The following is a 45,473-nucleotide window of genomic DNA, read 5'->3' on the forward strand; positions in this document are numbered from 1 at the left end:
TTAAAACAAAAAGCCCAAATTTAACCGCATTATATAGAATCATCATGCTGATCATTCCATATAAATTGATTAAATCTGAGCTAATGCCTAATTGAATAGTTACACGCGAATTTAATCATCTGTCTGACGATGAGTTACCCGCCAAACATGTAATATTAAGTAAACTTTATCATCTGGATTTAACTGCCAACCATTTTTACTGGTAAGAAACGTATTGATTCGTTCAACCGTTTCGGCTGCTTGCGGGTAACGTTGCCGCATAATTTCCAAAACCGCAGGATCAAGTCCCTGTCCTTGATGCCATTTACCACTAAGATGTTGAATCATTAGTGACCGTAAATGGTTCACGAACCGATTATAGTTAAATGAATCATGATCAAGTTCAATATGATAATCATACTGGACAATTGAAACGATTCCCGCAATCAACTGCGTAATTTTAACGGTATCTTGCAACTTGGTTCCATCGCTTTCAGCATCAAGCAAATGATAAGTCATAAAGATCTGCTCACTTACCGGTAATTTGACTGAAAACTCGCTTTCAATCAGCTGAATTGCCTCACACGCTAATTTGTATTCGTTTGGAAAAAGATGCTTGACGTTCCACCGGACAGTTCCATCCGGAATTTCAATTCCATCTAAAGAACGTTTCAATGCAAAATCAATGTGATCGACCAACACAAAGTATTGATAATCAGAAAAATTAAGGTTCCCCTTTTGAGCAAGCATTGCTGTCACCTTTGAAGTTACTTCAATGGCTTGCGGCCGGATATTTTTGAATTCTTCAATTTCAGGCGTATTTGAATCAGATGGAACAAACCGCCGTTCAATCTTCCCTTCATCAACTAAGTCTCCCGGATGTTTGCCAAATCCGATTCCATTCCCGATAATTACATATTCTTTTCCGGAATCATCTTCAACTAATGCTGCGTTGTTATTGAAATTCTTGAGATATCTCATAACTTTTTCTCCTCAATACACAAAAAGTCTACAACCTAAGAGTACATCAAATTAGTTTATCAGCTACCCTTAACTTGTAGACTTATGCCTGATCGAATCAGTAACACGTCCTTTACAAAGATTATATTACATATAATTGTAAGCGCTGTCAACATTAAAAATAAAGAATAGAAGAAATTTCTTTCTTCTATTCTTACCATTAACTATTTCGTTTCATTTGCCTTATCGACGGCTGCCATCGCAACCTTATTTAACCAGTTTAATGGCTGGTCAAAGTTTGGTTGGAATAACATATCAACACCGGCAAGGTCTTCAATTGTCATTTTGTTTTGAACTGCAAGTGATAATACGTTGGCCGATTGTGATACATCATGTTTGCTATAAACGGCTCCACCTAAGATTCGGTGCGTTGCTGGATCCCAAACTAACCGGGAAACAACTGGCGTCGTTGTAAGCATGAATTCCGGCCGGTAATTTTCTTCAGTCGTCACTGAATCAACTGTTAGCCCCCGTGCTTCGGCACCTTCAACCGTTAAACCAGAAGCTGCCATACATGTGTCGAATAATTCAACGGCTGAGGTCGCTTGCGTTCCCATGTATTTGACGGTTGGCTTATCAATATTTTGCCCAATTAAAATTCCTTGGTGGATCGCATTAGTTGCCAATGGAATGTAATCTGCTTTGCCCGTTGGATTGTAATGAACGTTGGTTGCATCACCGGCAGCATAAATATCCGGATCGCTGGTTTGCATGTATTCATTTGTCCGAATAGCTTTGTTCGGAAGCATGTCGAGCTTGCCTTCTGCTAACTTGGTATTCGGTTTGAAGCCGGCACACCAAACCGCAATGTCAGCTTCATACTCGCCCTTATCGGTTTTCACGATGACCTGGTCACCCGCATCTTCAAAGGATTGAACCTTTTGTCCTAATGCTAACTTTGTACCGTGATCCCGATATTCTTGTTCAATTCGGTCACTGATTTCCTTATCAAAGTTCTTATATAAAACCCGTGGGAATGCATCGATCAAGGTTACATCTTTTCCGGCTGTCGTTGCCTGTTCTGAAAGTTCAGCGCCAATGTAGCCGGCCCCAATGATCACCGCTTTTTCAATTCCTGCAAATTTTTCACGTAAAACTTGAGCATCACCGTAATCCTTGCAAAGGTAAACTTTAGGATTATCAATGCCTTTGATTGGAGGTACGACCGGTAACGAACCGGTAGTGATAATCAGTTTGTCATAGTCTTGAACGAATTCTTTCCCGCTATTCAAATCCTTAACCTTTAGTTGCTTAGCGTTAGGATCGATGTTCAAAACTTCATGTTGCATTTTCATGTGCGCCCCGATTTTTTCAAGCTCTTTCGGACTTGAATAGAACATTTTATTCGGGTCTGCAATGTGATTGCCCACCCATAATGCGATTCCGCATGAAAGGAATGAGACGTTGTCGTTTCTTTCAAAAACCGTGACATCGTAATCAGGATGATCTTTTAAAATTTGCATCGTTGCAAATGTTCCTGCGTGGGTTGCACCAATAATACTGATTTTCATTTGTCAGCACCTCTTTATATGTAATTTCACTTTAAGAATACTTAAAGAGGTTCCAACTTGCAAATGATTACTCTGCTTTATCAGAAAGATTTTCAATCACTGTACATGGCGTCCCGGCTGCAACCACATCTGCCGGAAGATCATGCGTTACAATGCTTCCTGAACGAATGACCGTATTGGCACCAATCATGATTCCCGGTAAAACCGTAACGTCATTTCCAATTGAAACATGACTGCCAATCGTAATTGGATGATCACTGCACCAATGATCTGCCCTCTTTTGCGGATCAAATGCATGATTTGAAGTATAAATACCACAGTTATCGCCTACCTGAACGTAATCGCCGATTTTGATCACATTGCAATCAATCACCTTTAAATTCTGCCCGGCATAAAAATGATCCCCAACGTGCAGATTAAACCCAAATTCAGTAATAAATCCTTTGCCAATTTCAGCATGGTTCCCTAAATCACCAAAAAGATCCATCATCAGCTGCATTTCACCATGACCGGTTTGCGCAAACGTTTGATTAAATTGGCGACAAACATAAAAGGCATGGTTGCGCGCCTGTTCGATTAGCGGGTCATAATCATAGTACAAATTTTCTGTATTTGTAATTTGCTTAACATGCTCAATTTCTTCAGCCGTTAACGCCTGGTGGATTTCTAAGTCCAAAATTTCACCTTCAATGCGGTATACTTAAGATAATTATAAACCTTTAAAGAGGAGTTTCACATGAAACAAAAAATTGAAGAAGTTAACCAGTTGATCAATAACCAAGCATTTGATGCCCGTGATTCCCGCATCATGGCTGCCCATCAAAAAGCATTTAATCTGTGTTTTAAATATAACCAGCAAGTTGATCAAAATCACGGTTACAATTTAGAATTACTAACAACCCTTTTCCATCAAATTGGAACTGATCCTTATATTGAACCAGATTTTCATTGCCAATTTGGATTTAACATTACAATGGGAAATGAAGTTTTTTTGAATCACGATTGTACCCTAATGGACTACGCTCCAATCACAATCGGCAATCAAGCAAACATTGCCCCCAAAGTTGGCATGTATACGGCACAACCTGCCCTTGATCCGCAAAAACGGGAGCATCATATTATGACCGCGCGCCCAATTACCATCAAAAACAATGTCTGGATTGGCGGCAACGTCTGCGTTCTTGGCGGCGTCACCATTGGCAACAATGCAATTATTGGCGCCGGCAGCGTCGTTGACCATGATGTTCCTGATAACGCCGTGGTCGTCGGAAACCCGGCAAAAGTTATTCGAATTATTAAATAAAAGAACCCGGGAAAATTCCCGGGTTCTTTTTACTGAGGTTACGACCTAAGTCACACCTTCTTTTATTATGCTTTTCTTCGATAAATTCCGTATGCGATAAACATCAAAACGACCCATCCGCATGCAAAGAGCAATGCGAACGCCATTTCTTTTTGTAATAACAACAATCCTAAAATTCCAATGAAGAATGCCATTGTAACAAAGTTGGAAACTGGATAAAGCGGCATTTTAAAGCTCGTTCCTTCTGGATTCTGTTGCCGGTATTTGTAATGACACCAAATCAACGTTAACCAGACAAAGATGAAGCAGACCGTTGAAATGTCCGAAATAATTTCAAAAATTTTTGCTGGAAGAATAAAATTCAAAACAACAATGATCAATAACGTTAATGATGAGAAAACCAGCGATGTGACTGGTACACTCCGGTTATTAACTTCGCCCATTTTCCGCGGTGCAAATTTGCTGTGTGAAAGAACGAACAGTGTCCGGCTGGTGCTAAACAACGCACTGTTGCATGCTGATAAAGCCGCCGTCAAAACAACAAAGTTGATTACCCCGGCAGCAATCTTCACCCCTAACGCACTAAAGACTTGAACAAACGGACTAGCTGAGGTCGTAACCTTGTCCCATGGATAGATGCACATCAAAACAAACATCGCCCCAACGTAGAACAAAGCGATTCGGAAAAGCAACGTGTTGATTGCTTTTGGCAAATCACGCTTGGGATTGGCCGTTTCCCCTGAGGTCAAACCTACCATTTCGATTCCGGTAAAGGCAAAGATTACCATTGGGAACGCCGACAATGCTCCTTTGATTCCCTTCGGCATAAAGCCGCCATAATCTACAAGGTTGCTGACTGAAACTGCATGGCCGGCAACCTTCGTGTGACACACTAACAAAATAATCCCAGTAACAATTAACGCAATGATCGCAAACACCTTAATACTTGAGAACCATGATTCAAGTTCACCGAAAAGTTCAACACTTAATAAATTAAATGCAAGTAAAATAAAGACAATGATCAAGGCAGTCACCCATTGCGGAATATGCGGAAACCAGAATTTAATGTAAATTCCGCTGGCTGTCAGGTCCGCCATCGCAATGCTTTCCCAGCAAAGCCAGTATGTCCACCCAATTACAAATTCAAATCGATCTCCAAGATAAGCGCGAACAAATTCAATGAATGATGATTTGCTTGTATCTGAAAGAACAAGTTCACCGATTGCCCGCATCATAAAGAAACAAAAGATTCCAGCTACTAAATACAAAACTAACAAAATCGGACCGGCTTGATGAATTGCATTTCCTGAACCCAAAAACAATCCGGTCCCGATTGCCCCACCAAGGGCAATCATTTGAACGTGCCGCGAAGATAGTTTGCGTGCAAGTTTATTCTCTTCCATTCTCTAATCGCTCCATTATTTTCGAGATTAGTTTAATTATACCGTATTTTACAAACAAATTTGGCATGTTTCATGTGAAACATGCCAAAAATTTTAATCCGTTTTTTTCAAAAGATTATATCCGATTGCAATAACCAGCAATCCACATGAAACGAGCATAATGTCTTGCAGCCCGCTATGTAAAATCATTCGCATTTGCGGAAGCAGATGAGCTGGTAATTCATACACCGTTGCACTGTCGCTTAGTTTATCCATCATTGCGACCGTAATTTTCCCATGGGTCGGCCGAACACCCCGAGCAAGCGCCATATTCATAATCACGCCGTAAATTGATGACATAAATGTTTGCGCAAGAATCCGAATCAAATAACTTACTGACGTTGCAATTCCGACATCCCGGTGATCAACATCCTGTTGCACCTTGATCTGAAGGATATTGAAAATTACCCCAACGCCAAAGCCATAGAAAATACTAAAGAAGCAGATCCATCCAATACCGGCATTAACTTTACTGCACAACATTCCAAGCGGTGCAAGGAAGGCAATCACCAATGCCAGCGTAATCGTATTTTGGTCGCCAATTTTTCTCCGGAACGAATGCGTTAACTGCGACCCGACAAAGTCAAAAATCGAACCCGGAATTTGGGTCATTCCCCCAACCAATGCAGTCATTGCCAGTAATCCTTGAGCCCACATTGGCGCATAGATACTAAACGAAATCGTTCCGCCCCATGCGAGTGCAAAAATCACTAAGTCTTTAACCAGTTTCGAAGATTTAAAGAGGTGCGTTGGAATAATCGGATCATTGACCCGCTGCTCATTTTTCCAAAATAGAATCAATAAAATTCCGCCAATTAAAAGTAAACCGACGATCCATTCCCACGCAACCATTCCAAGAAGTTGAATTCCCATTAATGCAAATGCCAAACCGATGATCAAAAAGACTGAACCCCGGTAGTCAAATGGCGTTCGAACGACTTCAACCTGTTCCTTAAAGAAGATGTTCAAAATTAAAATCGTAATGATCCCAATTGGGAGGTTAATATAAAATACCCAGTGCCAACTTAACGTATCAACGATCCAGCCACCGACTAACGGGCCAATAATCGTGGCCCCGCTCCATGCAGCCGAAATATAGGCTAAGCCCTGCGACCGCCGGTGAATGTTCCGGTATAACTGGGCCAAAATAATATACGGAATTGATCCCATTCCGCCGGCTCCAATTCCCATAAAGGTCCGGGCAATAATAAATACCCAGATATTACCTGCCGTTCCTTCAATCATCGATGAAATGATAAAAATCAAAATCGATAATCCAAAAGCTTTCTTATTTCCGATTCGATCGCCAAGTTTCCCCCAAAGCGGTGAAAAAACGGCCATTCCTAGAAGAAAAACGGCTACGATCCAGCCCATATACTGAATTCCGTGTAAATCCGAGATAATCGCTGGCAACGCTGTATTAATGATCGTTGCATCCAAGCCGGACATGATACTTGCCAAAAGCAACGATGCCATTACCCAATTTCGCTGTCTTTTTGTCATTCTAATCCCTCTTATAACTTATCTTGTTTTGTACCTTCTATTATATCGATGGAACGGGATAACGTGAACGTTTATCTATATATTTTTTTATTTTAATGCAAAAAAAGAAGGTGTGACAAAACAGTAAAAACGAGCGTGGTGGAAGCAGAAAAGCGAACGAATCGCGCAGCATAGATTCGGAGGTTTTCGAACTTCCTCTAGCTTCGCGTCGCAGCTCGTTTGTTTTGGAACCCGATTATGCGGATATAACAAAGAGGCTGCGACTTACGTCACAGCCTTCATTATGAATTTACTTACAATCTTCTTAAAAGCTTTATTTAACCTGTTTAAAAGCCAATTTTCAGTTTTGAGTTTACTTCCCGCACTTTTAAATTGACTTCCCTTCTTTAAACTTTATTTCCAAATTTCCTTGGCCATTTTCAAAACGGTCCAAGCTTTAGGCCAGCCCACGTAAAACGCTAATTGGGTGACCGTCTCAACAATTTCGTCTTTCGTGATTCCGTTGTCTTTTTCATGTTGCAAATGATATTTGAGTTGTTCGTAATCTCCATTCGTCATTAATGCTGCAATGGTGATCAAGCTGCGATCACGCGGACTAAGTTGGTCCTCACGCGCCCAAACTTGACCAAATAAAACATCGTCATTTAATTCAGCAAATTGGGGAGCAAAATCGCCTAACTGATCGTGGCCGGCTGTTTGTTTTTCCATTTTAAAGCCTCCCTTTTATTTACCGAGTTGATCATATTCTTCATCAGAAACCGGTTCACACCATTCACTTTCGCCTTTTGTGATAGCAATGTGTGAAAACCAGCTATCTTTCGTTGCCCCATGCCAGTGTTTTACACCTTCATGAATTGCAACCACATCACCAAGTTTAAGCAACTGGGCCGTTTCGCCTTCTTCCTGATACCAACCTTCACCAGCCGTGACCAGCAAAATTTGAAAACCATTATGGTGAATGTGCCAATTATTTCGACAACCGGGTTCAAAGTTAACGTTTGAAACCCCAACATCAATGTTGTCATCCTTGGATACTAATGAATTTAAGTAACTGTTTCCAATAAAAACATCTGCGTACTGAGTATTTAATTTTCCAAAGCCGAATAAGTTATTTTTGACTTCATTTTCATTCTTTCCCATTGCGAATCTCTCCTTCATTTTTAATTGTACTGGTTATCAATTATGATTTAAAATACTTATATTAAATCAATTACAATGCCTAAAATGAATGGATGATTTTTATGGAAACACGTACTTTAAAGTACTTTTTGACCGTTGCCAAAATGCAAAACATTACCCGCGCCGCTCAAGAATTACACATTACCCAACCAACATTAAGTCGCCAGTTAAAGCAGCTTGAAGATGAATTGGGGACTCAATTATTGATTCGCGGAAAACGTGAAATCACGTTGACAGCCGAAGGAAAAATGCTCGAACATCGCGCCCAGGATATTTTGACCCTCATCAACCAAACGACCAATGAAATTCAAAGCTTTAATCACCATGAACTTAGCGGCACAATTAATCTGGGATACGTTGAAAGCAACGTTTCCTTCTTTGTTGATGATTTAATTGCTGAGTTTCAAACGAAGTATCCACTGGTAAAATTCCAAACGTACAGTGCGATCGGCGATGATATTAAGGATAAAATCGATACGGGAATTTTAGATCTCGGATTCGTGATCACTCCCATCGAAACCGCGAAATATAATTACCTCAGTCTGCCGATTTATGAACGTTACGGAATTTTTGTCAATCAGACACATCCGCTTGCGCATCAATCAACCATCACTGCCGATGACCTAGGAGACTATCTCGTTATCTATCCTTGGCGGAACATTCTTCAAAATGAATTAAGTGCGGTTGTCGGACTTGATCCGCAGAAATTGAATATTAAAATTACAGCAAATTTATCGCCTAACAGTTTGCCGTTAGTCCATCAACACGATTACTGCATGTTAGGAATCGATAGTATTAGCCGTTTTAATCCTTATAATGACATTGTCTTCGCCCCATTTGAAAACTATTTACAGACCAGCCACCGTCTGATTTGGCGGAAAAATCATCACTATTCCGAATTAATAATGACCTTTATCGAATTTGTTAAGCACCATGTTTCACATGAAACACAAGCCTAAGCATTGAGTTCCTGCGCTGCGGCATGCACTTTTTGAATGCTATTAATTACCAACGGGAAGCCAATATATGGCAACATATTAATGATCGTCCAAACAATCAACGATTCATCGTTGCCAGCTTTAAGACATCCCTTGGCATGCGCCTTGATTTGAAAATCAACATTTAATGTAATCAGCGCCATTAATTCATATAACTCGCGTTCAGCCACTGTAAGAATCTTATGCTGGTAAAAATCACCAAAGAAATGGTTTGTTAAATGATCAGTCACAAAATCACCCGCACCATCTGGAAGATCAGTAAGGAGATTACGAATTTCCGTTCCGTAAATTCGTGCCTGAACATCTTTGCCGAATTGCGAATCATTTTGGCGTTGCATTTGGCGATTTGCAGAGATTACCTGATGAGCAACTTTTAATGCTGCCTGGACTTTGCCAACTCCAACTACCGGTTCAAGTTGGTAAATAACTTCCAAAATTTTTTCTTCGTTTATTCCCTGGTCAACGGCTGCTTGAACGTAAGATTCAATTTGTTTTGGAATTCCTTGAACGGTGAACGCAATAATTGGAAGTATTGCTCTTTGTTCTTTTGAAATCGGTGTTTGGTCAAAGTCTTTCAAATAATCATTAAAGATTGTGTTGAATTGTTGGTCCGTTTTCATTTCTATCCCCTATCCTTTCTTAATTAGGCTATGTTAAACTATATTGTGTTTATTTACACTGTGTAATTTAAATCACAATTTCACAATAATTTACACAGTGTAAATTGTCAATTAAAATATAGGAGAAGATCTTACAATGACATTTCAACGTGCACGCAACGACGAACAACGGCAAATTCGAATTAACCAAATCACAACGGCAATGATTGAACTGATGGAAGACTTGCCATTCGATAAAATCACAATGAAAAAATTAGGCGAAAAACTATCTTTCACCCGTAACAATTTATACCAGTACGTGAAATCTAAAAATGAAGTGATCCTGCTGATCATTCAACAGGATTTTGTTGAGTGGGCCAATACCCTTCACGATAATCTTCAGCCACTTAAGACCCCAACCCTGAGTGCCTTTTGCAAGGTCTGGGTTCAAGCTGCCGTTAAGTACCCGCGGATTCTTCACTGGTTCCCTTTGCTTGGAGAGTTAATTGAAAAGGACGTTACGCTTGAAAAGTTAATTCCATTTAAAAAAAGTTATTTTAAAATTTTAGAAGCAGTAAAAAAAGACATTATCAAAGTCCTTCCCAAACTGGATTCTGCACAAGCTGAACGGCTCGCATACTTTCATTTAAGAGTGCTTCCCCATCTTTTCCACCTTTACAATGAATCAAGCGTTCAAAAGGAAGCAATTAAACAAGCCGGCTATCCGGGACCACAAGGAAGCTTTGAGGAACAAGCTGAAATTGAAATGCAAATTTACGTGAATGGGCTTTATAATACTGAAATTAGTTAGAAAAAAGCGCGGAGATGAAAAATTCCATCTTCGCGCTTTCTTATTAATCATTAACTTTATTTCATTAATAAATACAACATGCAAGCTGGCAGCTAAAATTCCGCCGACGATTGGGCCAACCATCGGAACCCAAGCATATTTCCAATTAGCGGTTCCCTTATTTGGAACTGGCAAAATCGTGTATGCCAACCGCGGACTCCAGTCACGCGCCGGGTTAACCGCAAAGCCGGTCGTGCCACCAAGTGCCATCCCGATTGCGGTGATGATCAACCCAACGATCAATGGCTTTAATCCTTGAGTAAAGTTGCCTAAATCAAGCAATGTAAAAATGAAAATGAGTGAAGCAATCAATTCGCTAAAGAAATTAAAGACTGGACTGTCAATTGCGGGAGCCGTTGCAAAAATTCCTACTGAATTGCCATCTGCTTCATCTTTTGAAGCCTTAAAGTGTGGGTAGTATTGAATTAAAACAAGCGCTGCTCCGACAAATGCTCCCAAAAATTCACCAATTAAATATGGCAACACTTGACTCCATGGGAATAACCCGCAAATTGCCGTTCCTAAAGTAATGGCCGGGTTAATAAAGCCTTTTGAACCTAACGTTCCGGCAACGTAAACCCCAAACGTGATTCCAAGACCCCAGCCAAGGGATACAAAAAGCCAATTTTGACCCCGACTGAAGGTCCCCTTTAAGTTGATTCCAGCACCGACGCCGCAACCAATGGCGGTCAAGATCATCGTGCCGAAAAATTCACCGATAAATCCATGCATAATCTCCTATGCCTCCCAATTTAATCTTGAAAATCAATTCTCAATTTCAAGAACTAAAATTAATTTTCACAACATAAAAGATTATAGCTTTTTGTTTCAGAAAATTCGATCAATCACCCTTTTCTTAAACAACTTTAAGAAATTCAATCAGGTATGATAAAATAACAATAATCAAATCATAGTAAATGGGGAATAATAATGAGTTTTACAATTTATTTAACCCGTCATGGGCAAACAATTTTGAATAAATATCGCCGCTTTCAGGGATGGTGTGACGCACCTTTAACTGATCAGGGAATTGAAGATGCCAAGAAAGCTGGTCAACGGCTTAAAGACGTCCAGTTTGACTTTGCTTACAGCAGTGATTCACCCCGTGCAATCCAAACCCGCGACATGATCATCGCTGAAAATCAATTTAAGGCGCCTGAGACGCACGAATTGCCCAACTTCCGGGAACAATCCTTCGGTTACTTTGAAGGTGCTGATTCCGGCCATATTTGGACAATGGTGGGCCTTCCGCACGGGTGCAAAACATATTATGAAATCTTAGACAAACTTGGAGCGGCTGCGACCCGTGATCTCCTCCACGAGGCTGATCCGTGGGGCGACGCCGAAGGTGATCAAACTTACTGGAACCGAATCGCAGCCGGGTTTGAATACCTTAAAGAACATCACGGGAACGGTGAAACATTGCTTCTTGTAAGCCACAGCTTGACGATTCGGACAATTGTTGACCACTTCGCGCCGGAATACAACGCCACCGTCAACGGCCCGAAAAACGGATCAGTAACCAAACTGGTTGTTGATGACCGCGGCAAAATTTCAGTTGAATATTATAATCATTACTAAAAAAATCACGCTTTTCAGCGTGATTTTTTATTCTATTCAAACATTAATTTTAAGGTCTTGCCGATTCCATCATGATTGTAATCAGCAACCGTGATCTGATCCGCATATTCCTTGATCTCATCACGAGCATTGCGCATTGCCACTGCCGTTCCGGCAACCTTAAACATTGACAGGTCGTTTTCTTCATCACCAAAAACAATCACGTCTTTTAAAGCGACGTTTAATCGTTGAGCAAGATGATGAACCGCATTCCCTTTACTTGAATTTTGCGGTAAAAACTCAAGAAAAATCGGCCCGCTTCTTACAATCTGAAATTCGTCAAAATACTTTGCCGGAATTTGTTTTGCAACCGCGGTAATCCTATCCGGTTCATCAGTCCATAAACATTTTTGAATATTCTCCCCTTCTAAAAAATCATAATTATTGGTTTCAACCGGTACCAATTGACTGTCGCGAACATCCTCCAATGCTTGGGCATTCATTTGCGAATTGACGGCATATGATTTCTGAGATGCGGCAACTAAAGTATCGCCGACCCTTAGTTGCTTTGCCAACCGATCAGCTTCAATGGCCCGATCAGCCGACAAATAATGGGCACCAATTGATTTCATCGTTGCTAAATCAAAAACGTTGCCTCCATTAAAAGTGATTGCATACTCATCCGGCATGGCCCACAGTCCAAGCGTCATTAAATAGTCTTTTAAACCATTGATTGAGCGTCCAGAGCATAAAACGACCCGGTGTCCCTGAGCAATCAACCGTTTCAGTTCACGCTTGGTTGCCGGCATTATCTCCTTTTGGTCATTTACCAACGTTCCGTCAATATCCGTAACAATCAGCTTCTTTTTCATAACCATTCTCCTCTTTTGAAATCGTTTACATTCAATTTAACATTAATAGATTCCAATCTCAAGGTTCAAAAAAAGAAGTTGTGACTCACGTCACAACCTCTTAGCAAAAATATAGTTAATTATTTAACTTCATTTGCAATTGCTTGTTCAACTGCATTCTTTTCGGCTTCAACCAAATCAACTTTTCCTTTGATCAAGTTAACGTCCATTTCAATTTCACGTCTTAATCCTGGAGTGTCCAGTTTTGGTTCGTAGAATGCCTTGAATTCATCATACCGTTGCTTTGTGTAGAAGGTATTGGCCGTAACGGTTACGTAAGTGTGGAATTCCATGTCGCCACCTAATGTGTCGATCAACCAATCCCAGTTGTCACGCATCCAATCCCATGTAGCTTGTTGAGCTTCGCTGTTGCCAAGCAATCCAACATACCATTCACGCAAATCTTGCGGTTTGATCGTGTCAGCATCCTTCAAGCATTCAAGAATTTCTTGAATTGCGGCCTTATCTGAAGTTGCAGTCAATGCAGTGCTTAAGTCGCGTTGATAAATTCCATCGCTTGTCTTCCGGTATTCGTTCAACAATGTCTTGACCAAATCTTCGTTACCGTAATTTGCAACTTCACTCATCATGACATATGGCCGAACGCTTGCTGGAATCGTTGCAATGTGATCTTTGTGAGCCTCAAACATTGCATGGGCATCCTTGATGGCCTTTTCGTTCTTGGCATACAAAGCTGCCTTCACGATTGTTGGCCGGCCTAGTACGGCATCGTTATCGTCATCATTTTTTGATTCGATTCCAAGAGCTGCATACTTGGCAGCACTTAATTCATTAAATAATGTCCGCAAGTTCTTTTCGTCTTCTGAACCTGGTTTAACGAATTTCTTCAAGTCGTCAGCAATTTCAAACAATGCGTCATTTACAATGTATGATTTATTCTTTGTAAAGTGGCTCATCAATGGGACAAGGGCTGAGTATGAAATTTCGCGACCCTTAGCCAACAAGTGCATGTCTTGCAATAATTCGCGTTGACTGATTGCATCCAATTCATCAATGTGATCTAAAATGTCGTTTAACAATGTTTCATCGTACTTAACGATAAAGTGTGAGTTGTTGCCAACATTCAAAACAAATGGCTTATTGCCGTTCTTTTGCTTCAATTCAGCATAGTTTCCAAGATCAAGGGTTTGATCCTTCATTAATTCTGGAACTGTTTCATAGTTGCTGTTCAACGGAATTTGCCATTGCCGACCTTCATCTTTGCCTTCACCAATGAAGAATTGTTTTTGTGATAATTGAAGGTTGCCATCAACGATCTTCGCCGTTACAACTGGATAGCCTGGTTGGTTCAACCATGATTTCATTACTGCACTGACGTCCATCCCAGAAGCATCGCCAAGGGCTTTCCATAAATCGTCCCCAACCGCATTGCCGTATTTATGAGTATCAAAGTAATTCTTCAAGCCCTTCCGCAAGGCGTCATCGCCGATCATTGAACGAACCATAACCAACATCCGTGAACCCTTAGCGTACACGATCGCGCCATCAAAAATTGCGTCAATGTCAGCGGGATCTTCAACTTCAACGTGAACAGGTTGAACGCCGTCAATTGCATCCCGGTTTAATGCCATTGGAACTTCCTTTTCTTGGAAGACTTCCCACATGTGCCATTCAGGATGAATTGCATCGCTTGAAACATATTCCATCATGTTAGCGAAACTTTCATTCAACCATAAATCATCCCACCACTTCATTGTGACTAAATCACCGAACCATTGGTGAGCTAATTCGTGGGTAATATCCGTTGCATTGTGTTGCTTAACACTTAATGAAGCATTCTTCGGATCCAATGTTAAGAAGGCTTCCCGGTACGTGATCAAACCCCAGTTTTCCATCGCACCGGCTGAAAAGTCCGGTAATCCCAATTGCCATGAATGCGGAAGCGGATATGGTGTTTCATAGTACTTTTCATAAAATTCAAGGGCATTCTTGGTGATGTCCAATGCAAAGTCAAGTTCGTCTTCCTTGTGAGCTGGTGAGGCATAGACCCCGATCTTGATTCCATCATCAGTCTTCGTGTGTTTGCTTACCATTTCACCAAATGCAAAGGCGATCAAGTATGATGACATCCGCTTCGTCGTTTCAAAGTAGTGAACCCCGTCTTTGCATTCCTTTTCAGGCATGTTGGCTAAAATTGTTTCACCTGGTTTTTCATCATATTTGATTGCCAGGTCCCAAGTTGCCTTTGCTTCCGGTTCATCAATACATGGAAATGCTTGCCGGGCAGCTGTACTTTCAAATTGAGTTCCGATAATTTGTTTCTTTTCACCGTTGACTTCGTAGTATGACGGATAAATTCCCATCATTGTGTCCGTTAATTGAGCATCAAATTCAATTTCAACCGTTGTTTCGCCGGTTTTTCCACAGTTAACGTCAACGGTTTCTGCTTGATCATCAACGTTAAAATCAACGGCTTCGTTATTTACCTTAACGGCTGTAATATTCAAAAACTTCTCATTAAATTTGATATTTGGCTTAACCGCTTCGCCTTCCATGGTTACTTTCCCGTTGAAAGTCTTTGCTTCACGGTTAATGTCTAAATAAACATCATAATGAGTTGGTTTGAATAGGTCGTATAAATGTTCTTTTTTGGTCATTTAATCACCCCATCATATTTAAGTTGAGCATTTTACCAACTACTTTGAGTATATGCCACATCAAAATATTTTTAAAGAAAATATTATAGGCTTCAATTCCTAATTTGCAAGCAATCAAGTCCCTCTTTATTCCTTGATTTAAAAAACATCCTAAAAATCATCTTCTAATTCTTAAAAAAAGACTAAACTATTTCGGAATTTAACTTTTTTGGATTATGTTATATTATATTGTGTATAAGAGAATTATGAGGGAGACAAAAAGGCAGTAAGTTTTATTTCAAAAATAGAACTTTTTACAAAGCAAAGAACAATGAAAAAGAATAAATTATTATATGGAATTCGTCAGATATTCCTTGGAATCGCCTTTATCATTGGACTTGTTTTGCTTTTTAATAAACCGATCACCAATTACCTGATTGAGAACTATCATCCGGTCATCTTCGGTGACGAGGTTCGAACTGAAAAGAAAACTAAAGCACCATATGATTGGGCGAGCGTTAAACCGTTAAATCTTTTTGCCGTTGCGAAAGCACGGGCATACCACCCGCAAATCAAAGTCGTTGGTGGGATTTACAATCAGAAACTCGGATTAAATGTTCCAATTGTTAACGGGGTCGATCAAACGATCTACTCGTTATGTGCCGGAACGCTTGAGCCAAACGAAAAAATGGGCCAAAGCAACTATTCAATTGCTGCCCACAACGTTTCATCAAGTAAAGACGCATTGTTTGCTCCGATTTACCAAAAGGCAAAAGTCGGTGATACATTAAACATTACAAATTTCCATAAAGTATACACCTACAAGATTTATGCCAAGGCACCGGTTTCACAGCATAACAATACAATTCTTGAAGATTCAAGCCAACCTAACTTGACCCTTGTTACATGCGGAAATGTTAATCAAAACTCAAAACAACGGTTTGTTTACCAAGCAAAATTAACGAAAACAAGTAATTACAATGATGTTCCTGCTTCAACCAAGGCATTTTTAAATGAGAAATATACCCTTAAATCATCAAGATGGAATACAGTTTATCTACATATGCTGACTAAGTCATATTAAAGGTACTTTTGACAGGCACTCGAGAGGGGAAAGCCTGTTTTTTTATACAAAAAAGCCTTATGGCAAAATCTTTTTCACCATAAGGCTTAGTTGTTAACCTAAATCTTCCCCGTTTGATTTAATTACTTTTTGGTACCAATAAAATGAATCTTTCTTCATTCGTTTAAGGGTTCCTTCCCCTTGATCGTTTTTATCAACGTAAATAAAGCCATAACGCTTGTCCATCTGACCGGTTCCGGCTGAAACAAGATCTATGCAGCCCCATGGAGTGTAACCCATCAAGTCAACGCCATCGAGATTGACCGCTTTTTCCATCTGTTCAATGTGTTTTCTGAGGTAATCGATCCGATAACTGTCATGAATCATTCCATCCGCTTCAACCTTATCAAATGCGCCCATTCCGTTTTCAACGATAAAGAGCGGTTTATGATAACGGTCAGTTAAGAAGTTCAATGCCCAACGAAGACCCTTTGGATCAATCGTCCATCCCCAGTCAGTCGTCTTTAGATACTTATTGGGAACAACTGCCTGATCAATGTCATGCAAATCATCAATTTTTACCTTGCTTGCTGATACGTTCCGAGAAGCATAGTAACTAAAGCCGATATAGTCAACCGTTCCTTCCTTAAGAACAATTCGATCTTCGACAGTAATATCTGGTCGGAAGCCATTACGTTCAATGTACTTTTCAATTGCTTTCGGATATTCACCATTACATTGAACATCTGAGAACCAGCTTCTTAACTGGTTAGCTCTTTGAGCAAGCAGCATATCATCTGGATTAGAAGTATCTGGATAATATGGCGTAAAATTAATCATGCAACCAATTTGGAAATCAGGATTGATCCTCTTACCTTCCTTAACGGCCAACGCACTTGCGACTAATTCATAGTGCGCTGCTTGGAACATTGCAGCTTCTGGATTTTCTTGTTCATCGACAAAGTAACCCGAATTTGTCATCGTTAAAAATGGATTGTTGAATTCAGATTGATTATCAATTTCATTAAAGGTCATCCAATATTTAACTTTATCCTTATATCGGTTGAAACATGTCGTCGCAAATTTGACGAAGAAATCTATCGTCTTTCGGTTAGTAAATCCACCATATTCTTCTACTAAATGATATGGCATTTCAAAGTGCGACAATGTAATTACCGGTTCAATTCCGTATTTATGGCATTCATCGAATAAGTTATCGTAAAACTTTAACCCCGCTTCGTTTGGTTCCGCATCATCCCCATTCGGAAAAATCCGCGTCCAAGCAATTGACGTCCGGAAGCACTTAAATCCCATTTCAGCCATTAATTTAATATCTTCCTTATAATGATGGTAAAAATCAATCGCTTCGTGATTCGGATAATTTTTCCCTGGAAGAACCCCATGCGTTATTTCACGTGGTTGGGTTGCTGAGCCGACCGTCATAACGTCGGCAACCGAAACGCCCTTTCCATCTTCATTCCAAGCCCCTTCTAATTGGTGCGCAGCAACCGCTCCACCCCATAAAAAGTCTTTTGGCAATTTCATTCCCATTTCAATTCCTCCAATTCTTTATGATTACATGGTTACCTTATCATAAATTTATCCATTTTAAAATAGCGCTTACATTTACGCAAAAAAATAAATCGCAGCTCATCCTGCGATTTATTCTTCCTATTATTTTATTCTTCACCATAGAAATGCGATTTATCGATCAAACTCATTGACTTTCCGATCTTCTTAACCAATTCAGGCGCATCCAACGCCTTGGTCTTTAAGATCACAAAGTGGGCCTTACTGCGGTCATCAGCGATTTTATCCATAATTGCAAGCATCTCCTGCTTATTAGTTGCAACGCTGACATCCATCGTATCTTCGGTAATTCCCATTGCAGCCGGAATCTTAGTATAATCCCAAACCGCAATATCATTATACTTTGCATGAGCTCCGTGAATGACCCGTTCGATCGTGTAACCATCATTGTCAACCAGGAAGATGATTGGCTTCAAGTGATGCCGTTGAATCAAGCTTAATTCTTGAATCGTCATTTGAGCTGAACCATCACCGATCGACAAGATGTGCCGGCCTTCTGGATCAGCAATTTGACTTCCTAAAACTGCTGGCAAAGTATAACCAATTGAACCCCATAATGGTTGGGCTTCAAAGTCAACGCCCTTCTTCAAATTCATAAACGAAAGACCATATTGTGAAGTTCCCGTCTCGGTATAAATCGTGTCATCCGGTTTCATAAAGTTCTTAAAGGCATACATGTATTGGGATAAGTTTAATTCCTGACCATCATTGTCTTCATATTTTACATCTGGCGTCACGTTATTCAATCCGGTACTTTCAAAGTCAAATTGATAATCAAAGTTTTCAAGATTCTTGATCAAGTTATTGATATTAACGCCCCGGCTCTTTTCACCAAAGAAATCAGTATTATCGCAATTCAAAACAACCGTTTCTTTTTGAGTGAAGCATTGGGTAAAGCTTCCGGTATTAACGTCGATCAGCTTGCTTCCAAAGACGATTACCAAATCGCTTTGATCAACATAGTTTAAAACCCGCTTGTCGCCGTAGTTCGGGTAGTATGTTCCAATAAAGTATGGATTCTCTTCATTAATTGAAGACTTTCCTAACAGCATTGTTGCAACCGGAATGTGCGTTTGGTTGATCAAGTTTTCAAATTCAGTCTTTGCCCGGAACGTCATAATTTCGTTCCCCGCCAAAATAACTGGCCGCTTTGCCTTTTTCAATTCATCAACTAACCGTTGAGCAACCCGCTTGTTATGATCCGTATTTTGAACGGTTAAATTCAGCGGTGCACTCGGAGCGTCGATCATACTGTGAGCAACATCCAATGGAAGGGAAATGTAGACTGGCCGCCGTTTGATGATCGCCGTTGTCAATGCCCGGTCAATTTCAGCGCCCGCATTTTCAAATCCTAAAAGGGCTTGGGTTTCTGTAAATTGCTTATATGCCCGGTATGAACGTTTAAAGTTTCCGGTTGCATCGGTATGGTGCATTAATTTCTTATTTTCTTGAACCTTCGTTGTTGGTGCCCCGGTAATTGCGATCACTGGAATATGTTCAGCATAACTGCCGGCAATTCCATTGATTGCACTTAATTCACCAACATCAAACGTTGTGATCAAAGCCCCGACACCCTTCTTCCGGGCATAGCCATCAGCCGCATAGGCCGCATTTAATTCATTACAATCCCCGATCCAGTTAACTGATGAACTCTTTTCAACATCATCTAAAAATGATAAGTTGTAATCCCCTGGAACCCCAAAGATGTCATCTACTCCGATTTCATGAAGCCGTTCGATCAAATAATCAATAACCGTAACTTTTTTCATGACAGATTCCTCCTATTTCAAATTATCAGTCACTACTGACCTCTCTTATATACCGATAATTATATTCTATATTTTGCACAATTGATTCTTTTACGCCTTTATGATAGCGCATTCATCTATTGGAAATTTTAATTAAAAAGGTTTGACACAATTTGTTGTCAAACCTTTTCCCTACTTATCTTCGCGTTTCATCCGTGCCTTTTTCCGTTCATGGCGGATCAGCGCTTCCTGTTCTTCAACCTTTAAATACTCATCACGATTGAGTTTTCCTGGATTTAATTCCTGAATCTTTCCTGTCGCATCGTAAACGACCCATTCACAAAGGTTGACGATGTGATCCCCGATTCGTTCCAAGATCCGTGCAACCATTAAATAACTCATCGCTGCCACTGCGGTATTCGTTTCGCGCTTCATGATCTCAACAATCATTTGGTAAATATGATAATATTGTTGGTCGATTTCCGGATCCATCGCCGCAATCTTCCGGGCTTCAGCTTCATTGTCCCGAATCGAAGCATCCAGTGATTGTTCAAGCATGTTGCGAATGTCCGCCGTTAAATTTGAAATCAACTCTTCGATTTCCGGAATCCGGTTATTGCCTTTTAACCGAATCGTTTCCCGGGCAATAATAATTGCGTGGTCACCGATCCGCTCTAAGTCAGAACTTGCCTTTAAAATACTAATAATTTTCCGGAATTCGTGTGCCACGGGCTGTTGAAGGGCAATCAGGTTCAATGCCCGTTCTTCAAGTGAAATTTCATTGTTATTAATGGTTTCATCGCGCTCAATGATTTTCTCGGCAAGTTGCTGGTCATGTTCAATGAACGATTTGGTTGCCTGATAAATCTGTTCGCTGATATCGATTCCCATTTCATTGAAGCACCCGTTCAACTTTTTCATTTCATCATTAAAAATTTCCTTTACCATCTTGATCCTCCTTAACCAAACCGGCCATTCAAATAATCATCCGTTAATTTTTCTTTCGGTGTTAGGAACAATTCCTTGGTTTTGCCGGACTCGATCAAATCACCGTTTAAAAAGAAAGCTGTGTTATCTGAAATTCGCGAAGCCTGCTGCATGTTATGCGTCACAATAATGATCGTATAGTCTTTTTTTAACTCAACCAATGTATCTTCAATTTTAGCATTTGAAACCGGATCAAGCGCGCTTGTTGGTTCATCCATCAAAATGACTTTCGGCTGCACGGCTAGAACCCGGGCAATGCAGATTCGCTGTTGCTGGCCGCCTGAAAATGCCAACGCATCCTTTTTTAAATTATCCTTAACTTCATCCCAAACCGCTGCTTTCCGTAAACTTTCTTCAACGATTTGATCAATTACTTGTTTATCCTTAATTCCCTTTAATTTTAATCCAAAAGCAATGTTATCATAAACCGATAACGGAAAGGGATTCGGCTGCTGAAAAACCATTCCGACTTCTTTGCGGAGTTTAACAACATCCATTCGCGGGCTATAAATGTCTTCTCCTTGAAGCTTAAAGCTCCCCGTAATCGTAACATTCTCAATCAAGTCATTCATTCGATTCAAGCATCGTAAAAAAGTTGACTTGCCGCATCCCGAAGGACCAATCAAAGCCGTGATCTGATTCTCATCAAATCCAATGTCAAAGCCATGCAAGGCTTCCTTTTTCCCATAATACAAATAAACATTTTCCGCCATCATGATCTGCGTCATTGAAATGCACCTCCTAGCCAAAGTTCCCCGAAACGTAATCTTCGGTCATTTGCACGTGCGGCGCAGTGAAAATCTGCGATGTCTCGTCAAATTCAACGATCTGTCCCAAATTAAAGAAGGCCGTATAGTCACTGCTACGGGAAGCCTGTTGCATATTATGCGTCACAATAATGATCGTGTACTTTTGCTTTAATTCCTGCAATGTATCTTCCACTTTCCGCGTTGAAACCGGATCAAGTCCGCTTGTTGGTTCATCAAGTAATAAAATATCGGGTTCCATTGCAATTGCCCGGGCAATACATAGTCGTTGCTGCTGACCACCTGAAAGTTGTTTGCCGTTTTTATCAAGCGCATCCTTGACTTCATCCCATAACGCAACCGCTTGAAGGCTTTCTTCGACTTTTTGATCTAAAACGGATTGATCTTTAATCCCATGATATTTCAAGGCATACGTAATGTTTTCCCGAATCGATTTATAAAATGGATTGGGATGTTGGAATACCATTCCGATATGCTTCCGTAACTCATAAATATTAATTTGGTCGTTATTAATATCTAATCCATGATACATAATTTGACCCTCGACCCGGGCAATTCCATCATTCATTCGATTCAATGAACGTAAAAAGGTTGACTTGCCACACCCTGAGGGACCGATCAAGGCCGTGATCTGATGTTGCGGAAACGCGATCGTTCCTTCAGCAAAAGCCTTTTTTTCGCCGTAATAAACCGCCAGATCTTTCGTTTTCAAAGCAACCGGCGTTTCAATTTTTTTAATGTATTTTTCTGTAATTTCCATCATTACCGTTCCTTATCTGTTGCCGTTAACTTCCGATAAACCACGTTTCCTAACCACCGCGCGCCAAAATTGAAAATCAAAATCACAATGATCAAGACGGCTGCTGAGCCGCTTGAAACCTGGTGAGCATCGGGTAAAATCGACTCCGTGTTGACCTTCCAAATATGAACCGCCAACGTTTCTGCTGGACGGAAAATATTTAAAGGACTGGTTGGCGAGAATGGATTCCAATTTGCATAGTTAATAACCGAATTACTTTGACCGGCCGTAAAGATCAATGCGGCGGCTTCCCCAAAAATCCGCCCGGCACTTAAAATCACGCCGGTTAAGATTTGGGGTAATGCACACGGAAAAACAATTCCCATGATCGTTTTCCACTTTGAAATTCCAAGCGCAACTCCTGCTTGTCGCTGATCAAGCGAAACTGCCCGAAACGCATCTTCAATACTGCGAGTCAATAACGGCAAGTTGAAAAACGTAAGGGTAATTGCCCCAGAAATAATTGAAAATCCAATTTGGAACTTAATTACAAATAATAAATAGCCAAATAATCCCACAACGATCGATGGCAATGAGCTTAAAAGTTCAATGATCGTTCGTAAAAGACTCGTAAACCAGTTATCCTTTGCATATTCGGCAAGGTAGATCCCAACCCCCAACGCAATTGGAAATGAAATCAACGTTGTTAAAATTAAAATATATACTGAGTTAAAGATTTGATCCCGAATCCCGCCGCCAGCTTCAAATGACTGACTTACGCTCGTTAAAAAATGCCATGACATTCCTGGTAACCCAGTGATCAAAATATACCCGATCAGAAACAGCAAAAGAATTACTAGTAATCCAACTGATCCATAAATAACGTGTTTCGCAATGCGATTTGTTTTTTTCGGATTCATTACTTAATTGCTCCTTTCCGGGTAGTTACCCTGATCAACAAGTTGAAGACCAGTGACATCAATAACAGAACCAATGCCAGTGACCACAATGCATTGTTTGAGACCGTTCCTAAAACCGTATTTCCCATTTGACTGGTCAACTGACTGGTCAGCGTTGCGGTCGGGGTTCCAAGTCCTTCCGGCATTAAAACGGCATTTCCAATTACCATTTGCACCGCAAGGGCTTCCCCGAAGGCCCGGGTCATTCCAAAAATGATCGCCGTTAAAATTCCTGGAAGCGCGGCCCGTAAAACGATTTTATAAATTGCCTGCCATTTGGTTGCTCCCAACGCCAAGGCTGCTTGCCGATAACTGACCGGAATTGCCTTTAAGCTGTCAGCCGTTAATGAAATCACGGTCGGCAAAATCATTACAAATAACACCAACGTCCCGGCTAAAATTCCAAATCCCGTGCCACCGATCAATTTCCGCACTAACGGCACAACAACCATTAATCCAATATAGCCGTACACAACGGATGGAATTCCGACAAGTAGTTCGATTACCGCCCGTAATGCCTTGGTTCCTTTCCGCGGTGCATATTCAGTCATAAAAATGGCTACCCCGATTGCAAACGGTGTTGCAAGGATCGCCGCTAAAATCGTGACTAAAAACGAAGTTACGATCATTGGCAAAGCGCCAATTTGATGATGCCCCGGATTCCACTGCTTGCCCGTTAAAAACTGAGTTAAACTCAGATGATCTTGCGTAAAGGTGGCCGTTCCCCGATTGATAATGAAGTATAAAATTGAAACGATCAAAACAATGATTAAGCTCAGGCAAGCGTAACATAAAATTTTTCCCCGCCGATCTTCAGTTGTCTGTTTTGATTTGCTGAGTAGCTTTTGTTTAATGTCATCCATTTATTGACCCTCCTTTACCGGTGTAACTTTGCCGTCAATCGCTTTTTTGACTTGCATATCATGAATACTGATATATTTCATTTCTTTAACCATTTTGCGTTGAACCGGAGCTGAAAGCATATACTTCAAAAATTGCTTAGTTTCGCCTTTCGGCTGTCCCTTGGTATACATGTGTTCGTAGGACCAGATTTTCCATTTGTTCGTTGCGACATTTTGCGTTGTCGGCTGAATTCCATCGATTTTTAACGGATGGATTCCCTGACTTCGAAGATATGCAAATGAAATATAACTGATTGCGCCCGGAGTGTTGGCAACGATCTGCTGAACCGTTCCGTTTGAATCTTGTTCCTGTGCATTCATCATTTCTTGACCATTCATCACATCGTTTTCGAAAGTAACACGCGTCCCACTTCCCTTTGAACGGTTAATGACCACAATTTTCTGATTTTGACCCCCAAGCTGTTTCCAGTTAGTGATCTTTCCTTCAAAAATTGCCCGGAGTTGCTGCATCGTCACGTTTTTTATCTTTACTTTCTGATTCACGATTGGCGCAATTCCCGCTACTGCAACCTTATGATCGACCAGTTCATTTGCCCGGATTCCGTTTTGCTGCTGGGCAAAAACATCCGAATCACCAATCTGAACGGCGCCCTCCTGAACCTGACTTAATCCGGTTCCTGAACCACCGCCCTGAACGGTAATGTTCCCATCGTGCTCCTTTTCATACTCGGTTGCGGCCTTTTCAACAAGCGGCTGTAAGGCCGTTGAACCGACAACCGTGATTTTATTTTGCGTTTGATTGCCACACCCACTCAAAAGTAACAGCAGTCCTCCAAGCAAAAATAATTGACTAAACCTTTTCCTTTTCACTTTCCGTCCCTCTTTCCGTTCATTAAGATTACTTTTAATGTACCGAAGAGATGTAAAGTTCAAATCGATTTCATGTAAAGGCAATGTAAATGTTTTGTAAATCATTATGATTTTCGTGATTCATATGGAATAATAATGATAGATATTGAGTGGAGGTGAGCTTTGTGCAGGAGCGGCTGATTTTAGTTACTAAAAAGCTACCATTGTTTATGAAATTAAATACCTACTGCAACGATCATGGATGGATGGTCTATAATACGACGGATCCAGAAGAAACCCTTGATTTTATCAATCATCGGCACGTTGCCGGGATCATTTATGACCTTGATGCCGCTTCGCCAGAAGTCACCCTTTCGCTTATTAAAAAAATCCGGGAGTCATTTAATAAGCCGATCTTAACGTTGACTGCTAAAAAAGATTTTGAATATGAAATGAAACTTTTTGGGTTGCACGTTGATGATTACATTGTTGAACCGTATGAATACGAAGAGATCATTGTCCGGATGCAGCAATGTCTTTGGGGCCGAACCATTCAAACTTCCCAACAGCCACCAGAATTGATCGATCAGGAGGTTGATGTTGATGATTCTCTGATTGCGGAATATCTTACTTCCGAAGAGCATTCTTCTCGTCCGCATCATCATCACAACCACCTTCAACTTGATGACCTTTTGCTCGACATTGACCATTACCGGGTTTTAAAGAATAACGAAGACCTTGGATTAACCCCAAAAGAATTTAAACTCCTTTATTTTCTTGTTAAAAATAGAGGACAGGTTATTTCACGCGAACAGTTACTTCGCGGCGTTTGGAATTATAATGATGATTTAGGAACTTCCCGAATCGTTGATATTCACATCAGTCATCTTCGCGATAAAATCGAACCGGATCCACACCATCCGAAATACATTAAAACGGTTCGCGGATTTGGGTATACCTTTGAAGGGCAAGAATTGAAAATTGTTAAGGATAATAAATAAGCTGTGCTTAACCTTAAGCACAGCTTTTGTTTCATGTGAAACTTATTTTTAATCTGTAAATTTAACGGCTGTTCCGTATGCTACAACGGATTGCATATCGCCGCCGATCGAACCGGAATCAAAGCGCATCATGACAACCGCGTCGGCATCAACATCGATTGCTTCCTGCTTTAACCGTTCAATTGCTTTTTCCCGTGATTCATGAAGCATATTAGTGTATGCTTTGATTTCCCCACCAACGATGTTTTTCATACTTGCTCCAAAATTGCTAAACATATTTTTCGATTGGGTCGTCACTCCAAAAACTTCCCCAATAACTTCGTATGAACGTCCCGGAATATTTTCCGTTGTTGAAATTAAAATTTCTTTGCTCATTCTTTTTTCCTCCTCTAAAAGCTGATTCAATTTTACCAAATAAGATGGCAAATTGCACGCTAATTCTTTCAGAAAATGTTTAAGTTACTCAGTTATTTTTCACAAAGGAATTTCGTCAATTTGAAAATCAATTTTTGTTTTTGCATAAAAAAACTCCGCAGACTAAACTGCGGAGAAAAAAGGAGTATATTTTATGAAATCTCAAAGGGGAAGCTTGAGTTTCATGATTTGTAATCAACTACTTTTCAGGGGAGAAAAAGTAATGAAAATGTTTCGGCCTTTTCCATCAGGCTATGAGTATAATCTACAACCAAATTGTGAATTTTTTGTGAAGATTACGTCGTGTAATACCTATTAAAGTTTAAGAATTTATTAAGAAAATGATTTTCCAACTTCCTTTTTAATTTTTCAACGATTTACATCCTCAATTTTACGATTACAAACCCTTTCACTGGAAATTAGTCCACGCCTTCCATCAACGTGTGAATCTTCTTTACGAAGAAGACTAGAATAATTCCAAAGATAATACTTACCGCCCCGATTGCAAGGAAGTATGGAACTTCAGTTGCTGATGAGTAATATTTAACAATTTGAGAGTTAATTGCTTGTCCGGCCGCATCTGCTAAGAACCACATACTCATCATTTGAGAACGAAAAGCTTTGGGAGCTAACTTCGTTGTCACCGATAATCCAATTGGTGAAATTAACATTTCCCCAATTTCAACGATGAACCATGAACCAACCAGCCAAAACGGACTGACACGCCCCTGCGTTCCATCTAAGATTCCTGGAAGAGCCATCCAAACATACGATAGCCCGGCAAAAATCAGCCCAGTAGCGAATTTTCCTGGCGCACTCGGCTGCTTCTTCCAATGATTCCATAACCATACAAAAAGTGGCGTTAAAATCATGATAAACAACGGATTAAGCGTTTGGAAGTTCGAAGCTGCAAAATGCCAGCCCCCAATATGTAAAACGGTCCGGTTTTCAGCAAAGAGCGCTAAAACCACTGATCCTGATTCTTCAATTGCCCAGAAAATCGCAGCCGCAATAAATAACGGAATGTAAGCGCGAACCCGTGAGCGTTCAACCTTTGTAACCTTTTGACTGCGAAGCATGATCACAAAGTAAACAATTGGAAGAGCAACCGCAATCACCGTGATTAATGTAATGATGTTATCAATGTTTAATGCATGAAATGCGGCCATAATTCCAAGAACTACCGCAAAGGCAATCACGCCGATTACTGACCCGCGAACAACGTTTTTTAAACTTTGCTGATCAATGGGATCTTTCGGATGCAAACTTGAATCCGATAAATATTTTTTCCCTTCAAAATAATACTGAACCAGGCCAATGAACATTCCAATTGCGGCTAAGGCAAATCCGGCATGGAAATTCATGTTTCCTGAATGCCCAAATAAGTTTGCCACAAACGGAACTGCCCATGGCGCAATCGCTGCTCCCAAGTTAATTCCGAAAACGAAAATGTTAAATCCTGCATCCCGGCGCCGATCGCCTTCAGAATACAAATCACCGACCATGTCAGAAACATTCGGTTTCAATAACCCTGTCCCAATTACGATCAATGCAATTGAAGTATATAGGGCTGCCTGACCAAATGGAAGGGACAATGCAATATGCCCGAACATAATGAAAACCCCGCCGATAAAAACGGTTTTCCGGCTTCCCCAAACGCGGTCACTCAACCAGCCACCGACAACGCCGGCCATATATACAAGCGAACCGTAAATCGCCATGATCGAAGCAGCTGTTCCCTGATCGATTCCAAGGCCACCTTTCGAAATGGCAAAGTACATATAAAATAGCAAAATTGCCCGCATTCCATAGTAACTGAATCGTTCCCATACCTCAGTTGAAAACAGGGTTGCTAACCCGCGCGGCTGTCCAAAAAACTCTTTTTGTGGTTGATCTTGTTCTTTCACATCAATTCTCCAATCTTTTTGCCCTTTTAAACAACAATTTGTATATTTTTGATTTTACCAAAAAGATTAGATTTTAACAATATAAAAATTAAAATCGCATTAGTAAAATGGACAAGTATTCCGGAATTATCGGATTTATAAAATTAATTATTATCTAATTTTGAGGCATACAAAAAAGGCATGCCACCTGACATGCCTTTTACTCGCTTTTAACGAATTATTAGTCTTCAGCAACGAATGGTAATAAGCCCATGATCCGTGCACGCTTGATAGCTGTTGTAAGCTTGCGTTGGTTCTTTGCGCTTGTACCTGTTACCCGACGAGGTAAGATCTTACCACGTTCTGAGATGAAACGACGTAATAAGTCTGTATCTTTGTAGTCAATGTATTCAATGTGGTTTGCTGCGATGTAGTCTACCTTACGGCGACGACGACCGCCACGACGTTGTTGTGCCATGTTGATTTCCCTCCTTGTTAATTAGAATGGTAAATCATCATCTGAAATATCAATTGAGTTTCCATTATCTGCAAATGGATCATCATTGGTTGAAACATCCTGACTGTTGTTGTCATTTGCGCTTCCTAAGTTGCCAGTTTGGACATTCCCATTGAAAGTTCCACCCTGGTTTGCGTTTCCACTTGGATTTGGATTCCCAAACGGATTTCCGTTTCCAAATGATGAATTATTATTCATCGGAGCGCCTTGACCTTGTGCTTCTTCGGGATGTTCCCGGCGATACTGTTCTGACTGAGCCTTTGTTTCCAACAATGAGAAGTTGTCAACAACGACTTCTGTTACGTATACCCGAACTCCTTGTTGGTTTTCATATGAACGCGTTTGAAGCCGACCTTCAACCGCCACCATTGAACCTTTGTGGGTGAAGTTGGCAAAGTTTTCAGCCGCTTTCCGCCACATTACACAGTTAATAAAGTCTGCATCCCGGTCACCATTTTGATTTGTAAACGGCCGTTCAACAGCAACTGTAAAGCTTGCAACCGCAGAGCCGGATTGGGTGTAACGTAAATCAGGATTCTTTGTTAATCGACCAACGAGAACTACTCGATTAATCACGGTCATGACCTCCTTTATCGTTTTTCAATATTAGTCTTCACGCTTTACGATCATGTGACGTAAAATACCGTCATTGATCTTTGAAAGACGATCAAATTCGTTGATTGCATCTGCGTTTTCAGCGTTAACGTTTACGATGTGGTACATACCTTCTATGTAACCGTTAATTTCATATGCAAAACGACGCTTTGACCAATCCTTTGAATCAATAATTTCAGCACCATTGTCCTTCAAAACGTTGTCAAAACGTTCAACTAATTCATTCTTAGCTGCTTCATCAAGTGAAGGGTTGATGATGTATGTGATTTCATAATGTGTCATAGTGTTTGCACCTCCTTATGGACTTTTGGTTCTTTTCCAAAAATGGTAAAAGAACAAGGTATTACAAGTTATAAGTTTATCATTTAAGTTTTCGATTTGCAATAAGAATCGTAAATTCCGTTACAAATATATATTCGCAAATCAAGCCGCTTTTTATTACTTTTATTGCTCTTATTTATCTTGTTCTTCATTTTCTTGATGAGCAAGTTCGCGATCTGCTAAATCTTGAACTCCGTGCTTCATCAAATCATGTTCGTTTTCGCCGTCCATTGATGCATCCGCGTCTGCATGCGTTTCTTCATCTGATTGATCTTCATCGTCTTTGGGTTCCGGATCAACCTTTGCAATCGTTGATACCGTTGAATCATCTTCAAGATTAATCAAATGAACTCCCAACGTTGACCGCCCTGTTTGAGATACATCCGCAACGTTAAACCGAATCAAGACCCCTTTATTGGTGATCACCATGATATCCTCATCACCGTTAACGATCGTTAATCCGGCTAACGGGCCATTCTTTTCGGTGATATTCGAAGTTTTAATTCCTTTACCACCCCGACCTTTGATCGGATATTCACTGACTGGCGTCCGTTTTCCGTATCCCTTTTCAGAAATTACGAAGACGTCGCTGCCTGGAACAAGGATATCTGATCCAATAACATAATCGTTTTCGCGCAGCCGAATTCCACGAACCCCAGCTGCTGACCGGCCCATTGACCGAACTGTATTTTCGTTAAATGAAACTGCATATCCTAAGTGCGTTCCGATGATCATGTTTTGATTCCCGTCTGTCAACGAAACGTTGATCAATTCGTCGCCATCATGCAGGTTAATGGCTTTCAATCCGTTCTTCCGAATATTTTCAAAGTCTTCAACCGGCGTCCGTTTAACGGTTCCTTCCTTCGTCGTAAAGAAGAGGTATTTAGCCTGGTCGTCATTATCATGCGGAATGTTGATTACCGTTGCAATCTTTTCACCGGCATCAATATTCAACAGGTTAATTACCGGAATTCCCTTTGCTGACCGGCCGTATTCAGGAATTTCGTATCCCTTCATGCTGTAAACTTTCCCGAGATTCGTAAAGAACAGCAACCGGTCGTGAGTTGAAGTTGTAACCAGATGTTCAATAAAGTCATCATCATGAACTCCCATGCCTTGAACCCCGCGGCCACCACGCCGTTGAGCTTTGAAGTCACTTGTTGGAAGCCGTTTGATGTAACCATTGTGAGTCAAGGTGATTGCAACTGATTCTTCTTCGATCAAGTCTTCGTCTTCAATACTTGTAACTTCACCGACCATCAATTCCGTCCGCCGCTCGTCACCGTATTTAGCTTGAATATCAAGTAATTCTTGATAAATGATGTCGTTGATCCGGTCCTTGCTTGCCAAAATATCTTCATAATCAGCAATGGCCTTCATTGTCTTGTCATAATCGGCTTCAACCTTATCACGTTCTAAACCGGTCAACCGGACAAGCCGCATATCCAAAATTGCTTGGGCTTGCTTATCGCTTAATTCAAATTCATTCATTAAACGGTCCTTTGCGACATCGCCGCTTTCAGATTTCCGGATAATGTCGATGATTGCTTGAATATGATCCAGTGCGATCCGCAATCCGGCTAAGATATGAGCCCGGGCTTTAGCTTTCCGTAAGTCGAATTCTGTCCGCCGCCGGATAACTTCAACTTGGTGCTTCAAGTAGTATTGCAAAATTTGCTTCAAGCTCAAGATCTTTGGGGTGCCATCAACAATGGCAAGCATATTGAAGCCGAATGACGTTTGCATCAGCGTCATTTTGTATAAGTTATTCAAAACAACTGACGCACTTACATCCCGGCGAATGTCAATTGTAACTCGCATTCCGTCACGGTCAGATTCATCATGGATCGCCGTGATTCCGTCGATTTCCTTTTCCCGGGCAAGTTCTGAAATTCGTTCGATCAACCGGGCTTTGTTTACCATGTACGGTAATTCGTGAATGATAATTTGCTGTTTGCCGTTCTTTTGTTCTTCAATGTCGACTTTCGCCCGTAAAACAACCGTTCCACGACCGGTTTCATAGGCTTTCCGAATGCCTGACTTTCCCATTACGATTCCACCAGTTGGAAAATCTGGTCCGGGAATTGCTTCCATCAAATCAGCCGTTGTTGCATCCGGATTATCCATCAAAATATGAATTGCCGAAATGACTTCTGATAAGTTATGCGGCGGAATGTTAGTCGTCATTCCAACTGCGATCCCGGTGGCCCCGTTAACTAACAAGTTTGGAAAACGTGCTGGTAAAACTTTTGGTTCCCGTTCAGTTCCGTCGTAGTTTGGTTGAAAGTCGATGGTATCTTTATTGATGTCCCGCAGCATTTCAGTGGCAATCTTGGACATCCGGGCTTCGGTATACCGCATTGCGGCAGCCCCATCACCATCGACAGAACCAAAGTTTCCGTGACCATCAACTAACATGTAACGGTAACTAAAATCTTGCGCCATCCGAACCATTGATTCGTAAATCGCCGAGTCGCCATGCGGGTGGAATTTCCCCATAACTTCCCCAACAATTCTGGCTGATTTTTTATAAGGCTTGTCGGGTGTAACGCCAAGTTCGCTCATTCCATATAAAATCCGACGGTGAACGGGTTTCAAACCATCACGAACGTCCGGCAATGCCCGTGCAACTAAAACACTCATTGCGTAGTCTAAAAATGACGTTTGCATGACGTTTGAAAGGTCAACGTCTTTAACACGATCTGGTAATTCTACCAAAACAGCTGCCTCCTCCTAGAAAATTATTTTTTATCGATCTTTTCATTTTTAAGATTAAACGTCCAAGTTATCAACGAACGTTGCGTTTTCTTCGATAAATTGCCGCCGCGGACCAACTTGGTTCCCCATCAGCATTTCAAAGATTCCGTTTGCTTCTTCAGCATCTGATAATTGGACCCGTAACAGCCGCCGCTTTTCAGGATCCATTGTTGTTTCCCATAATTGTTCGGCATCCATTTCACCAAGCCCCTTGTAACGTTGGATAACTGGCTTTGGTGAGGCCGGTAATTGAGCTAAAACTTCGTCTAATTCTTCGTCTGAGTCAATATACTGGACCATCTTTCCTTGCCGAACCTGGTACAAAGGCGGTTGGGCAATGTAGACATAACCCTTTTCGATCATTGGGCGCATAAACCGGTAGAACAATGTTAATAGCAATGTCCGAATGTGAGCCCCGTCGACATCGGCATCTGTCATAATAATCAACTTGTGGTAGTTTGCCTTTTCAACGTCAAAATCTTCACCAAATCCGGTTCCTAAAGCGGTAAAGAGTGATCGAATTTCTTCATTGGCTAAGATTCGATCAAGGCTGGCCTTTTCAACGTTTAAAATCTTTCCCCGAATTGGAAGGATCGCCTGGGTCAACCGTGAACGGCCTTGCTTAGCTGAACCGCCGGCTGAATCCCCTTCGACGATAAATAATTCTGAAATCTCAGGGTCTTTACTTGTATTGTCTGCTAATTTTCCTGGAAGGTTTGAAATTTCCAATCCGTTCTTCTTCCGGGTAACTTCCCGTGCGCGCTTAGCAGCAACCCGTGCCTTGGATGCAAGGATTCCCTTATTAACGATTTCCTTTGCAACCGTTGGATTTTCAAGCATAAATTTACTGAAAACTTCACTGAAAATCTTATCCGTTGCAGCCCGCGCATCGGAGTTTCCAAGCTTTGTCTTTGTTTGGCCTTCAAACTGCGGATCAGGGTGCTTAACTGAAACAACGGCCGTTAAGCCTTCGCGGACATCTTCCCCTGAAAGGTTGGACTCATTATCCTTCAAAAGGCCTGTCTTCCGTGCATAATCATTTATAACCCGGGTTAACGCTGTCTTAAATCCTGATTCATGCGTTCCCCCTTCGTATGTATGAATATTATTCGTAAATGTTAATAGATTAGAGTGGAAATCATTGGTGTATTGCAATGCAACTTCAACGGTGATTCCCTTTTGAACCCCTTCAACGTAAATTGGTTCAGGAAAAATAACTTCCTTGCCCTTATTCAAATATTCAACATAATGTTTGATTCCGCCAACATAATGGAATTCTTCGTGAGTTGGTTCTTCCGGCCGTTTATCATCGATCGTAATCTTAAGTCCCTTATTTAAGAAAGCCAATTCACGAATTCGGGTCGTCAATGTCTTGATATTGTAAACCGTTGTTTCGGTAAAGATATCTGGATCTGGCACAAAGTGAACCGTTGTTCCATGTTCGTGAATTCCGGTCTGGCCGATCACGTGCATTGCCGTATTAACTTTTCCTAATTTAAAGTCCATTGCATAAATATTCGGGTCGCCTTCCCGGGTAACCTGAACATCAAGGGAAGTTGACAACGCATTAACAACCGAAGCACCAACCCCGTGAAGTCCACCGGATACCTTATAGCCGCCACCGCCGAATTTCCCGCCGGCGTGCAAAACCGTAAAGACCGTTTCTAAGGCTGGCCGCCCAGTCTTCTTTTGGATATCGACCGGAATTCCCCGGCCATTATCCTTAACGGTAATACTGTTATCCTTTTCAACCGTAACGTTGATTTCAGTTGCGAACCCTGCAAGGGCTTCATCGATCCCATTATCAATAATTTCCCATACAAGGTGGTGTAACCCTTGTTCACTCGTTGAGCCAATGTACATTCCGGGACGTTTCCGGACCGCTTCCAGCCCTTCTAAGACCTGAATTTGACTGGCATCATATTCTTTGGCTTTTTCTTCTTTGATTTCTTCTTGCAGTTCTTTATCTTCCGCCATGCATATCACTCCTTATTCGCGGTCTTATCTTGTTTCGTTGGATAGAACACTTCAGTTTTCAGCGCTGCTTGCTTTTCAGGAATAATTTGGCCATCACGAATATGAAAAATCCGCGGCTCCTTGATCAAATTCCGAGCAACGTCGCTTAATCCTGGAGTTGTTAAAAATGTCTGAACCTTATCTTGAATGGTTTTTAAAAGGTGCGTCTGCCGCGCGCCATCAAGTTCTGATAAAACATCATCAAGCAGCAAAATCGGATACTCGCCGGTTTGATTCTTCATTAAATCGATCTCTGCCAGTTTGACTGATAATGCCGTTGTCCGCTGCTGTCCTTGTGAACCGTACGTTTGAACGTTCTTATGGTTGATCAAAAACCGAACATCATCCCGATGCGGTCCATAAAGAGTTGTTCCTTGGAAAATTTCCTTGGATTGATTTTGCCGGTATAAATCCATCAATGCTTCTGAAAGTTCAACCTCGGTCAACGTGGATGCATCCTTAACGGCACTTGAATACTCAAAGGTTAAGTTTTCCTTTCCCTGGGTAATACTTTGGTGAAGTTTCTGCGCATACCCTTCCAACTCGCTTAAAAATTTAACCCGTTGGCTGATAATTGCACCGCCAACCGCTGCAAGTTGTTCGGATAAAACTTCCAGGTACAGCTGATCTTGAGCTTCATGGCTTTGCAGCTGTTTCAAATACCGGTTACGCTGTTTTAAGATGTCCCGATACTGGGTCAAATCATGCAAGTATTTCGGTGAAACCTGGCCAAACTCCATATCGATAAAGCGGCGCCGAACAGTTGGGGCACCCTTTACCAAAGCAAGATCTTCGGGAGCAAACAAAATTACGTTCAACTGACCGAGATATTCGGATAGCCGGGCCTTTTCAAGATGGTTGGCCTTCGCCTTTTTCCCGTGTTTTCCAATATCCAGCTCCAACTTCAGTGAACCGAGTTCACGCTGGACGGTTCCCTTGATTTGAGCAGCATCCTTGCCGAATTCAATCAGCTCGCGGTCATTATTGGTTCGATGACTGCGAGTCATTGCTAACACGTAGATCGATTCCAGCAGGTTAGTCTTTCCTTGCGCATTTTCCCCGATCAAAACATTGATTTGCGGTGAAAATTCAACCTGAGCTTCATCGTAGTTTCGAAAATGATGGAGGTTTAATTCCGTTAACTTCAATTCCTTAGCGGCCCGCCTTCATGACATACGTCTTGCCGTTGGGAAGTTCGACTTTATCATCCGGATAAAGTTTCCGTCCTCGGCGATCATCAATTTCACCATTGACCTTGACGTTATTTTCACTCAGATACCACTTTGCCTGTCCACCTGATGAAATTTCATCAGCAATTTTCAACAATTGGCCTAAGGTAATGTAAGGTGTTTTCAGATTAACGGTTTCCATTCGTCAAACCTCCTTCAAAAAACCAGTCTAATACTTAATAATTATACCCTTTTTTGGATGCAAAAACAATTTAACTCGCGATAAAATGCGTTTTAAGCTCTTTTAACGTCATTGAGTGGGAATCCATTAATCAATGGTAAAAATGCTTATTTTGAATTTTAAGCATAAAAAACGAGATCACCGTCTTGGTAATCCCGTTTAAATTCAAATTTATTTAATTATTTTTGACTTTCACGCACTCCGCGCCGTTCGATTTCTTCAAGCGTATGCCCCTTTGTTTCCGGAACCTTAAAGATCACAAATGCAACAGCAAGCAAACAGATCACGCCAAAAATTGCGAAAACTGTTTCTTGCGACATTGAAGCCGTCATCAATGGGAAAATCAATCCAACTGCAAATGCTCCGACCCAGTTAAACGCTGAAGCCGTTCCGGCAGCCTTCCCCCGAATCGCAAGTGGGAAAACTTCACCAACAATGACCCACGTTAACGGAGCCCATGTAAATCCATAAAAGCCAACGTAAATACATAAGAAGATAATCGTGATCAATGGATTAACGTGGCTAAACATGGTATTGATCACGGCTGGCAAAATGAATGCTAATCCCATTCCGGTTCCGCCAAAGATCAATAATGTCCGGCGATTAAACTTATCCGCAATTGCCAGAAAAATAAATGATGATAATACTAAAATCAAGCCTTCAATTACCGGCCACATCAAATTTGAAGCTGCTGCATGACCCGTTGCCTTGGCAACGATCAATGGGATGTAGTAAAAAATAGCATTCACTCCCATGAATTGTTGGAAGGCTGCAACGCCGACGCCGGCAATTACCAAGTAACGGTATTTACCCGTAAACATCTTGCTTAATTTCTGCTGGTCTTTACTTTGATCTTCAACGTTTTTAATATTTTGAATATCTTGAATTTCCTTTTCAGCCTGCGCACACGGTTGAACAAGTTGAAGAACTTGCCGGGCTTCATCGATCCGGTCATTTCTTACTAAATACCGTGGTGATCCTGGAAGATTTAAACTTCCTAAAAATAGAATCAACGCCGGAACAGCTGCCATTCCTAACATTGTCCGCCATGCAAACGTTGCCGGGAGATATTGCAAAAAATAGTCAACGACGTATGAAAGCAATGTGCCCAGGGCAATCATTGTAAAGTTGATTCCGGATAATCTTCCCCGTGACTTGGCAGGGGTCATTTCTGACATATAATTTGGAACCGTTGCGGAAATCATTCCAACCGATAGCCCCAAGAAAACTCTGACTAACGACAAGTAAATATATCCGTTCCGCGGTGCAAATGCTGAAAGCAGTGATCCTGCAATGAAAATCAGTGCTGAAAACGACAATACCCGTTTCCGCCCGATCTTATCCGTTAAATGGCCCGCAAGCATCCCGCCGAAAATTGCCCCGAACATTAAGGATGAAGTAATACATCCTTCCCAAAATGCAGAGTGCATATGCCAGTCAAGCTGCAAAAATGGCAATGCTCCGGTCATAACTCCAATATCATAACCAAAGAGGATTCCGCCAAATGAGCCGAAAAAATAAATATACTTTCGTGGTACCTTCTTTATCGTATTCATTGATATGTTCATCCCTTTTCTAATTATATTTTGCACAACTTATTATTGCAAAAAAATTTACAAATAATTTCACAAGATGTAATTATAAATTTTATTTTGTCTTTTGTCACGAATTTTGCTTACAAAAAGTAAAAGACGGTGATTCAATCACCGTCTTTTCCGCTTTAATTCATTCAATTAGTATGTTCGAACTGGCGTAATCAATTGAATAAAGTCTTCACTGTCTTCCGTCGGCATCAATGTAAATGGCCGCAATGGCAATGTTAAGGATAACTTAACTTCGGCTTGCCCAAAGGCTTGTAATGCCGCTTTCATGTAATCTGGGTTAAAGGAAATTTCAATATCGTTTCCAGTTAATTTATCAAATTGTAATTCTTCTTCAATATTTCCGACTTCCGGTGAATTACTTGATAAAACTGCGGTTTGATTTTCGCTATTTAAACTTAATTTAACAACATTATTCCGTCCTTCATGGGATAACAATGATGCCCGTTCGATCGCATGAAGCAAGCTAACCGCATTTAATTCAATTTCAGTTTCTGAACTTTGAGGGATCAGGCGGTCCGTATCTGGATACATCCCTTCAAGAAGCCGTGAATAAAATGCTGTATTATCAAAATTAAATAAAATTTGATTTTCAGCAATTTGAATTTCCAAACTGCCAGTTGAATCTGCAATCATCCGTGAAAGTTCGACTAATGAACGTCCTGGAACAATAATGTCGTAATCAATGTCTTCAGCGCCTGACAATTTTACCTTGCGTTGACTTAAACGATGCGAGTCCGTTGCAACTGCATGTAATTCTCCGTTTTTAATTGTCAAATGAACACCGGTCAATAATGGACGGCTTTCCTGAGTCGATACTGCAATAACGGTTTGATTAATGACTTGTTTCATAATATCTGCTGGAATCGTTAATTGTTCATTCGTATCAATTTCAGGAAGGTGCGGATAATTATCGGCATCTACTCCATTAACTTGATACTCTGTTTGACCAGATGTAATAGTTGCTTGGAAATGTTCATTAACTTCAATTGTAAATGTACTTTCTGGGAGACGTTTGATAATTTCACTAAAAAAGCGGGCTGGTAAAACAATTGATCCAGGTTCATCAATTAATAATTCGTAATTGCTGTCATCCGTTGAAATTTCATTTTCAATTGAAATATCGGAATCACTTCCGGTTAACGTGATTGAATTTTCCGTTACTGTAATTTTTAATCCTGTCAAAATTTCAATTGCGGTTTTAGAAGAAATTGCCCGTTGAACATCGGTCAGTTTCTTAATAAATGCATTACGCTTAATTGTAAATTTCATAAGTAAGCTAGCTCCTTAATTAATATATATATAGTAATTATTAATTAGTAATAGTATTAGGCCCTGTTATTCCTGTGGAAAACTTTTGAAAAGTGATGATTTTCCTATGTTTTCCTTGTGGATATGTTGTGGATAAAAAATCTAATTGATTCACATTTGTCCACAATTAGACCTGTAACTGATCTTTGATTTCTTTGATATCGTTTTGAAGATCTTTATTTGTTAAAAGTTCAGTTTGAATTTTTTCATGCGCATGAATTACGGTTGTATGATCTTTGCCGCCGAATTCTTGACCAATTTTCGGAAGGGATGCATCCGTCAATTCCCGTGAAAGATACATCGCAATTTGCCGCGGCATGACGATCGATTTAACCCGTTTCTTGCCTTTAAGGTCGGTTACGGTGACGTTAAAGTACTTTGCAACCTTGTTTTGAATAATCGGAATTGTAATTTCCTTGGTTGCTCCCTGACCAACTAATCCGCGGAGGGCTTCCGCAACCATGCTGGTCGTAATCGGAGCGTCCGTCATTGACGTAAAGACTTTGATTCGCGATAACGCCCCTTCCAAATCACGCACACTAGAATCAAAATGACCAGAAATGTAATTTAATGCTTCATCTGGAAGATCTAATCCAAGCGATTGCGACTTTTCACGCAAAATTGCAATTCGGGTTTCAAAATCCGGAGGCGTAATGTCAACCGGCAAGCCCATCTTAAACCGGGTAACCAACCGGGTTTGAAGGTTTTGAATTTCGTTTGGTAACCGATCAGCCGTAAGAACAATTTGTTTGTTATTTTGGAAAAGAGTTTCAAATGTATTAAAGAATTCTTCCTGTGTCCCAACTTTATTTGCCAAAAATTGGATATCGTCAACGAGTAAAAGATCAACGTTCCGGTATTCATCCCGGAATTCAGATTGGTTTTTTAATTGAATCGAATTAATAAAGTCGTTTGCAAATGCCTCACTTGAAACATACTTAACCTTCGCTGTCGGATCACGTTGCAAAATCGTGTGACCGATGGCTTGCATTAAGTGGGTCTTACCTAATCCGGCACCCCCGTAAATGAAAAGCGGATTATAAACCCGTCCGGGGTCTTCCGCAACGGCTAATGCAGCGGCATGCGCCATTTTGTTTCCATTCCCAACAACAAACTTTTCAAACGTATAATCGCTATTTAACTGATTGTTATGAACGAAGTTATTATTAGAAGCTTTTTTCTGCGATGCTGCTGGGATCTGCTCCTCAGCTTCAGTGTTTAGGGTATTCTCAGCTGCTTGATTCGATGGTTCATCGTTATCATCTGCTGCGGAACGAATCACGATATTGATTCGCCGTCCAATTGCGGGCTCAAGCAAGTCAATGATCGTTTCATTGATATTTCGTTCCCAATATTCTTTAACCATTTGAAATGGGACCTCAATGACAAGGGTGTCATTTTTAAACTCGATAGGTTTGGCCGGCTTGATCCAAGTATTAAACGCAATATCGTTAAATGAGCCGTGCAAACCGTCGAAAATAATTTTCCATAAGGAATCGAGTTCTGGTTCAAGCACGAAACTGCCCCTCCTTTTATAAAAAATTTATACGTCCATTGTAGCATTAAAAAAAATAGTTTTCCACAGGTGTGAAAAATAAAAAAATCAAATTCACGGGTGTTAGTTTAATTATCCACAGGTAACGATTTATTGTGGAAAAGATCACCTGATTTGGCCGTTATTCACGGAAATTATTTAAAATCAAAAGTTGATTTATCAATTTTTTATCAACTTATCCACAGAATTATCAAAAAATCACAAATTTCAAATTCACGGGATGTTAATTGTGGATATGTCTGTCTAAAAAGCTGTGAGTTTAATTTTTGCAATTCACAATTATTCCAAAAATATGAGCGCGAAATCGGGGATAACAAGTAGCATGGCAAGGCTGAAAAATTGCCTTGGTTTGGAAAAACCGCTTTTCAACTTAAAATTTGTATGTTAAACTTACAAAGTAAGTCTGTTTGAAGACTATTTTGATACAACAATTTAGATAGTTTTGACATCTAAAAATAAGGAGGTGGAATTCATGAAGAGAACATACCAACCTAAGAAACGTCACCGTCAACGCGTACATGGTTTCCGTAAGCGTATGAGTACAAAGAACGGTCGCAATGTGTTAGCACGTAGACGCCGTAAAGGTAGAAAAGTATTGTCTGCATAGATCACTGGACCGTCAGTGGTCTTTTTTCTTATCTAAAGAGCATTCGGATAAGTCCATTTAGGAGATCGACAATGAGAAAATCATATCGCGTCAAAAAAGAAGCAGAATTCCAAACGGTTTTTACGAAGGGTAAATCATGTGCGAACCGCCAATTTGTCGTTTACATGCTTGAAAAGCCGGGCCAGGTTCATTTTCGGGTCGGCATCTCAGTTGGGAAAAAGATTGGGAATGCCGTTGCACGAAACTGGGTCAAACGCCGGATTCGGCAAGCATTAACGGATCTTAAGCCGCAATTGAAACAGGATTGCGATTTTCTTGTTATTGCGCGGCCGACAGTTGCGTGGATGTCAACGGCAGAAGTTAAAAAACATTTGAGTCATGTTTTACGGTTAGCAAAGGTTTTGCCTGCAAATAACAAAGCGAAAAGTGAGGAATTACAAAAGTAATGAAACGACGTACAAAAAGAAACGTTGCGATCCTTGGCACTTTATCACTGGCCTTGCTTTTAGGCGGATGTACAAGTAATGCGCCCATTACATCTCATAGTACAGGGTTCTGGGACCACTACATTATTTGGAATTTCGTCCGGGCTATTCAGTGGCTGAGTAATTTCTTTGGCCACAACTATGGCTGGGGAATCGTGGTCTTTACAATTATTGTCAGAATTATTATCTTACCGTTGATGTTCTACCAGATGAAGAGTATGCGGAAGACCCAAGAAATTCAACCGAAATTGATGGCATTGCAAAAGAAGTATCCTGGGAAGGATCCGGAATCAATGCAAAAGTTAAGCGAAGAACAGCAAAAACTTTATGCTGAAGCCGGAATCAATCCAATGGCAGGATGCTTGCCAATGCTGATCCAAATGCCAATTTTAATTGCCTTGTATCAAGCAATTTGGCGGTCACCGATCTTAAAGAATGGTGATTTCTTATGGATGCACTTGGGTGAAAAAGATCCATACTACATTATGCCGATTTTGGCCGCAATCTTTACATTCTTAACTTCGAAATTATCAATGATGGGTCAGCCGGAAGGAACAAACAACATGATGAATAACATGATGTTGTACTTCATGCCGATCATGACTGGTTTCATTGCTTTTAATTTACCGTCTGCATTGTCAATCTACTGGGTTGTAACGAACGCATTTTCAGTAGGTCAGACATTGTTACTTCAGAATCCATTTAAGATTCGGCGGGAACGCGAAGAAAAGGAAGCGGCTGAAAAGGCCCGGAAGAAACGGCTTGAAAAAGCTAAACGGAAAGCTTATAAGAGTAAACGGAAATAGTTGCAAAGCTTATAACAGCAACCGCGTGTGTGCGAGGTTGCTGTTTTTTTGATTTTATTTAAAAATTTGTTATAAATTAGTTTTCTAAAGAGTAAAATCTTAATAATGAATGGAAAAGTTGCTTGCAATGTACTTTACTTAATGGTATCTTCATCTTAGATTTTTTGCATTTAAGGGAGAAATTCAATTGGAAAAGACATTAGTTATTAACTCAGGAAGTTCAACTTTGAAGTTCAAGTTATACTTGATGCCGGAAGAAAAGGAAATTGCAAAGGGATTACTTGAACGGATTGGATTTGACGGTTCAGCAATTAAGATCGTTTACGGCGATGGTAAGCAATATACGGAAAAATTACCACTTGCTAATCATGTGGTCGCCATCAAAGAGATGCTGCGGTTATTGAAGGAACTTAAAATCGTCGATGATTTTGAAGAGATTACAGGGGTCGGCCACCGGGTCGTTGCCGGGGGCGAATATTTTGACCAGTCAGTCGTAATTGATGACGATGTAATTCAAAAGATCGACGAATTGGCTGATTTTGCACCATTACATAATCCGAATAATTTGATCGGAATTCAAGAATTCAAGAAATTATTACCAGACGCAACGGCGGTCGCTGTTTTTGATACAGCATTCCATCAAACGTTGCCGGAAGAAAACTACATGTACAGCACACCATACGAATGGTATGAAAAATATGGTGTTCGGCGTTACGGTGCTCACGGAACAAGCCATCAATTCGTTGCGGAAAAGGCAGCTGAATATTTAGGCAAACCGTTAAAAGACTTAAAGATGATTACCTGCCACTTGGGCGCTGGTTCTTCAATGTGTGCCATTAAAGATGGTAAATCATTTGATACGTCAATGGGCTTTACCCCGTTGACAGGGATTACAATGGGAACCCGGTCAGGAGACGTTGACTTTTCATTAGTTGCTTATGTAATGAAAAAAATGCAAACAACGGATGTTGATGCAATTTTAGACACATTGAATAAGAAGTCAGGGTTGCTTGGCGTATCAGGGCGGTCACTTGATATGCGTGACTTACAGGTTGCCGAAAAGGATGGCGACCAACGTGCATCGCTTGCAATTCGGCTTTTTGTAAAAAATATTGTCCGCTATATCGGCCAATACTATGTTGAAATGGGCGGTTTAGATGCGATTGTCTTTACTGCTGGAATTGGCGAAAATGAAGGAGCAATCCGGAAACGGGTCATCGACCGCCTTTCGTTTATGGGGGTAGCAATGGATGATGCGAAAAATGATGCCAACGTTGATGGCATTGTTTCAACTGCGGATTCAAAGATTGCCGTATTACGAGTTCCAACGGATGAAGAATTAATGATCGCGCGGGACGTTGAACGGTTGAAAAAATAATTAAGAAGGTGTGACAAAACGTTAAAAACGAGCGTGGTGGAAGCAGAAAAGCGAACGAATCGCGCCAGCATAGATTCGGAGGTTTTCGAACTTCCTCTAGCTTCGCGTCGCAGCTCGTTTGTTTTGGAACCCGATTATGCAGAGGTTGTGATGTAAATCACAATCTCTTTTTTTGTAAAACGCTTGCAAATGATGAAAAGCTAAATATAATAGAAATTAATTTCAGGGGAAAGAAGGAAGTTATGATGTTATTAATGCGGATTTTTGGGGTTGTTTTATTCTTAATTGGACTATGGCAGTTTTATGCAACGTGGAAGTATCATCATTTTTTAACAACGAAGGGGACGGATAATGCTTTTAGTCCATTAGCGCTGTATTACGGCTTTGCTTTAGGAGTTGTTGCCTTTTTACTTGGCTTAGGTCTGATGATTTCACCGCAATGGATGTACGGATTGATCCAGTAAAAAGTTAAAGAAAAGGTTAAGCAAAAATATTCAGGAAAGAAAAATTAGAATTCAGGAAATTTTAAATTATTTTCATTAGAAAAGAATAATATAGTAATTGAACATAGATAGGTTCTATGTAGAAGATAAACACTTTAATAATGACAAACAGTGGTATTAATTTTCACTTACTCAAACTTATTATTGTACGAATATTTAAACCGTCAAATACATGTTCACAATGTATTTACTCTTTGACAATAGATATAATCTATGAAATAGTATCCTCTCCCAACCGATACTGAAAATGATTAACCTAGACCATTGTTTAGTCAGTTGCTTGCGAAGGCTCGCCTTGCTCTTGACCCCTTTATAATTTATGGTAGAGCTTTCGGAAGCGTTGAAGATGAGACCGCCCAGTCCCATCTTTTTTTATTAGCTGAAAAAGATTAAAATAAAGCTAATTTAAGCAAAGGAAAGTGAGCAGGGTGGGACAGCATAAAATAATTGCGCATCGCGGAATGTCTACGTTAGCGCCTGAAAATACAATGGCGGCGTTTGAATTGATGCCACGATACAATGTAAATTGGCTTGAAACGGATCTCGCAATCACGAGTGATGAAAAATTGGTAATTATGCATGATGGCGATGTTTCCCGGACGACAAACGGGCATGGGCGAGTAACAGCGCTTAATTTTGAAGAACTACATCGGTTATCTGCAGGGGCGTGGTTTGATTCGAAATTTAGAAATGAAAAAGTTCCAACCTTTGATGATGTGATTGATTTTGTTAACCGGAATCAAATTAATCTCAATTTGGAAATCAAGCCGATCAACGGCAAGGATGCCGCTCGATTAACCCGTTCAATGGTGCGGCAGTTAGCAAACCGAATCGATCGCATCGATTCGCAAATTCGGGTGGTCATTTCCTCATTTTATCCAAATATTTTAATGAAGATGAAACAGGTACGACCGGATTTAGAATATGCGTGCCTGTTTAACCAATATACTCTTTCATTAGCAAAACCATTAACAGGTCTTTTAAATACTAAAATTGTTCACCCGGATAACCGGCGATTAACGGCTGCGAAAGTGCGGCGGCTAAAGAAAGCCGGTTACGAAGTCAACGTTTGGACAGTTGATAAGATTGATCGGGCTAATCAGTTATTCAACTGGGGTGTTGATGGAATCTTTACTGATATTGGGCAGGATTTTCCAAACCACCGCCAAGAACAGATTCAGGGCAGTCATTATTTAACGACCTGGTTCTAGGTTTCATGTGAAACAAAAGCGAAGACTGTGACATTCGTCACAGCCTCCGCTGCTTTTATTTA

The 45,473-nt window shown here is 40.7% G+C and carries 42 protein-coding genes and 1 pseudogene; 12 read left to right on the forward strand and 31 right to left on the reverse strand.

Annotated features, from left to right (window positions below; translation table 11 throughout):
• Window positions 1-111 precede the first annotated feature (111 nt).
• The 3 genes from Q3C15_RS06355 to Q3C15_RS06365 form a co-directional block, all read right to left on the reverse strand.
• A complete protein-coding gene (locus tag Q3C15_RS06355; RefSeq protein WP_302704684.1) occupies window positions 112-960 on the reverse strand; it encodes a PRD domain-containing protein in 849 nt (282 codons plus the stop codon).
• Window positions 961-1,163: 203 nt separating this feature from the next.
• Window positions 1,164-2,510, reverse strand: coding sequence for an FAD-dependent oxidoreductase (locus Q3C15_RS06360; protein WP_302704685.1), 1,347 nt, complete (start codon window positions 2,508-2,510; stop codon window positions 1,164-1,166).
• A gap of 67 nt (window positions 2,511-2,577) precedes the next feature.
• Window positions 2,578-3,186, reverse strand: coding sequence for a sugar O-acetyltransferase (locus Q3C15_RS06365; RefSeq protein WP_302704686.1), 609 nt, complete (start codon window positions 3,184-3,186; stop codon window positions 2,578-2,580).
• A 60-nt stretch (window positions 3,187-3,246) separates the two neighbouring features.
• Here Q3C15_RS06365 and Q3C15_RS06370 point away from each other — a divergent pair, with 60 nt between their 5' ends.
• On the forward strand, window positions 3,247-3,813 hold the full coding sequence (locus Q3C15_RS06370; protein ID WP_302704687.1) for a sugar O-acetyltransferase: 567 nt from the start codon (window positions 3,247-3,249) through the stop codon (window positions 3,811-3,813).
• Between the two features lie 65 nt (window positions 3,814-3,878).
• Here Q3C15_RS06370 and Q3C15_RS06375 read toward each other — a convergent pair whose 3' ends face one another.
• The 4 genes from Q3C15_RS06375 to Q3C15_RS06390 form a co-directional block, all read right to left on the reverse strand.
• The gene (locus Q3C15_RS06375) at window positions 3,879-5,216 is read right to left on the reverse strand and encodes an amino acid permease (protein WP_283601050.1); all 1,338 of its coding nucleotides are present in this window, start codon (window positions 5,214-5,216) and stop codon (window positions 3,879-3,881) included.
• Between the two features lie 93 nt (window positions 5,217-5,309).
• On the reverse strand, window positions 5,310-6,758 hold the full coding sequence (locus Q3C15_RS06380; RefSeq protein ID WP_283601051.1) for an MFS transporter: 1,449 nt from the start codon (window positions 6,756-6,758) through the stop codon (window positions 5,310-5,312).
• Between the two features lie 393 nt (window positions 6,759-7,151).
• Window positions 7,152-7,466, reverse strand: coding sequence for a carboxymuconolactone decarboxylase family protein (locus tag Q3C15_RS06385; RefSeq protein WP_302704688.1), 315 nt, complete (start codon window positions 7,464-7,466; stop codon window positions 7,152-7,154).
• Window positions 7,467-7,481: 15 nt separating this feature from the next.
• A complete protein-coding gene (locus Q3C15_RS06390; protein WP_302704689.1) occupies window positions 7,482-7,898 on the reverse strand; it encodes a cupin domain-containing protein in 417 nt (138 codons plus the stop codon).
• 101 nt (window positions 7,899-7,999) lie between these two features.
• Between Q3C15_RS06390 and Q3C15_RS06395 the strand changes: the two genes are divergently transcribed.
• Entirely contained in the window at window positions 8,000-8,896 is an 897-nt protein-coding gene (locus Q3C15_RS06395; RefSeq protein ID WP_302704690.1) for a LysR family transcriptional regulator, read from the forward strand.
• Here the strand turns inward: Q3C15_RS06395 and Q3C15_RS06400 are convergent.
• Window positions 8,893-9,555 carry a carboxymuconolactone decarboxylase family protein gene (locus Q3C15_RS06400; protein WP_302704691.1) on the reverse strand — a complete coding sequence of 221 codons (663 nt, stop codon included), beginning with the start codon at window positions 9,553-9,555 and terminating at the stop codon, window positions 8,893-8,895. The genes Q3C15_RS06395 and Q3C15_RS06400 overlap by 4 nt on opposite strands.
• Window positions 9,556-9,691: 136 nt before the next feature.
• Between Q3C15_RS06400 and Q3C15_RS06405 the strand changes: the two genes are divergently transcribed.
• Window positions 9,692-10,345 carry a hypothetical protein gene (locus tag Q3C15_RS06405; protein WP_302704692.1) on the forward strand — a complete coding sequence of 218 codons (654 nt, stop codon included), beginning with the start codon at window positions 9,692-9,694 and terminating at the stop codon, window positions 10,343-10,345.
• Between the two features lie 87 nt (window positions 10,346-10,432).
• Here Q3C15_RS06405 and Q3C15_RS06410 read toward each other — a convergent pair.
• Window positions 10,433-11,116, reverse strand: a pseudogene (locus tag Q3C15_RS06410) (MIP/aquaporin family protein); the annotation flags it as partial.
• Window positions 11,117-11,314: 198 nt separating this feature from the next.
• Between Q3C15_RS06410 and Q3C15_RS06415 the strand changes: the two are divergent.
• Window positions 11,315-11,965 (forward strand): histidine phosphatase family protein, encoded by a 651-nt coding sequence (locus Q3C15_RS06415; RefSeq protein ID WP_302704693.1) that lies wholly within the window; start codon window positions 11,315-11,317, stop codon window positions 11,963-11,965.
• Between the two features lie 32 nt (window positions 11,966-11,997).
• Here Q3C15_RS06415 and Q3C15_RS06420 read toward each other — a convergent pair whose 3' ends face one another.
• On the reverse strand, window positions 11,998-12,816 hold the full coding sequence (locus tag Q3C15_RS06420; RefSeq protein ID WP_302704694.1) for a Cof-type HAD-IIB family hydrolase: 819 nt from the start codon (window positions 12,814-12,816) through the stop codon (window positions 11,998-12,000).
• A 119-nt stretch (window positions 12,817-12,935) separates the two neighbouring features.
• Window positions 12,936-15,473 (reverse strand): M1 family metallopeptidase, encoded by a 2,538-nt coding sequence (locus Q3C15_RS06425; protein WP_302704695.1) that lies wholly within the window; start codon window positions 15,471-15,473, stop codon window positions 12,936-12,938.
• Window positions 15,474-15,783: 310 nt separating this feature from the next.
• Here Q3C15_RS06425 and Q3C15_RS06430 point away from each other — a divergent pair, with 310 nt between their 5' ends.
• Complete coding sequence (locus tag Q3C15_RS06430; protein ID WP_302704696.1) at window positions 15,784-16,536, forward strand: class A sortase; 753 nt, start codon at window positions 15,784-15,786, stop codon at window positions 16,534-16,536.
• 93 nt (window positions 16,537-16,629) lie between these two features.
• On the opposite strand, the gene Q3C15_RS06435 is transcribed toward Q3C15_RS06430, so the two are convergent.
• From Q3C15_RS06435 to Q3C15_RS06470, 8 genes are all read right to left on the reverse strand, one after another.
• Window positions 16,630-18,066: a 6-phospho-beta-glucosidase gene (locus Q3C15_RS06435; protein ID WP_302704697.1), complete on the reverse strand. Its 1,437-nt coding sequence runs from the start codon at window positions 18,064-18,066 to the stop codon at window positions 16,630-16,632.
• Window positions 18,067-18,194: 128 nt separating this feature from the next.
• Window positions 18,195-19,874, reverse strand: a complete 1,680-nt coding sequence (locus Q3C15_RS06440) for an alpha-keto acid decarboxylase family protein (protein ID WP_283601062.1) — start codon at window positions 19,872-19,874, stop codon at window positions 18,195-18,197.
• Between the two features lie 171 nt (window positions 19,875-20,045).
• Complete coding sequence (gene phoU / locus Q3C15_RS06445) at window positions 20,046-20,801, reverse strand: phosphate signaling complex protein PhoU (RefSeq protein WP_283601063.1); 756 nt, start codon at window positions 20,799-20,801, stop codon at window positions 20,046-20,048.
• An 11-nt stretch (window positions 20,802-20,812) separates the two neighbouring features.
• Window positions 20,813-21,568, reverse strand: coding sequence for a phosphate ABC transporter ATP-binding protein PstB (gene pstB, locus Q3C15_RS06450; RefSeq protein WP_283601064.1), 756 nt, complete (start codon window positions 21,566-21,568; stop codon window positions 20,813-20,815).
• 13 nt (window positions 21,569-21,581) lie between these two features.
• The gene (gene pstB / locus Q3C15_RS06455; protein WP_283599385.1) at window positions 21,582-22,370 is read right to left on the reverse strand and encodes a phosphate ABC transporter ATP-binding protein PstB; all 789 of its coding nucleotides are present in this window, start codon (window positions 22,368-22,370) and stop codon (window positions 21,582-21,584) included.
• A complete protein-coding gene (pstA, locus tag Q3C15_RS06460) occupies window positions 22,370-23,266 on the reverse strand; it encodes a phosphate ABC transporter permease PstA (protein ID WP_302704698.1) in 897 nt (298 codons plus the stop codon). Before pstA ends, pstB (Q3C15_RS06455) begins: the two co-directional genes overlap by 1 nt.
• The gene (pstC, locus tag Q3C15_RS06465) at window positions 23,266-24,168 is read right to left on the reverse strand and encodes a phosphate ABC transporter permease subunit PstC (RefSeq protein WP_302704699.1); all 903 of its coding nucleotides are present in this window, start codon (window positions 24,166-24,168) and stop codon (window positions 23,266-23,268) included. Before pstC ends, pstA begins: the two co-directional genes overlap by 1 nt.
• The gene (locus Q3C15_RS06470; protein ID WP_302704700.1) at window positions 24,169-25,038 is read right to left on the reverse strand and encodes a phosphate ABC transporter substrate-binding protein; all 870 of its coding nucleotides are present in this window, start codon (window positions 25,036-25,038) and stop codon (window positions 24,169-24,171) included. It abuts the gene before it with no gap.
• Window positions 25,039-25,202: 164 nt separating this feature from the next.
• On the opposite strand from Q3C15_RS06470, the gene Q3C15_RS06475 reads away from it, so the two are divergent.
• Window positions 25,203-26,018: a response regulator transcription factor gene (locus Q3C15_RS06475; RefSeq protein ID WP_302704701.1), complete on the forward strand. Its 816-nt coding sequence runs from the start codon at window positions 25,203-25,205 to the stop codon at window positions 26,016-26,018.
• A gap of 48 nt (window positions 26,019-26,066) precedes the next feature.
• On the opposite strand, the gene Q3C15_RS06480 is transcribed toward Q3C15_RS06475, so the two are convergent.
• The 12 genes from Q3C15_RS06480 to dnaA all read right to left on the reverse strand — a co-directional run bounded on the left by Q3C15_RS06480 (window position 26,067) and on the right by dnaA (window position 40,382).
• A complete protein-coding gene (locus Q3C15_RS06480) occupies window positions 26,067-26,393 on the reverse strand; it encodes a heavy metal-binding domain-containing protein (protein WP_057827194.1) in 327 nt (108 codons plus the stop codon).
• A gap of 458 nt (window positions 26,394-26,851) precedes the next feature.
• Complete coding sequence (locus tag Q3C15_RS06485) at window positions 26,852-28,339, reverse strand: peptide MFS transporter (RefSeq protein WP_064214737.1); 1,488 nt, start codon at window positions 28,337-28,339, stop codon at window positions 26,852-26,854.
• Window positions 28,340-28,559: 220 nt separating this feature from the next.
• On the reverse strand, window positions 28,560-28,796 hold the full coding sequence (gene rpsR / locus Q3C15_RS06490; protein WP_057827196.1) for a 30S ribosomal protein S18: 237 nt from the start codon (window positions 28,794-28,796) through the stop codon (window positions 28,560-28,562).
• Between the two features lie 21 nt (window positions 28,797-28,817).
• Window positions 28,818-29,411, reverse strand: a complete 594-nt coding sequence (gene ssb / locus Q3C15_RS06495; protein WP_283579793.1) for a single-stranded DNA-binding protein — start codon at window positions 29,409-29,411, stop codon at window positions 28,818-28,820.
• Between the two features lie 30 nt (window positions 29,412-29,441).
• Window positions 29,442-29,732 (reverse strand): 30S ribosomal protein S6, encoded by a 291-nt coding sequence (rpsF, locus tag Q3C15_RS06500; RefSeq protein WP_302704702.1) that lies wholly within the window; start codon window positions 29,730-29,732, stop codon window positions 29,442-29,444.
• Between the two features lie 171 nt (window positions 29,733-29,903).
• Complete coding sequence (gene gyrA / locus Q3C15_RS06505; protein ID WP_302704703.1) at window positions 29,904-32,489, reverse strand: DNA gyrase subunit A; 2,586 nt, start codon at window positions 32,487-32,489, stop codon at window positions 29,904-29,906.
• A 54-nt stretch (window positions 32,490-32,543) separates the two neighbouring features.
• A complete protein-coding gene (gene gyrB, locus Q3C15_RS06510; protein ID WP_283573418.1) occupies window positions 32,544-34,505 on the reverse strand; it encodes a DNA topoisomerase (ATP-hydrolyzing) subunit B in 1,962 nt (653 codons plus the stop codon).
• Between the two features lie 5 nt (window positions 34,506-34,510).
• On the reverse strand, window positions 34,511-35,692 hold the full coding sequence (recF, locus tag Q3C15_RS06515; RefSeq protein ID WP_302704704.1) for a DNA replication/repair protein RecF: 1,182 nt from the start codon (window positions 35,690-35,692) through the stop codon (window positions 34,511-34,513).
• Between the two features lie 4 nt (window positions 35,693-35,696).
• A complete protein-coding gene (gene yaaA / locus Q3C15_RS06520) occupies window positions 35,697-35,915 on the reverse strand; it encodes a S4 domain-containing protein YaaA (RefSeq protein WP_057827203.1) in 219 nt (72 codons plus the stop codon).
• Window positions 35,916-36,133: 218 nt separating this feature from the next.
• On the reverse strand, window positions 36,134-37,510 hold the full coding sequence (locus tag Q3C15_RS06525) for a sugar porter family MFS transporter (protein ID WP_204779683.1): 1,377 nt from the start codon (window positions 37,508-37,510) through the stop codon (window positions 36,134-36,136).
• A gap of 177 nt (window positions 37,511-37,687) precedes the next feature.
• Complete coding sequence (gene dnaN / locus Q3C15_RS06530; RefSeq protein ID WP_278851513.1) at window positions 37,688-38,827, reverse strand: DNA polymerase III subunit beta; 1,140 nt, start codon at window positions 38,825-38,827, stop codon at window positions 37,688-37,690.
• Between the two features lie 166 nt (window positions 38,828-38,993).
• A complete protein-coding gene (gene dnaA / locus Q3C15_RS06535; RefSeq protein WP_302704705.1) occupies window positions 38,994-40,382 on the reverse strand; it encodes a chromosomal replication initiator protein DnaA in 1,389 nt (462 codons plus the stop codon).
• Window positions 40,383-40,893: 511 nt separating this feature from the next.
• Between dnaA and rpmH the strand changes: the two genes are divergently transcribed.
• From rpmH to Q3C15_RS06565, 6 genes are all read left to right on the forward strand, one after another.
• Window positions 40,894-41,028, forward strand: a complete 135-nt coding sequence (rpmH, locus tag Q3C15_RS06540; RefSeq protein ID WP_057827207.1) for a 50S ribosomal protein L34 — start codon at window positions 40,894-40,896, stop codon at window positions 41,026-41,028.
• A gap of 71 nt (window positions 41,029-41,099) precedes the next feature.
• The gene (gene rnpA / locus Q3C15_RS06545; RefSeq protein ID WP_302704706.1) at window positions 41,100-41,474 is read left to right on the forward strand and encodes a ribonuclease P protein component; all 375 of its coding nucleotides are present in this window, start codon (window positions 41,100-41,102) and stop codon (window positions 41,472-41,474) included.
• The gene (locus Q3C15_RS06550) at window positions 41,474-42,319 is read left to right on the forward strand and encodes a YidC/Oxa1 family membrane protein insertase (protein ID WP_057827209.1); all 846 of its coding nucleotides are present in this window, start codon (window positions 41,474-41,476) and stop codon (window positions 42,317-42,319) included. Before rnpA ends, Q3C15_RS06550 begins: the two co-directional genes overlap by 1 nt.
• A 187-nt stretch (window positions 42,320-42,506) precedes the next feature.
• A complete protein-coding gene (locus tag Q3C15_RS06555) occupies window positions 42,507-43,697 on the forward strand; it encodes an acetate/propionate family kinase (protein WP_302704707.1) in 1,191 nt (396 codons plus the stop codon).
• Window positions 43,698-43,939: 242 nt separating this feature from the next.
• Window positions 43,940-44,161, forward strand: coding sequence for an immunity protein (locus tag Q3C15_RS06560; protein WP_283580835.1), 222 nt, complete (start codon window positions 43,940-43,942; stop codon window positions 44,159-44,161).
• Window positions 44,162-44,628: 467 nt separating this feature from the next.
• The gene (locus tag Q3C15_RS06565; RefSeq protein WP_204779679.1) at window positions 44,629-45,411 is read left to right on the forward strand and encodes a glycerophosphodiester phosphodiesterase family protein; all 783 of its coding nucleotides are present in this window, start codon (window positions 44,629-44,631) and stop codon (window positions 45,409-45,411) included.
• The last annotated feature ends 62 nt before the right edge of the window (window positions 45,412-45,473 follow it).

Origin of the sequence: Ligilactobacillus sp. 110_WCHN (assembly GCF_030518115.1) — a bacterium.
Taxonomy (GTDB): domain Bacteria; phylum Bacillota; class Bacilli; order Lactobacillales; family Lactobacillaceae; genus Ligilactobacillus; species Ligilactobacillus aviarius_C.

What these genes read in the sequence shown, in the direction of transcription:
- pstB (WP_283599385.1), bottom strand. Translation starts at nt 22,370, where the DNA reads ATGATGGAAATTACAGAAAAATACATTAAAAAAATTGAAACGCCGGTT.
- Q3C15_RS06380 (WP_283601051.1), bottom strand. Translation starts at nt 6,758, where the DNA reads ATGACAAAAAGACAGCGAAATTGGGTAATGGCATCGTTGCTTTTGGCA.
- Q3C15_RS06370 (WP_302704687.1), top strand. Translation starts at nt 3,247, where the DNA reads ATGAAACAAAAAATTGAAGAAGTTAACCAGTTGATCAATAACCAAGCA.
- Q3C15_RS06395 (WP_302704690.1), top strand. Translation starts at nt 8,000, where the DNA reads ATGGAAACACGTACTTTAAAGTACTTTTTGACCGTTGCCAAAATGCAA.
- Q3C15_RS06550 (WP_057827209.1), top strand. Translation starts at nt 41,474, where the DNA reads ATGAAACGACGTACAAAAAGAAACGTTGCGATCCTTGGCACTTTATCA.
- Q3C15_RS06415 (WP_302704693.1), top strand. Translation starts at nt 11,315, where the DNA reads ATGAGTTTTACAATTTATTTAACCCGTCATGGGCAAACAATTTTGAAT.
- rpsF (WP_302704702.1), bottom strand. Translation starts at nt 29,732, where the DNA reads ATGACACATTATGAAATCACATACATCATCAACCCTTCACTTGATGAA.
- pstB (WP_283601064.1), bottom strand. Translation starts at nt 21,568, where the DNA reads ATGACGCAGATCATGATGGCGGAAAATGTTTATTTGTATTATGGGAAA.
- Q3C15_RS06385 (WP_302704688.1), bottom strand. Translation starts at nt 7,466, where the DNA reads ATGGAAAAACAAACAGCCGGCCACGATCAGTTAGGCGATTTTGCTCCC.
- Q3C15_RS06390 (WP_302704689.1), bottom strand. Translation starts at nt 7,898, where the DNA reads ATGGGAAAGAATGAAAATGAAGTCAAAAATAACTTATTCGGCTTTGGA.
- Q3C15_RS06355 (WP_302704684.1), bottom strand. Translation starts at nt 960, where the DNA reads ATGAGATATCTCAAGAATTTCAATAACAACGCAGCATTAGTTGAAGAT.
- Q3C15_RS06430 (WP_302704696.1), top strand. Translation starts at nt 15,784, where the DNA reads ATGAAAAAGAATAAATTATTATATGGAATTCGTCAGATATTCCTTGGA.
- rnpA (WP_302704706.1), top strand. Translation starts at nt 41,100, where the DNA reads ATGAGAAAATCATATCGCGTCAAAAAAGAAGCAGAATTCCAAACGGTT.
- gyrB (WP_283573418.1), bottom strand. Translation starts at nt 34,505, where the DNA reads ATGGCGGAAGATAAAGAACTGCAAGAAGAAATCAAAGAAGAAAAAGCC.
- Q3C15_RS06480 (WP_057827194.1), bottom strand. Translation starts at nt 26,393, where the DNA reads ATGAGCAAAGAAATTTTAATTTCAACAACGGAAAATATTCCGGGACGT.
- rpsR (WP_057827196.1), bottom strand. Translation starts at nt 28,796, where the DNA reads ATGGCACAACAACGTCGTGGCGGTCGTCGTCGCCGTAAGGTAGACTAC.
- dnaN (WP_278851513.1), bottom strand. Translation starts at nt 38,827, where the DNA reads ATGAAATTTACAATTAAGCGTAATGCATTTATTAAGAAACTGACCGAT.
- Q3C15_RS06435 (WP_302704697.1), bottom strand. Translation starts at nt 18,066, where the DNA reads ATGGGAATGAAATTGCCAAAAGACTTTTTATGGGGTGGAGCGGTTGCT.
- rpmH (WP_057827207.1), top strand. Translation starts at nt 40,894, where the DNA reads ATGAAGAGAACATACCAACCTAAGAAACGTCACCGTCAACGCGTACAT.
- Q3C15_RS06360 (WP_302704685.1), bottom strand. Translation starts at nt 2,510, where the DNA reads ATGAAAATCAGTATTATTGGTGCAACCCACGCAGGAACATTTGCAACG.
- Q3C15_RS06425 (WP_302704695.1), bottom strand. Translation starts at nt 15,473, where the DNA reads ATGACCAAAAAAGAACATTTATACGACCTATTCAAACCAACTCATTAT.
- phoU (WP_283601063.1), bottom strand. Translation starts at nt 20,801, where the DNA reads ATGGTAAAGGAAATTTTTAATGATGAAATGAAAAAGTTGAACGGGTGC.
- Q3C15_RS06560 (WP_283580835.1), top strand. Translation starts at nt 43,940, where the DNA reads ATGATGTTATTAATGCGGATTTTTGGGGTTGTTTTATTCTTAATTGGA.
- Q3C15_RS06405 (WP_302704692.1), top strand. Translation starts at nt 9,692, where the DNA reads ATGACATTTCAACGTGCACGCAACGACGAACAACGGCAAATTCGAATT.
- yaaA (WP_057827203.1), bottom strand. Translation starts at nt 35,915, where the DNA reads ATGGAAACCGTTAATCTGAAAACACCTTACATTACCTTAGGCCAATTG.
- Q3C15_RS06400 (WP_302704691.1), bottom strand. Translation starts at nt 9,555, where the DNA reads ATGAAAACGGACCAACAATTCAACACAATCTTTAATGATTATTTGAAA.
- Q3C15_RS06420 (WP_302704694.1), bottom strand. Translation starts at nt 12,816, where the DNA reads ATGAAAAAGAAGCTGATTGTTACGGATATTGACGGAACGTTGGTAAAT.
- Q3C15_RS06525 (WP_204779683.1), bottom strand. Translation starts at nt 37,510, where the DNA reads ATGAATACGATAAAGAAGGTACCACGAAAGTATATTTATTTTTTCGGC.
- Q3C15_RS06440 (WP_283601062.1), bottom strand. Translation starts at nt 19,874, where the DNA reads ATGAAAAAAGTTACGGTTATTGATTATTTGATCGAACGGCTTCATGAA.
- pstA (WP_302704698.1), bottom strand. Translation starts at nt 23,266, where the DNA reads ATGAATCCGAAAAAAACAAATCGCATTGCGAAACACGTTATTTATGGA.
- Q3C15_RS06375 (WP_283601050.1), bottom strand. Translation starts at nt 5,216, where the DNA reads ATGGAAGAGAATAAACTTGCACGCAAACTATCTTCGCGGCACGTTCAA.
- pstC (WP_302704699.1), bottom strand. Translation starts at nt 24,168, where the DNA reads ATGGATGACATTAAACAAAAGCTACTCAGCAAATCAAAACAGACAACT.